47 protein-coding genes and 1 pseudogene (1 of these 48 running past the window's edge) are annotated in these 57,671 nt (G+C 44.1%); 24 read left to right on the plus strand and 24 right to left on the minus strand.

The genetic code is table 11. From position 1 onward, the window contains the following. Window positions 1–75 precede the first annotated feature (75 nt). From L2748_RS08330 to hldE, 4 genes are all read right to left on the minus strand, one after another. A complete protein-coding gene (locus L2748_RS08330) occupies window positions 76–657 on the minus strand; it encodes a hypothetical protein (RefSeq protein WP_220782575.1) in 582 nt (193 codons plus the stop codon). A 252-nt stretch (window positions 658–909) separates the two neighbouring features. Continuing rightward, the gene (locus L2748_RS08335; RefSeq protein WP_220782574.1) at window positions 910–1,386 is read right to left on the minus strand and encodes a TetR family transcriptional regulator; all 477 of its coding nucleotides are present in this window, start codon (window positions 1,384–1,386) and stop codon (window positions 910–912) included. A gap of 182 nt (window positions 1,387–1,568) precedes the next feature. Further along, window positions 1,569–2,471 (minus strand): hypothetical protein, encoded by a 903-nt coding sequence (locus tag L2748_RS08340; RefSeq protein ID WP_220782573.1) that lies wholly within the window; start codon window positions 2,469–2,471, stop codon window positions 1,569–1,571. Window positions 2,472–2,484: 13 nt separating this feature from the next. Next, window positions 2,485–3,915 (minus strand): bifunctional D-glycero-beta-D-manno-heptose-7-phosphate kinase/D-glycero-beta-D-manno-heptose 1-phosphate adenylyltransferase HldE, encoded by a 1,431-nt coding sequence (hldE, locus tag L2748_RS08345; protein ID WP_220782572.1) that lies wholly within the window; start codon window positions 3,913–3,915, stop codon window positions 2,485–2,487. A 99-nt stretch (window positions 3,916–4,014) separates the two neighbouring features. Here hldE and L2748_RS08350 point away from each other — a divergent pair, with 99 nt between their 5' ends. Then, the gene (locus L2748_RS08350) at window positions 4,015–4,941 is read left to right on the plus strand and encodes an LpxL/LpxP family Kdo(2)-lipid IV(A) lauroyl/palmitoleoyl acyltransferase (RefSeq protein WP_220782571.1); all 927 of its coding nucleotides are present in this window, start codon (window positions 4,015–4,017) and stop codon (window positions 4,939–4,941) included. Window positions 4,942–5,345: 404 nt separating this feature from the next. Here the strand turns inward: L2748_RS08350 and L2748_RS08355 are convergent, their stop codons facing one another. Then, a complete protein-coding gene (locus L2748_RS08355; RefSeq protein WP_220782570.1) occupies window positions 5,346–6,278 on the minus strand; it encodes a hypothetical protein in 933 nt (310 codons plus the stop codon). 552 nt (window positions 6,279–6,830) lie between these two features. Here L2748_RS08355 and L2748_RS08360 point away from each other — a divergent pair. From L2748_RS08360 to L2748_RS08380, 5 genes are all read left to right on the plus strand, one after another. Continuing rightward, a complete protein-coding gene (locus tag L2748_RS08360) occupies window positions 6,831–7,169 on the plus strand; it encodes a cytosolic protein (RefSeq protein WP_220782569.1) in 339 nt (112 codons plus the stop codon). Window positions 7,170–7,316: 147 nt separating this feature from the next. Then, window positions 7,317–8,804 (plus strand): M16 family metallopeptidase, encoded by a 1,488-nt coding sequence (locus L2748_RS08365; protein ID WP_220782568.1) that lies wholly within the window; start codon window positions 7,317–7,319, stop codon window positions 8,802–8,804. Beyond that, window positions 8,804–10,300, plus strand: coding sequence for an insulinase family protein (locus L2748_RS08370; RefSeq protein WP_220782567.1), 1,497 nt, complete (start codon window positions 8,804–8,806; stop codon window positions 10,298–10,300). The genes L2748_RS08365 and L2748_RS08370 overlap by 1 nt, the downstream gene beginning before the upstream one ends. A 147-nt stretch (window positions 10,301–10,447) precedes the next feature. Beyond that, window positions 10,448–11,464, plus strand: coding sequence for a plasmid segregation protein ParM domain-containing protein (parM, locus tag L2748_RS08375; protein ID WP_220782566.1), 1,017 nt, complete (start codon window positions 10,448–10,450; stop codon window positions 11,462–11,464). Window positions 11,465–11,473: 9 nt separating this feature from the next. Further along, on the plus strand, window positions 11,474–12,214 hold the full coding sequence (locus L2748_RS08380; protein WP_220782565.1) for a hypothetical protein: 741 nt from the start codon (window positions 11,474–11,476) through the stop codon (window positions 12,212–12,214). Between the two features lie 213 nt (window positions 12,215–12,427). Here L2748_RS08380 and L2748_RS08385 read toward each other — a convergent pair whose 3' ends face one another. Together L2748_RS08385 and dsdX are read right to left on the minus strand one after the other, a co-directional pair. Then, a complete protein-coding gene (locus L2748_RS08385; RefSeq protein ID WP_246616232.1) occupies window positions 12,428–13,753 on the minus strand; it encodes a D-serine ammonia-lyase in 1,326 nt (441 codons plus the stop codon). A gap of 19 nt (window positions 13,754–13,772) precedes the next feature. Beyond that, entirely contained in the window at window positions 13,773–15,110 is a 1,338-nt protein-coding gene (gene dsdX, locus L2748_RS08390; RefSeq protein WP_220782564.1) for a D-serine transporter DsdX, read from the minus strand. A gap of 209 nt (window positions 15,111–15,319) precedes the next feature. On the opposite strand from dsdX, the gene dsdC reads away from it, so the two are divergent. From dsdC to L2748_RS08405, 3 genes are all read left to right on the plus strand, one after another. Then, window positions 15,320–16,291, plus strand: a complete 972-nt coding sequence (dsdC, locus tag L2748_RS08395) for a DNA-binding transcriptional regulator DsdC (protein ID WP_246616231.1) — start codon at window positions 15,320–15,322, stop codon at window positions 16,289–16,291. Between the two features lie 110 nt (window positions 16,292–16,401). Further along, window positions 16,402–16,671 carry a hypothetical protein gene (locus L2748_RS08400; RefSeq protein ID WP_012156666.1) on the plus strand — a complete coding sequence of 90 codons (270 nt, stop codon included), beginning with the start codon at window positions 16,402–16,404 and terminating at the stop codon, window positions 16,669–16,671. A gap of 201 nt (window positions 16,672–16,872) precedes the next feature. Further along, on the plus strand, window positions 16,873–17,628 hold the full coding sequence (locus L2748_RS08405) for a leucine-rich repeat domain-containing protein (protein ID WP_246616230.1): 756 nt from the start codon (window positions 16,873–16,875) through the stop codon (window positions 17,626–17,628). 125 nt (window positions 17,629–17,753) lie between these two features. Here L2748_RS08405 and L2748_RS08410 read toward each other — a convergent pair whose 3' ends face one another. The 10 genes and pseudogenes from L2748_RS08410 to glnE all read right to left on the minus strand — a co-directional run bounded on the left by L2748_RS08410 (window position 17,754) and on the right by glnE (window position 28,855). Next, window positions 17,754–18,461, minus strand: a complete 708-nt coding sequence (locus L2748_RS08410) for a hypothetical protein (protein WP_220782562.1) — start codon at window positions 18,459–18,461, stop codon at window positions 17,754–17,756. A 290-nt stretch (window positions 18,462–18,751) separates the two neighbouring features. Next, window positions 18,752–19,264, minus strand: a complete 513-nt coding sequence (locus L2748_RS08415; protein WP_246616229.1) for a DUF3592 domain-containing protein — start codon at window positions 19,262–19,264, stop codon at window positions 18,752–18,754. Beyond that, the gene (locus L2748_RS08420; protein WP_220782561.1) at window positions 19,251–19,760 is read right to left on the minus strand and encodes a hypothetical protein; all 510 of its coding nucleotides are present in this window, start codon (window positions 19,758–19,760) and stop codon (window positions 19,251–19,253) included. The genes L2748_RS08415 and L2748_RS08420 overlap by 14 nt, the downstream gene beginning before the upstream one ends. A 449-nt stretch (window positions 19,761–20,209) precedes the next feature. Beyond that, on the minus strand, window positions 20,210–22,546 hold the full coding sequence (locus L2748_RS08425; protein ID WP_220782560.1) for a DUF262 domain-containing protein: 2,337 nt from the start codon (window positions 22,544–22,546) through the stop codon (window positions 20,210–20,212). An 11-nt stretch (window positions 22,547–22,557) separates the two neighbouring features. Continuing rightward, window positions 22,558–22,974 (minus strand): hypothetical protein, encoded by a 417-nt coding sequence (locus L2748_RS08430; RefSeq protein ID WP_248957682.1) that lies wholly within the window; start codon window positions 22,972–22,974, stop codon window positions 22,558–22,560. 30 nt (window positions 22,975–23,004) lie between these two features. After that, window positions 23,005–23,205: pseudogene (locus tag L2748_RS24625) on the minus strand (putative phage abortive infection protein); the annotation flags it as partial. A 30-nt stretch (window positions 23,206–23,235) separates the two neighbouring features. Continuing rightward, entirely contained in the window at window positions 23,236–23,799 is a 564-nt protein-coding gene (locus L2748_RS08435; RefSeq protein WP_220780007.1) for a hypothetical protein, read from the minus strand. A 591-nt stretch (window positions 23,800–24,390) separates the two neighbouring features. Continuing rightward, window positions 24,391–24,855: a hypothetical protein gene (locus L2748_RS08440; RefSeq protein ID WP_220780005.1), complete on the minus strand. Its 465-nt coding sequence runs from the start codon at window positions 24,853–24,855 to the stop codon at window positions 24,391–24,393. A 362-nt stretch (window positions 24,856–25,217) separates the two neighbouring features. Continuing rightward, a complete protein-coding gene (locus L2748_RS08445; protein ID WP_220780004.1) occupies window positions 25,218–25,673 on the minus strand; it encodes a DUF4347 domain-containing protein in 456 nt (151 codons plus the stop codon). Window positions 25,674–25,996: 323 nt separating this feature from the next. Next, window positions 25,997–28,855 (minus strand): bifunctional [glutamate--ammonia ligase]-adenylyl-L-tyrosine phosphorylase/[glutamate--ammonia-ligase] adenylyltransferase, encoded by a 2,859-nt coding sequence (gene glnE, locus L2748_RS08450; protein ID WP_220780003.1) that lies wholly within the window; start codon window positions 28,853–28,855, stop codon window positions 25,997–25,999. 330 nt (window positions 28,856–29,185) lie between these two features. On the opposite strand from glnE, the gene L2748_RS08455 reads away from it, so the two are divergent. The 8 genes from L2748_RS08455 (at window position 29,186) to L2748_RS08490 (ending at window position 36,117) form a co-directional block, all read left to right on the plus strand. Beyond that, window positions 29,186–30,145, plus strand: coding sequence for a hypothetical protein (locus L2748_RS08455; RefSeq protein ID WP_220780001.1), 960 nt, complete (start codon window positions 29,186–29,188; stop codon window positions 30,143–30,145). 13 nt (window positions 30,146–30,158) lie between these two features. Continuing rightward, complete coding sequence (locus L2748_RS08460; protein ID WP_220779999.1) at window positions 30,159–31,058, plus strand: DUF350 domain-containing protein; 900 nt, start codon at window positions 30,159–30,161, stop codon at window positions 31,056–31,058. Between the two features lie 85 nt (window positions 31,059–31,143). Continuing rightward, window positions 31,144–32,871: a polyamine aminopropyltransferase gene (locus tag L2748_RS08465; protein ID WP_220779997.1), complete on the plus strand. Its 1,728-nt coding sequence runs from the start codon at window positions 31,144–31,146 to the stop codon at window positions 32,869–32,871. 91 nt (window positions 32,872–32,962) lie between these two features. Further along, window positions 32,963–33,376: a YjfI family protein gene (locus L2748_RS08470; RefSeq protein ID WP_220779995.1), complete on the plus strand. Its 414-nt coding sequence runs from the start codon at window positions 32,963–32,965 to the stop codon at window positions 33,374–33,376. 12 nt (window positions 33,377–33,388) lie between these two features. Continuing rightward, window positions 33,389–34,078 carry a PspA/IM30 family protein gene (locus L2748_RS08475; RefSeq protein WP_220779993.1) on the plus strand — a complete coding sequence of 230 codons (690 nt, stop codon included), beginning with the start codon at window positions 33,389–33,391 and terminating at the stop codon, window positions 34,076–34,078. Between the two features lie 11 nt (window positions 34,079–34,089). Then, window positions 34,090–34,740 (plus strand): DUF4178 domain-containing protein, encoded by a 651-nt coding sequence (locus L2748_RS08480; RefSeq protein WP_220779991.1) that lies wholly within the window; start codon window positions 34,090–34,092, stop codon window positions 34,738–34,740. A 134-nt stretch (window positions 34,741–34,874) separates the two neighbouring features. After that, window positions 34,875–35,204, plus strand: coding sequence for a hypothetical protein (locus tag L2748_RS08485; RefSeq protein WP_220779990.1), 330 nt, complete (start codon window positions 34,875–34,877; stop codon window positions 35,202–35,204). A gap of 61 nt (window positions 35,205–35,265) precedes the next feature. Next, entirely contained in the window at window positions 35,266–36,117 is an 852-nt protein-coding gene (locus L2748_RS08490) for a potassium channel family protein (protein WP_220779988.1), read from the plus strand. 72 nt (window positions 36,118–36,189) lie between these two features. Here L2748_RS08490 and L2748_RS08495 read toward each other — a convergent pair whose 3' ends face one another. Continuing rightward, entirely contained in the window at window positions 36,190–37,677 is a 1,488-nt protein-coding gene (locus tag L2748_RS08495; protein ID WP_220779986.1) for a CYTH domain-containing protein, read from the minus strand. Between the two features lie 232 nt (window positions 37,678–37,909). On the opposite strand from L2748_RS08495, the gene L2748_RS08500 reads away from it, so the two are divergent. From L2748_RS08500 to L2748_RS08525, 6 genes are all read left to right on the plus strand, one after another. Next, on the plus strand, window positions 37,910–38,590 hold the full coding sequence (locus tag L2748_RS08500) for a TIGR00153 family protein (RefSeq protein WP_220779984.1): 681 nt from the start codon (window positions 37,910–37,912) through the stop codon (window positions 38,588–38,590). A 24-nt stretch (window positions 38,591–38,614) separates the two neighbouring features. Continuing rightward, window positions 38,615–39,883, plus strand: a complete 1,269-nt coding sequence (locus L2748_RS08505; RefSeq protein WP_220779982.1) for an inorganic phosphate transporter — start codon at window positions 38,615–38,617, stop codon at window positions 39,881–39,883. 162 nt (window positions 39,884–40,045) lie between these two features. After that, on the plus strand, window positions 40,046–40,621 hold the full coding sequence (locus tag L2748_RS08510) for a TIGR04211 family SH3 domain-containing protein (protein ID WP_246616094.1): 576 nt from the start codon (window positions 40,046–40,048) through the stop codon (window positions 40,619–40,621). A 434-nt stretch (window positions 40,622–41,055) separates the two neighbouring features. Beyond that, window positions 41,056–44,250 carry a bifunctional proline dehydrogenase/L-glutamate gamma-semialdehyde dehydrogenase PutA gene (putA, locus tag L2748_RS08515; protein WP_220779980.1) on the plus strand — a complete coding sequence of 1,065 codons (3,195 nt, stop codon included), beginning with the start codon at window positions 41,056–41,058 and terminating at the stop codon, window positions 44,248–44,250. A gap of 321 nt (window positions 44,251–44,571) precedes the next feature. Then, complete coding sequence (locus L2748_RS08520; protein WP_220779979.1) at window positions 44,572–46,452, plus strand: methyl-accepting chemotaxis protein; 1,881 nt, start codon at window positions 44,572–44,574, stop codon at window positions 46,450–46,452. A gap of 81 nt (window positions 46,453–46,533) precedes the next feature. Beyond that, window positions 46,534–48,414, plus strand: coding sequence for a methyl-accepting chemotaxis protein (locus L2748_RS08525; RefSeq protein WP_220779977.1), 1,881 nt, complete (start codon window positions 46,534–46,536; stop codon window positions 48,412–48,414). A gap of 135 nt (window positions 48,415–48,549) precedes the next feature. Here L2748_RS08525 and cydC read toward each other — a convergent pair whose 3' ends face one another. The 4 genes from cydC to L2748_RS08545 all read right to left on the minus strand — a co-directional run bounded on the left by cydC (window position 48,550) and on the right by L2748_RS08545 (window position 53,199). Beyond that, window positions 48,550–50,289, minus strand: coding sequence for a heme ABC transporter ATP-binding protein/permease CydC (gene cydC, locus L2748_RS08530; protein WP_220779975.1), 1,740 nt, complete (start codon window positions 50,287–50,289; stop codon window positions 48,550–48,552). Continuing rightward, window positions 50,289–52,097, minus strand: coding sequence for a heme ABC transporter permease/ATP-binding protein CydD (gene cydD / locus L2748_RS08535; RefSeq protein ID WP_220779973.1), 1,809 nt, complete (start codon window positions 52,095–52,097; stop codon window positions 50,289–50,291). The genes cydC and cydD overlap by 1 nt, the downstream gene beginning before the upstream one ends. A gap of 362 nt (window positions 52,098–52,459) precedes the next feature. Next, window positions 52,460–52,798, minus strand: coding sequence for a DUF3622 domain-containing protein (locus tag L2748_RS08540; protein WP_220779971.1), 339 nt, complete (start codon window positions 52,796–52,798; stop codon window positions 52,460–52,462). Between the two features lie 200 nt (window positions 52,799–52,998). Beyond that, window positions 52,999–53,199, minus strand: a complete 201-nt coding sequence (locus L2748_RS08545; RefSeq protein WP_220779969.1) for a DUF3565 domain-containing protein — start codon at window positions 53,197–53,199, stop codon at window positions 52,999–53,001. Between the two features lie 415 nt (window positions 53,200–53,614). On the opposite strand from L2748_RS08545, the gene L2748_RS08550 reads away from it, so the two are divergent. Next, window positions 53,615–55,192 carry a DEAD/DEAH box helicase gene (locus tag L2748_RS08550; RefSeq protein WP_220779967.1) on the plus strand — a complete coding sequence of 526 codons (1,578 nt, stop codon included), beginning with the start codon at window positions 53,615–53,617 and terminating at the stop codon, window positions 55,190–55,192. A gap of 391 nt (window positions 55,193–55,583) precedes the next feature. On the opposite strand, the gene dbpA is transcribed toward L2748_RS08550, so the two are convergent. Together dbpA and L2748_RS08560 are read right to left on the minus strand one after the other, a co-directional pair. Continuing rightward, the gene (gene dbpA, locus L2748_RS08555; RefSeq protein ID WP_220779959.1) at window positions 55,584–56,993 is read right to left on the minus strand and encodes an ATP-dependent RNA helicase DbpA; all 1,410 of its coding nucleotides are present in this window, start codon (window positions 56,991–56,993) and stop codon (window positions 55,584–55,586) included. A 369-nt stretch (window positions 56,994–57,362) separates the two neighbouring features. Next, window positions 57,363–57,671 carry the 3' portion of a DUF3313 domain-containing protein gene (locus L2748_RS08560; RefSeq protein WP_220779957.1) on the minus strand. It continues 402 nt past the right edge of the window, so the window shows 309 of its 711 coding nt (coding positions 403–711); its start codon lies beyond the right edge, outside the window; its stop codon occupies window positions 57,363–57,365.

Below are 57,671 nucleotides of genomic sequence, written 5' to 3' on the forward strand. Positions count from 1 at the left end.
ATAGTTATAATGGCGGCTTGACCCCAAATGAATCTGAACGAAGATTTTGGAATACGTACAAGTCCGTGTCCAGTTTTACTTGACCACTACAAGGTGCTTTTCCAAGGCTTCAAAATTTGCCCGCAATTTTGGTAATGTTGTTTCACTCACTTCCGCGGTTAACTCTGTTAGCTTTTTTGCACCAAACTTACGACCGTAAAACCTTGCCTCAAGTTTGGCAACAAGATCATCAGACAACATATAAAATCGACGGGTTTCAGTAAGAATTTCTGTCGGTGTTTCGAGGGTGTTTCTAGAATAACGCATGTTGTCCCAAACAAAGGTCGAGATCGTCGGGTGAACATTTTTCAAATCATAAGCACTTACCGTGCTGTTTGAAACCAGCTCAGCGTATGCATTTATCGTTTCAACGTTATCTTTTACTTCGTCATAAAGTGCATGGCGCAAGTAGTAGTTATTCTGCTTATTGTTCAGGTCATCAAACTTAATCGCCTGGCTCAAACCCTCTTGAGCAGCCAAGTAAACCCCGGCTACCGTAGCCACTATCATAAAGATCTGGCTGACCCAAAAACTGGTTTTAACTAACTCTTGATTATCTAACTTCGGAAAGCGTTTCACCGGCTCAGTTGTCGGTGGCGTCTTGGGGGTGACTTCCATATCTTGCTGTGCTCCTTGTCTGCTATACACCAGCAAACAGATAAACAAAGTACCTGAGTATCTTTGCTCCTATATCTGATCACTTATATCTGTATAGCGAATTAAAAAAGAGGCAGTTTACAGCGATGGGGAAAGAGTTTCCACAATGTTATAAAAGTTAAATAAATGAATTAGGCATCGTTATATCATCAATAACCAATGGTTTGTGACCAATGCGAATGTAATCATGGGACTAAATCATAGTGTCAGCGACTAAGTCATAGCGTCATCATGTTGGCCAAATAACACTATCGCGCTTTGTCCAACCAATGCATTAACCAGCAGACGCCCTTGTTCACCGAGTTCAGCTAATGCTTTCTCACCTGCTAAAGTAATCGCTCGATAACGACTGATGTTGACCTGTTTTGAGCCACAAATTGAAAAGTACAATTGAATGATGGCTCTGAAATAAGGCAAGTCTAACGAACTTTTCCAAGAGCGCTGCAAAGACTGGATACAGGAAAAATCTAAACGTTCGATAAACAGTTCAGCAATGCGGTTGTCTAGCTGTTTCAAAAAATCAACTTTACGAGGGAAGTGATGGCTTATGCCTGTGCGGCTGATACCAGTAGCGTCAGCTAAGGTCGAATAGGACATCGCATCATAGCCGATATCCAGGATCTGCTTCATCGCTTCATCAAGGATTTGCTGCACCGTCTTCTCGGTTTGAATTTTAGAACGTTTTGCCATAATACAATTTCACTGCAACCAACATAAAATGACTGTAGCAAAACTACTTTATCAATGCCTAAATCAATGCATTCTATTCAGCTTTCGTTCAGAAAATCTTCCACTATCCACTATCCACTATCCACTATCAAAGTAACTGTAACAGTCAAAGTCGTTACAAGTTAAATGGCATCACTATAGAGCTAATAATTTAACTGACTATCAGTAGCCATCTGCTGGCTTGTCAGCCAACGCTGCGCTTCAGCAGCGCCCATAATATGCTCCAGTGTCGGCTTTAAATATTGCCCCAACTTAGGTTTGCGCCAATACATATAGCCGGGCAGAGGCTGCACAGTTCCTGCACCAAAAGTGCGCTGCATTAAGCTAGAAAACTCATTTAAACTGTCGTTATCATGCAGCACTAGGGAGGCGGAAAAGTCCTGCCAAAAATCATTAAAACTACTAAATTGTTGTAGCTCAGCTGCCGTATAGCGTTCTAGCATTTGTGCCAATACAGGCACCGACCAATGCGACATAAATTCGCTGTCAGCCATCACCGCTAAGTTACGTCTATGGTATTGCTGCCAGGCCAAGGCTAGGCTATTGGTTTCATGAGCAATGCGCCAAACCAAATACACATCTGCCATCCATTCATGTTGGTACGGGCTAGTCAGCCGTTTATTTTGTTTAGCCAACGCCTCTACTGCAAACAAGTGCCCAAGCTCATGCCAATAAGTCACTTGCGCTTGCTGATTGAGGATTAAAGAGAAATGACCCACGCCCCAGTTAATGGTTTGTCGCGCTGGCAGATTAACAAAGTCAGTGATCACTAACCCTGCAATATTGACATCTTTGAGTGGCAGCACCATAGCGCCACGTTGACCTAATAAAGACTTAAAGCGATGGGGGGAACGAGGTAGCTGTGCACGCGCAAGACTTGGAAGCTGAATAAGACAAGCGTCAAGCTCGCTAAGCTCACAGACAAGCGCCTTTTTAGGACCGATATCGGCCCAGAAAAAACCCGTTGCTGTAGCTACAGCAGCGCTGCTAATCGCCACAATATTGGCAATAGCTGAAACCGCAGTAACAGCAAACGAGTTTATCACTGATGACTAATCGCTATTGGTTAGCCATGATGTTTTGAATAATCGCCGTGGTTGAAATGCCATCTTCAAAGCACAAGACTTTAACCTGACCACCCGCTGCAATCACCTCTTCACCGCCGGCAATATCTTCCACTTTGTAATCGCCGCCTTTTACCAATAAGTCTGGTAACAAGCGCCCGATAATACGCTGTGGTGTATCTTCGCTAAATGGTACCACCCAATCCACAGAAGCAAGTGCTGCCAGTACCGTCATACGACGATCTTCAGAGTTGACTGGGCGACCTTCGCCTTTTAGGCGTTTTACCGAGGCATCTGTATTTACCGCTACTATTAAGCGATCACCCAAGGCGCGCGCTTGCTGTAAATAACTCACATGCCCTGCATGCAAGATATCAAAACAGCCGTTAGTCATCACCACACGTTCGCCGCGCAGTTTGGCTTGTTCTAGTGCATAAGCAAGTTGATCTTCAGTAACTGCGCCAAAACCTGACTCACCATGGTTAAGCGATAACGCTTCAATCAATTCAAGACGCGTAACTGTTGAAGTACCAAGTTTGCCCACCACAATACCCGCAGCCGTATTAGCAATCGCACAAGCTTGCGCTAAATCGCTACCTGCCGCGATGGCGGTTGCTAACGCTGAAATCACCGTATCACCGGCACCAGTGACGTCATACACTTCACGGGCTACGGTTGGAATATGTAACTCTGGTTGGTCACGGGTAATTAAGGTCATGCCTTTTTCTGAGCGCGTCACCAACATAGCTTTGAAATCATAGGCTTCAAGCAGACCTTGGGCTTTAGCCACTAAGTCGGCTTCCGATTCAACCTTACCGACAACCACTTCAAATTCGCTCATATTTGGCGTTAATAAGTATGCGCCGCGGTATTTTGAAAAGTCGCTGCCTTTAGGATCGACCAGCACCTTCACGCCTTTAGCGTTAGCAGCTTCAATAAAGCCTTGCGGTGAGATAAGCGCGCCTTTGGCGTAATCAGACAATACTGCCACATCGACATTATCCAACTCAGGCAATGTCTTAACTAGCAGCTCATCACTTTCTGCTTGGCTGTAGCTTTCTTCAAAATCCAGTCTCAGTAACTGCTGATTGCGCGACATCACTCTAAGCTTAGTGATGGTTGGTTTACCTGCCACTTTATGCCAGTTAGGCTCAACCCCAAGGGTTTGCACTCCTAACGTTAACGCGTCAGCGGTTTCGTCTGTGCCCACAATGCCAGCAAGACTCGCCGCACCACCCAAGGTCGCAATATTAATTGCCACGTTGGCAGCGCCACCGGGTCTATCTTCCAATTGCTCAACTTTAACAACTGGAACAGGCGCTTCAGGAGAGATCCGCGCAGTAGGACCCGCCCAGTAGCGATCTAACATCACGTCACCTACAACGAGAACCTTGGCTTTTTCAAATGCTGGCAGAGAAATCTTCATAACGTCTTATCTTTCACAAAATTTAATAGTGATTGTACCTAATTTTAATCGAATTTGAGTTAGAATAATGAGTAATTTTTCAATGGATTCGAGAATTACGTGGTAGAAAAAGCTCAATTTTCATCTCACCTATATCACCCCAAGTACTGGCTCCTCTGGTTAGGTGTCGGCTTTATGCGGCTCACTCAGCTCCTGCCGCTGCGCGTGCAAATGAAAATGGGCACTGCTCTCGGGCGCTTGGGAATGAAGTTAATAGGCAGTCGAGCCAAAACCGCTAGACGTAATTTAGAGCTGTGTTTCCCCGATATGCCCAACAGCGAAGTGGAGCAGCTACTTAAACGAAACTTTGAAGAAACCGGTAAAGCCATCTTCGATACCGCCAACGCCTGGTGGTGGTCAGATGAAAAAATCCAGCAGCACATGACCATTAAAGGTCAAGAGCATGTTCAGCAAACGTTAGACGATGGCCAAGGTGTGATTCTGTTTGCGGTACATTGCCTGCCCCTTGAGATGGGCGCGCGCATTTTTGGTCAGTTTCAACCCGGAGTCGGTGTTTACCGCCCCCACAACAACCCCTTAATGGAATACCTACAGGTTAAAGGACGCCTACGTTCAAACAAGGCCTTAGTCCCCAAACGCGACCTACGCCAAATGGTTCGCAGCCTGCGTGCCCCCAATGTTATCTGGTACACCGCGGACCAAGATTTTGGTCGCTCAAGCGCGATTTTCATTCCGTTCTTTAATGTCCCCGATGCCGCCACTATTACCGGTGCAACGACTCTTGCCAAACTAGGCAAAGCCAAAGTGTTACCTTTCTTTGTTGAGCGTAATAGTGATGACACCGGCTACAATATTGAAATTCAACCAGCGCTAGATAACTTCCCCGGTGAAAACGAGGTTGAAGATGCTAAGCGCGGTAATAAGATCATCGAAGAGATTATTAGCCGCAATAAGTCACAGTATATGTGGTTGCACAGGCGCTTTAAAACCCGCCCTAATAAAAGCGATGTTTCGTTGTATAAGTAGGTTTAGGTTAATCCATGCTGCTTGGCTTTAGAAAAGAAAAGAAGCCCCTCACTTACTTTTGAACAGAAATTCATTGGCGGAAAGGGGCTAGAAAAAGGGAACTAGAGTGATGAGTATGTTCAGATGTCACTGCTTCAGTGGGACGCTATAAAGCCGTCCTTGGCCGCTCTGCGGTTTCATCCCTGAAACCGAAGCCCACAGCCGCAGCGACATCTGATTATTCAGCTCATGAGTTAATTAGCTAAACAACAAACTTATTTTTCGACAGAAACACGTTCGAGTATCAGGTCTATCGCGAGTGACTTAGATAAGACAAAGTATCTCAATTTATCTAATTCGCTCCGCCCCCTTTATCCGACCCTTTATCTCGCGGCCTATCGGCCTATCAATATTTGTTATGTGAATTATTTCTCCGTAATTTCCTTTAATTTATCTCGTTGTTCGTCGGTTAATCGCTCGTTTATTGATGGCTGGTTCATATCAACATACCAATTTAATACTGGCTCAGGATCTCTCAAGACAGGAGCTGTCATAGCGCCTTTTAGCCAAGGCCACATCGAATTAGCTTTAGCTAACTCAGGGCTATTAACAGTGTTAGCATCATGAAAATAACAAACTATCGTCTCAGCCACTCTCAATACTTTGAATATACTGGGTTTGAAATATTCATAATAAAAGCTAGTGCTTTCTATAGATTTTTGATGGATTATTTTATTTCTGAAGTCTTCCAATAATAAAAAGTGTCCCCAAAAGTCTTGCTTGCTCGCCTTATCACTGTTGTATATTTGTGGCAACACTAGATCAAGCTTATCTTTTAAACTAAGCCAACGCTCTAAGGCTTCCCTATCAAATTGTTCTTTAATACCTTTGTTATTTTTTTCAGTAGCATAGATATAGCCATCGGGAACACTAATATTTGCAAACGCTTCTAATGCTGTATAAGCGAAAACAATTGATGTCTGAATTTTTTCAATATAGTTAGACACCAAAAAGCAGTTATTCCAAAGTTCAGTTAGCTTAAATTTACCTTCCGAGCCATCTTGTTTAAGTAAAGTTTGATGATAGAGCTTCTCTGCGTCTTCAAGTGCACTACGACTAGTTGATAACAACAAAGCAATGTTATTCGGAACGAAATAACTCAAGCTTTTATTTTTAGTAAGCTTTACGCTATCAGCGTGCTGAAAGGCATAATTCATTTGATGCTCAGGATGATCTTCACTATTAAGCAATACAGGCTTCATCGCTCGATTATCTTTATAATCGTAATCATCAGCACTCCCTACTACGACCATAGTTTTATGAGACTTTTGGCTCTGCTTTGTTTTCCGTTTTGTCATGATATGCCTCATATTCTATAAATTCACAGAGTGCCGCATTAAGTGGATTAAAACTGTGGGTTGCAATGCGTAGCAAATCAAATTGTAACCCATAAAGGGGGCGGAGCGAATTAGCGACAGATACGGATAGTGAACTAGCCTTATAGCCATTACTCCGAATCATCAGGGTTATGTTTAGCTAACCTAGTGCAGATACGGCTGAAGCCGTCGAAAACAAGGTGAGAGATAACGAAGTTATCAAGCTATCGAACGAGAGGCATGGATGCCGAACTGGCGTTTAAATAGGGATGTTGTTTGTTTTCGTTGAGCCTACACGGATGTACTAGCGGCGAGCTTCAGCAGTGTCTGCACATACGCCCGCTGCAGGCGATTGATAGCCATGAAGCTACAAGTTAATACACTCTACTTGGTAACACCAATCACAAAAAATGTAATAAGCCTTCATTCCAAGGCTAGTTCCTCCCCCGCTGCAGGCGATTGATAGCAACGAAACTACTAGGCTCAGCTCGTGTTAGTGATACAATCTTCGCATTAAAATTATCGAGAAACGCTATGCATATCCATCATGTTAACGGCATCGACTGGCTGGTGATTACAGCTTTTGAAGAATTGAAAACGATGTTTATCGAGGATGCAGGTGCGATCCCCTCCTGCTTCTCTAGCACTAGTGAATTGAGCCTGATTGCTCAAGCCAAACGTACTTATGGATATTTGCCTGCACTCGACGGCGTCATCACAGATACTGGCGTTTATCAAAGTCAGAATAACGAAGAAGACTTGTACCCACAGCTTGCCTGTGTAGTTGAAGGGCGTGGTCGGGTATTTATCTATCACGGCGGCTTTGTAGCGTTTGTGGATGACGAGCAAACCTTTATTACCCAAATGGGCTGAAAATTATTACAACCTGAATAATAAAACTTAGTCTAACGCGACACAGCCTGGTGCCATTTAGAATGGAATACGCTAACTTTACCTGATATAAATTAAGCTATTGCTGAAGAGATTAATCGGCTGTTTAAACAGGGTTAAAAGGAATTAATGCGTTCAATAGTTAGCAAGATTACCACCTTTCCTCTTAATATCGGCACTGCGGTATGTAAAGTGCTGGCAATATTTAGCACTTTGTCTGCGCTCACTTTTCCAGTCAGCGCCCAAGACAGACTAGCCCCGCAAAGCTGCGACCTCGACGCCCTTGCCCAGCCGCTCTATGATGCGGAGCAGCAAATTCAATATCGTCAACTCGATAACGGCCTGCAAGTACGCACTTTAGCGCTTGAAAACACCCAAGCGGTATCTATCGCGAGTCAGTTTGATGTGGGCTCTCGCAATGAAATAAAGGGCCAAACCGGTTACGCGCACCTGTTCGAGCACATGCTGTTTAAAGGCAGTAAACATGCACCGGGCGACAGTTACACCCAAACCATGAGCGCTTTTAGCGGCCAGTTTAATGCCAGCACCTTTTTTGATTTCACTAACTATTATTTGACCATCCCCTCACAAGCACTCGAACTGAGCCTGTGGCTTGAAGCCGATCGCTTTCGTTACCCAATGCTTAACCAAACCACGGTGGCTAACCAACAAGGTGCGGTGCTCGAAGAGATGGCCACCAGCATAGATAACCAACCTTATGTGCGTAAAGCGATGGCGTTTTTATTAGCTCAGGTTGAGGGTACGCCCTATGGTCATGCGGTAATTGGTAGCGTTGCAGATGTCAAAGCCGCCACGCCTGAGAGTTTAACCGCCTTTCATCAACGCTATTATCGGCCCGATGCTATGCAGTTAAGTTTAGTTGGCGACATTCCACAGCAAACCCATACCTGGATTGATAAGCAGTTTGGCGACTGGCAAGTACCAGAATTTGAGCAGCCTAAGCTGAGCGATCTCGTTGTTGAGGCAAAACCGGTACACGGTGAAATTGTTGATGAACGCGGCCCCTGGCCTGCGGTATTGCTCGCTTGGCACACGGCTGGCACAGGTTCTGCCGATGCCGCAGCCCTAACCTTGCTCGAAGCTTATCTATTTCAAAATAAAAGCAGCTTACTCAAGGCAACCAGCCTTAACGATCCTGATCAACTGCTCAGTTACTCCATTCCACTGACGATGACTCACCATGGCGTCACCAATTTACTGCTCGTGCCTCGGGCGCGTACGTCACTTGATACCCTAACTAAAAACGCCGAGTCCTTAGTGGCTCAAGTCGGTAATAATCAAATCACCGAGCAGCAGCTTTGCCAACTTAAACAAATATGGCTAAACCAAGCCTTAGCACGATTAGACTCGCCCTCTTTGCTATCGAGATACCTGTCTGCCGGCCAGCCCCGCGATAAGATGCAGCCATTGACAGGCCCTTGGCAGCGGATTAATGCGGTAACAGCTGCTGATTTACAGCGAATAAGCCAACAATATTTTGTTGGTAAAACCGTGCGCCTCGATCTACTGCCACCTTGGTATATTCGCGCCACTAAATCAATTTTAGAAGTCTTGCCTAAGGGCATAACCGATAGCCTTGAAGAGAGCGTAATGTAATGCCTCAATTGAATAAATCATTGATAAAACCACTTATCAAACTGAGCTTTAACATCGCAATCGCGAGCCTATTATTGAGCGCTATTGGCTGTCAGCAAACTCATATCGAATTTACTGACTTAACAGAACCTAGCCTGCCGGCCTTCGATCAACTACAAGGTGCACCGACGCTAGCGCCTTTAGTCATAACCCCTACTAATGCGCTGCTCAGCAAAAGCTTAAACTCGGAGCTAACCCTTTATCAACTGCACAATACCCTGTCCGGTCTTAACCATCTTTCGTTAGTCGCCTACAGCACTGCACCAATGACTAATCTAGATGTCATAGTGCAAGCGTTTACCGAAAAAAAGCATTGGCTAGCCCAGCAGTCATCTCTTGCCTGCACAGAGAGTCTGCGCATTCGAGCCAGCATGCACAGCCTTACCATTAGCATAGATTGCCCTAGCTCCGCAGCGCAGGCCAGTGAACTGCTGATGCAATTTTGGCAAGCAGATAGCTTTGATCAAATCGATATAGCCAATGTGCGCCGCCAACTCAAGCTCGCTAAACATATCAACACTTACAGCGGCGCTGAAATTGATCATGTGTGGGCAGAAAAAATCTTAGGTGAACAGCATATTTATAATCAAGCGCTGAATAATAGCGAGCTTGCCGATGAATTAAATTTGTCCAAACTTAATCAGATTAGAGATCGTATTTTTGCCCAGTCAAAATGGGCAATATTAACTAATGCTCAACTCGGTCAAGACCCACAATTTATCGCTACCGTGACACAGCAATTTGAATCATTAGCTTTTAACTCACAGACCACAACATTGCGTCTTGATAGCAAGCCTGCAAAAACCCAAACCACGCCCCTCAGCAATAGTAATAAAACCCTGTTTATCATCGATGCCCCCGGCAGCGTAAAAACTCAAGTACGTATAGGTTATCCGTTAGATTCAGCAGACCAAGATGGCAACAGCATTCAAAATTGTCAGTTGTTAGCCAGCTGGCTGGGACGCAGTTTTTCTGGACGCTTATATTATGACTTACGCGAAGTACGCGGCTTAACCTATGGTATTTACGGTCGCTGTTTTGATAACCCTTTATCTCGCACACTTAAATTTTATGGCAGCACTAAACTGGAACATACAGGCGCATTTATTCATGGTGTTCTCGACCATTTAACCTTAGCCACAGAGTCACAAGCATCACTAAACGAGATCAATGCGCTGCAAACCTATCTCACTAGCCAAGAAATGCTACGCCAAGCAAATTATCGCGCCATTGAAGCCGACACCATTAAGCAGTTAGTCCGCGGTATACCACTGGCGCAAAAGCAGGCAGAACATATACGCCTAAACCAGTTAACAGCGTCACAATTACAGCAAATAGCCCACTCTGTATTTAGCAAGACGCCTTATATCGTTATCCGTGGCGATAGAGACAAAATCGAAGCCGATCTAAGGCAGAAACTGCCTGATTGGGAGCTTATCGAGGCGCAAGCCAATTAATCAGGTTATTGGTGTTATTTTGCACAAATAAACGCGTTTTTTGTTAGCAAGCACTCACCCTAAAAAATAAATTCAAAAAAGATTTCAGTTTCTGCACGCTAAGGTCGCTCTAGCTTGCAAAATTGGGTTTATTTTAAAGGAACGGTAATGCATTCTAGCATGACGAAATTCGCCATTGATGATGGCTCGACCAACGTAAAAATCAGCTGGATTGAAAACGGCTTAGTGCGCAGTGTCACTTCACCCAACTCTTTCCGTAAAGACTGGAAAAGCGCCGCTTTATTAAATGACCGCAAAGTATTTAACTACCAAATTGCATCGACTAAATACACTTACGATGCCACCTCAGATAAAGCACTTTCGACCACCCATGTTGCTTTCCAGTATGACGATCTGAACCTACTTTCAGTGCACCACGCGCTGCTGCAAACTGGTGTACAACCAGGCCCGGTAAGTATTTTGGTTACACTGCCAATTACTGAATACTACCGAGCTGACGACTGCCAGAAAAACGAAGAAAACATCGCTCGTAAAAAAGCCAACTTAATGCGTGAAATCAGCCTTAATAAAGGTGAGCTATTTACTATCGTTGATGTAGAAGTGCTACCAGAAAGCCTTCCAGCAGTGCTGACCACCTTGATGGATTCAGGCGTTAACGAATTCACTAAGTCTCTAGTTATCGACTGCGGTGGTACCACCCTAGATATGGGCGTGATTGTTGGTGAGTTTGACGATGTATCGGCCGTTTATGGCAACGCTGAGATTGGCGTCTCTATGGTGACGAATGCTGCAAGAAAGGCATTATCTGCAGCAGACAGCGACGCTAGCTATTTAGTGGCTAACGAGCTGATTAAACGCCGCAATAACCGCGAGTTCGTTGAGGAAGTGATTAACGATATTAGCAAGGTCGATTGGGTGCTTGAGCGCATTGAAAACAAGATCACAGAACTTGGCGCGGCCGTCGCATACGAAGCAAAAACCTTTATGCGCAACCCAAACCGTATCTATTTAGTCGGTGGTGGTGCCATGCTGATTGAAAGTGCAATTCGCGATGCTTACCCATCATTAGGCGACAAAATCGTCATGATTAAAGAGCCTCAAGAAGCCCTATCGCGTGAGATTTGTTGCTACCACGCTGCCGATACACAAGCCGAAGCGGTTTAAAGGACAATTATGCGCATTCGATTCAATGTGGGCTTAGAGCCTGAGTTCTATGACTCCCACAGCTACGCCATTAAGTGCCTCAGACTTTGGCAGCAAGAGGAAAAAGCGCGCAATGATGAGTCTGAAGTTGTGCTGCAGCGCCGCATTCAGTTTCATAGAGACTTATACTTGTCTGGATTGTTTCTGCATGAGTTAGCCCCTCAGCTGCCCGCTATGCTTACGCAAACCTTGCTGCAAGATAGGGTTAATTGCCAAACATTGGCAAGCCAACTTAGTTCAGCTGGCTTGTCTTTACAGCCAGCTAGCGAAAACGGCCTATCAGATAACCAATGGCAAAAGCTAACCGCTATGCTTGAAGATGCAAGCTTGCCGGCTAAGCAAACAACGGCGGTTGATTTAACCGAGGTTGAGCAGCAAATTACGCAGTTACAACAGCGAATGCTTGAGGGGCAAGAGCAACTAAGCAGCGCGCTCGCTAATGCTACTGAAAATCTTGCTACACAAGCTCAAGCAGCAAGCGCTACGCCAGTCCAAGCAAGTCAGCAAGCAGACTTTAGCGCCCAACTTGAGCAATTAAAGCAGGGCCAAGATAAGCTTATGGCACAGATGAAAAGCTTATCTAGCCAGCTAGCTCAAGTCTCTATTAGCGCTACAGCGAATAACTCTACCAATGACGCTAGCGCTGATACACCTAGTTTAGAAACGCAACTTGAACGTGCCAGACGGGTGAAGTCTAAAGGACTGTGGTAGCCATTTATTGGCTGACTTTTGCTAAGTGAATAAAGCGTTAGCAATAAAAAATCCACCGCATTAGGGTGGATTTTTTGTTTACGCACTGCGCTTGAGCAAACTGTAAAGCTAGTAAAAACAACGCAATTAAAACACTGCAATTACAAAGAGCTGGGACCGAAACTGTATCGGCCTAGCAAGCTCTGCTGTTGTGTCTTGAACGAGTGAGCCCAATTAGCTCGCCGATTGCGCTAAGTATTTAGCCATCTCTGTAGCTGGCACCATGCCGCCACCGGTCGCCCACACCACGTGTGTTGCATTGCTCATCATCTCAGGTGTTAGCCCCATACGTGACTGATATTGTAGATCTGCGCTGACGCGAAGTGCGCCCGGCATACCCGCTAGTGCTGATGGCTCAAGCTCGATGGCTTCACTCTTAGCTAATAAACCAAGTAAGTCATACATATGCTGATCGCTTAGCGTGTAGTAACCATCAAGCATGCGTTCCATGGCGCGGCCGACAAAACCTGAAGCGCGGCCTACCGCTAAACCATCAGCAGCAGTGATGTTATCAATGCCTAAGTCTTGTACCGCAATTTCGTCATGCAGACCTGTGTGCACGCCCAGTAACATACAAGGAGAATGCGTTGGCTCAGCAAAGAAGCAATGCACGTTATCACCAAAAGCGAGTTTTAGACCGAACGCCACACCACCTGGGCCACCGCCCACACCACAAGGTAGATACACAAACAGCGGATGCTCGTTATCGACCTTAATCTCTGCCGCGTCAAACTGCGCTTTTAAGCGCTCGCCTGCCACCGAGTAACCTAAAAATAGCGTGTGCGAGTTTTCATCATCAATAAAGAAACAGTTAGCATCAGATTCTGCCGCCTTACGGCCTTGCTCAACCGCGACACCATAATCTTGCTCATATTCATGTACCGACACGCCATGGCTACGCAGCTTATCTTTCTTCCACTGACGCGCATCAGCCGACATATGCACACTCACTTTAAAGCCAAGTTTAGCGCTCATAATACCGATAGACATGCCTAAGTTACCGGTTGAACCTACCGCGATACTGTAACCACTAAAGAAGTTACGCATCTCATCGGTAAACAGCATTTGATAGTCGTCAGACTCTTTCAATTTACCCGCAGCAATCGCCAGCTTCTCAGCATGAGTAAGTACTTCATAAATACCACCGCGCGCCTTGATAGAACCTGAGATTGGTAGATGGCTGTCTTTTTTCAGCATCAACTTACCAGCAATCGCTTGGCCGTACTTGGCTTCTAGCGCTTGCTGCATTTGCGGAATGGCAACCACTTCAGACTCGATAATGCCGTTAAAGGCTGCAGTCTCAGGGAAGGCTAGTGCCAAATAAGGTGCAAAACGCTGCAAGCGTGCGCTGGCATCGGCCACATCTGTGCTATCTAAACCCACATAAGGTAATGCTTCGGCTAAGTGAGTCGCCTTGGTTTCAAACCAGCTCACTTCTTCAAGCTTGATAAGCTGAGCCAGTAAAGGGAAGTCGTTTAGCAGTTGTTCAGTGTTCATCATTTCAGTTCCCCTTTTAGGATTAAATAACATATGAAAGGGCGAAAGTCGCCGCCAGAGCCACCAGCGAGGCAATAAAGGTTGCTGTGGTGTAATACATAAATGTTTGTTTCATGGTGGCGCCGGTGTATTGCTTAACCAGCCAGAACAAGGAGTCGGTTACGATAGTGCAGCCGATAGCGCCAGAGCCGATTGCCAAAGTCACGATCACTGGATTCAAGTCTGGATACAGTACCAACAGCGGCGACACAATTGCAGTTGCGCCCATCATAGCCACCGTTGCCGAGCCCACTGCGGCGTGCAGGATAATCGCTACTAACCATGCCAGCAGCACTGGGTGCATATCAAGATTTGCCAAAATTTGCGCTAGGCTGTCGCCCATGCCGCTGCCACTTAATACACCGTTAAACGCGCCGCCAGCACCAATAATCAGCAAGATATTGGCGATAGAGGCAAAACAGTCTTCGGTTTTAGTCAGCAAGGTACCCATGGTCATCTTATTGCGCAAACCTAGCAGGTAGTACGCCACAAAGGCTGCGATAAACATCGCGGTGATTGGGTTACCAATAAATTCAAGGGTGGTGTAAAGCGCACCGCCCGGCTCCATGTACAGTTCCGCCACGGTTTTCACCAACATCAAAATGATTGGCAAAAGAATGGTAAACAAGGTGGTGGCAAGTGATGGTAGTTCGCTCTCTTGGCGAGTCGACACTTCGCTAAATTCAGCAGGTACGCTTAAATGTGGCAGCTTGTCGCCAAACAGCTTAAGGAACAGCGGACCACCAATGAGTGAGGCCACTAGACCGATGAGCAGACCCCAAATAATTACCGAGCCAACATCAGCGCCTAGCGCGTTAGTCACAAACAATGCAGCAGGGTGCGGCGGCACGATACAGTGCACGGCCATCAATGCGGTACATAACGGAATGGCAAGTTTTAGCAAGGATGTATTGGTTTTACGGGCAATCGAAAAGGCCAGTGGAATAAGCAGTACCACGCCCACTTCCACAAACAAGGTGATACCGCAAATAAGGCCGACTAACACCATGATGACGTCAGGGCTTAAATAGCGCGATTTGAGCAAGGTGATACCAATGCGCTCAGCTGCGCCTGAGATCTCCATCATCTTTCCTAAGATGGTGCCTAAACCAATAACAATCGCCAAGAAGCCTAGCGTACCGCCAATGCCCGACTCCATCGCCTTAATCATTTCAAGTGGCGCCATGCCCATCATGCCGCCCACAAAGAAGCTGGCTAACAACAGGGCAAGGAAAGGATGCAACTTGAACTTAACGATGCTGATAACGATCAACAAGATACTGCTAAGCAGTGTACCGATAATCCACAGTTGTGATTCCATTGTATTTCTCTATTAGTTGAAAAATTGAAACAAGTCGAAAAGTGGCGCTATTAAAACCAAAGGGAGAAACGCTGACAAAAGATATAAATTGCTGTTCGCTTGAGCCAGATTGTGGCAACTCAGGTTCAAGCGTCACAAAAGCAGGCTTTACATGACCTAAGCTTCAACTGCGTTGATGTAATCGGCACTCAACAGCACCTTGAGGTAAAATGCTCGCATCAAAATTTGAGAAGTTAGTCATGTACTCCCAACAAGATGTGTTCAGCAGAAACCGTTTACTCAGTAGTTATCAGCTAGCAAAACTGCATACTTTTGAAGTGGTGGCTCGCCATCAATCCTTCTCACTCGCCGCCGAAGAACTATGTGTTAGCCCCTCGGCCGTGAGCCATAGAATTACCGCGCTAGAAAATGAGTTAGGCTTTAAGCTGTTTGCTCGTTTTCATCGCAGAATTGAGCTAACAGAAGACGGCAGGCGTCTATTTGCAAAATTGCAAGACAGCTTAAAAAGCTTGAATCAGGAAGTGCTTGAGATAAAAAACCAAGAGGTATCGGGTAAGCTGACTGTCTACTCTCGCCCCTCTATCGCCCAGTGCTGGCTGGTGCCTAAAATTGCCGATTTCAGCCGCCAGTATCCGGCGATTTCAATCAATATTTTAACCGGTAATGAAAACGTTAACTTCAACAGCTTTCATATCGACTTAGCGATTTACTACGACAATCATCCGCGCAGCAAACTGTTTTGCCAGCACTTAATGGATGAAACCATCATGCCGGTATGCAGCCCTGAGTATGCCGCCGAGCACGATCTTATCGGCAAGCCTGAGCACCTGAGTCACTGCACCTTGTTGCACGACAATCAAGCTTGGGAATACGATTCAGACTGTGATGAATGGAAGTATTGGGCCGATAAGCACAACCTCAGTATTGATGACTGTCGCTCTATTGGTTTTGACCGTTCAGACTTAGCTGTTATCGCCGCCATGAACCATGCCGGCATCGCCATGGGACGAGGCCAACTGGTTAGTAAACGCATCAAGCGTGGTGAACTGATTGCGCCTTTTGCCGGTCAGCAGGTTGCCTGTGAGCAAACCTATTACGTGGCTTCACACGATAAAGAGCTCAACCCTAAAGCTAAGCTGTTTGTTGATTGGTTAAAGCACCAAGCAAAAACAGCAAAGTGATAAACAATTTTGAGTTTTAAGCCCTGAAGCGTGATTAATTCAACAACAAATCTATTGCTTGCAATAAGCATGCGGCATAATAGCGGCAATTACATTACAGAGTCGTAAAAATGGATAACCAGCAAGACAGCTACATGACTGAAGAAACCCTGATTGAAACAGTCGAAAACCAAATCGCCGATGGTGAGCCGAAAAAAGTCAAAGAAACCTTAATGCGCCTAGTGATGACAGGTACACCGCGCGAAGAAGCGATTCAATGGATGGCGTGTGCCTTAGCTATTGAAGTCAGCGATGTAATGCTCAATGGCGCGTCATTTAACGAAAAACGCTACAACCAGCATTTAGATGCCATGCCAAATCTAGATTGGATGGAAGACTAATATAAGCTGCTTAATATCAGCATTATTAATCGCTTTAGCACCAACTTATCTCGCATGTTAACTGGTGCTATCCTTGCCACGCTGTTTGGGCTTGCTATAACAGAAAGCTCAGCGCATCAAGCCGAGTTCCTCCCAAGCCTTGCACTTAAAGCTGCAACTAATGCAACAGCTAATACAACGACAACAAAAAGAGAATTAGCCATGAGCCAGCCACATACCCTGACATTAGATGACGTCTCATTTGATAAAAAACAAGGCAGGATTGATGTTTACAAGGGCAAGTATAAACATATCATCATCCCTGATAATTTTGACGGCGTAGCTGTCACCAAGATCTGGGATTATGCGTTTTCAGAGGTTGAGGATTTAAGCGAAGAATTCGAAGAGGTTCCACAGGCCCCAATCGCCAGCGTGGTTATCCCTAATACAGTCACCGACATTGGCGATAGTGCATTTCAGCGTAACGCCCTTACCGAGGTAGTAATTCCCAGATCTGTGACTCGTATTGGTTACAAAGCCTTTGCTGAAAACGCACTTACCAGCGTTGATATCCCTGATTCAGTGACTGAAATTGCAGAAAGAGCATTTGCCAACAATGCATTAACTCACCTGTTCCTGCCAAACTCATTGACTAAAATTAATGAGCGAGTGTTTCAATTTAATGCGTTAACCAGCATCACTATTGCTGATTCCGTGACTGAAATCGGTTTAGGCGCATTTAGGGGAAATAAACTTCAAAGCATCACCATTCCTGACTCTGTAACTGACATAGGTTCAGAAGCGTTTGCAGATAATGCCATAACCAATGTATTCATTCCGACTTCGGTCACTTACATGGGTAATGACGCTTTTACTGGTAACCCATTAAGGGGCAGGATTATCAAAGGCTTTGGCAACAAAAAGTCGCCCAGAGAACTCTCTGACGAAGAGTGGCTCGAAGCCTATGGTGACTTATAAGCTAAAGCATTGCTGCGCGCACATCTAACATCTGATAGCGCGTAACCTTGTGAGCTTACTGCTCACAAGGTTTACAGCAGAGAAGTAACTGCACTCCCCTTTTATATAGCCTAAATAGCCTCGAGTTAATCGTACTCAGCAACTAGCATGACTTTCTTTAATTCTGGCTGGTAAAACACCATAAACTTACCGGCAAAACCCAAGTATTCACTATCTCTAACCAAGTAAGCTTCATCTTTAAAGCTGCCTATGAAGGTATATTCTTTATTGTCTTCATCCACATAAACGATATCGCGGCTACTCATATGTTCAAATTCAGGATGATTAAGGCTGCAGGTCACTTCATAGTAATGGTCCAGCTCTGGGTTCTTTGCCAGTTCATTATATAAACATGAAGCCCAGTTCTGGCCAAATCTAGGTTGGCCGCCCAAAGTGATTAATGGCAACTTTTTGCCACGACGCATCAAACACTGATTGGCAGAAAATTCGTCCTGCGCTTGCTGATAGTTGTCTAAGTATTCGTCTTGCTCTTCAAGCGTATCATCATTGGCGTACTCGTCATCTAAGCACCAGCCTTGTTGCTCATCAATATACGAATAGGTGATTGGGCCATAATCGCCATCGGGAATGCCTTGCAGATTAGGGAGTGCGATGAGTACTTTATCGTCAATGCTTGCATCAAACATATTGAATGATAGCAGTCCGATAGGGATTAATTTTTCACGGTCAAAAGTCACAGACTCAGCCGTTGGAAATGCACGATAACCAGCTTCATCATGGAAAATATCGATTTCAGCTACATTCAATTTGGTATTTTTAATTACAAACGCCATATTTAACAACGTATTCCTTTATTATTAATAGGTTAATCTGCTAATTCGCTAGCATTATCCACAAGCGAACCATAGATTATTGATGCCAGTATACGCTCTTGTTAGCGTAAATTGGTGTATTCAAATGCGCCGAAAATCACGCTTTGAGAAATCAAATTTACTCAGATGAGGGTTAAGCAAAGCTCCCTTACATTTGACACATATAAATACACGAAAGAGAGCACAGTTTTCTATAGGCGACCTCATCATCCATACCACCCCCATCAGCGTGACAGTTCTAATAAAATCAGCTACACATTGCGAACAATAAAGCTGTCACGGCTTGAGGTCATCTGCAGATACATCAGATAAAGGACAGGGATTAATATCAAAGAGAACACCACCAAAGCCACAATCAAAAACAGGTGCATTGTTGGCTTGATAACAGCAGTGTTGGGATTACTAGGTTTATAGTGCACTAAGATCTTTTTATCACGAGGAAACTCAGCCACCAAGGCTTCGGCCTCCTCCCAAGAATAACCCGGAATAGCACCTGTAATATCGGTCTTATTGCTCTTGTGGTAAATTTTACCGTCAACAGCATAAAAGTACTCAATAGCCACTTCGTAATGCGATTCAGCGCTGCTTCTTTCATGGTAGCGCTCAATGAGCCAGCAATTCACCACCATCCCTTTAGCTGTAGGCCAATTAAAAGCAGCATGAGACTGATGCACAGCATAAGTTGCCACTCCAACAGCAGTGGAGAACATGATAAACATAAACCACATTAATATTGAAATCTGCGACAGCTTAAACCGCTTCACTACTGTTATCCTCAACACCCGCACTACTTTTTGCACAGCTATCAACGCTGCCGTCCTCAGTGCAATCCTTATAGCTATTCATCAAGGTTTGATAGCCTTTCACAAGCTTTATCAATGGCCATATCATGGCTGTAATCAATAGTGCGATTGCAAGAAAACCCAAGATAAGCAGATTGATAAAATCATCACCTCCACCTCCGGAAAACAGCCCACCGCGATTAAATATGCTGGCTCCCCAAGCCGAGGCAACAGCCGCCAAATTCAGCGCTAGATGTAAGCCTAACGATTGCAAGAGAACCCAATACCCTTGCTTTAAAAGCGGCGATTGGATGCGGTACCAGTTAACCCCAACCCAACCAAGCCAGCCTATCCATAGCGTCGCCGCAGGCAACCAAAGCACGCCAAGAATATAAATCACCGGCACAGCAAAGTAGCTGTAGCGCAGCTGCGTGAGTTGGGAGAGCTGTGTGAGTTGAGAGTGTCTTGATAAGTCCATTTTAAATCCTTCTTAACAGCGACTTTAGATAACACGGTATTAAACTAAAGCGACTCTAGACCGCTGTGCTGTAATACATCTTGGTTTTAGTGCTAACCTTGCCATCCAAGGTATCCCTATGGCAACCCAATCAAGCTTTGCTTGATAAAGGTCGTGGCTTTGCCACATATCAGGCTACGCCTGACTAAGGTCGTGAGCTTCCAGCTCACACACGGGCAAAAGGGGACATCCATGTCCCGCTGAGCCTGAGCCATCATCCATGATGGTTCCACGCCATTTTCATCTTCGTATTTCGGCAACTCCGATGGGGAACAGGTGTTTTCTGTCTGCTAATTGTCATCAATTAGCCATTGATTAATGGTTCAAGATAGATGGGGTCAGAATAATTTATTCTGACCCCACATTTCTATTTATGTCGTATAAAAAAGTTACATTTAATCTTGCTACATTTAAAACTGACAGTATCTTGACTTTATCTCGTCACGTGTTGATAAAAACATATTCATATAGTCTTCATTGATCTCATTATTATCAACATTCTTCATTATTCCTATAAGTGTAGTTAAGTCGTTAATGATGTCACCAGCATTATTGTTTATAGTAGAAAAACTAATATCATGAACAATCATCCATAGTAAATACATATCTTGTAGTGAGCGCTTGAATGTTTCTATACCTCTAACATTGAAGAATGAATTAAAGTCTTCAGCTGATGTTGCACTATCTTTAAAGCTGAAGAGCACTTCGACTTTGGATATAAAATCTTTCACTCCTGAAATAGACTTTATATATTGCTCTTTTTTATTATAATCAGATTCTAAACTATTTAAAAATGCTGTCACAGCAGCTTTATTTGCGAACCTGCAGTTAAGCCTATCCTTTTTAAGGTAGAATTCCACGCCCTTTGACTTCAGTTCTTCACCATAAATCTGTTGGAATTGAAGATAGGCTAAAATTGCTATCATCTCTTCATTTTCCATCCTGTCGTTTTTTCTATCCTTTCTTACGACCCTAAGGTAAAACCAATCTATATATTCTTTTGCTATTTCTTTTATATATTTTATTACAGAATTATTCACACTCGAATTCCACATTTCAAATGAGTTTTCTTTAATAGGATAAGGCTTGTTATTCAATCTAATAAATAAGTCTACAGGGTTAAATCCTTCATTCATTTTTGCATCAATTTCGATTATACTTAAATCAAAATCGTACAACTTTTCAACAAGCTGTTCAGGCAGGTTACTAAATTTAGAACCATTAAGGTCTTTTAGTATACGAAGCCCTTTTAGCGAAAAGTTGTTGTTTTTAGAATAATTTTCAACACCTTTTTCATCTAAGTATCGCTTACCCATAAAACCTAGTACAGAAAGTATTCGTTGTTGACCATCTATAACTTCTTTTACACCTAGTTTATTTTTGTAAATAAAAATAGGCGGTAGATAAACACCCAGCAGAATACTCTCGATTATTGATGATGCTTTAGGTATGCTAATTTTTTCTTGTCTTTGATATGATGGTCTTAGCATGTATTTTTTTGATTTAAGATCACAAACTATTTCTTCAATTGGTTCAGATATAGGTTCAGGTTTTAACAACCTTAACTTATCCAAAGCATTCATTTTTAGAACGCCATCTTCTTCTGTTTGTCGCAGCTGCTTAACTCTATAGGAAAAGTTCTCATCCCTTAAATAGGTTGTGAAGTCGACGCTATAAATCTCACCTAAGAATTTAGCTGTATCCTCGAATCTTTCGAAAATACTTTTATAATAGTGGTAGTCCTCTAGAGGGTACTTTTCTATACTATCTGTGTAGTGGGCTCTAACCTTACTAATTAAGTTTTCATCTACAAATAGTTCTTTTTCTTCGCTATTTAAAATAGTTACACCCCATAATAAACATTCGAATATAAGTTTATTATTTGCTATTGCCTTATCTGCCACAAGCCTATGTATTTCAATAACTTTATTTACTATCAATATAAAGTCTTCTATAAAAGTATCATAATCTTCAATGTCGCTTTTTATAAAGTCATATAATAATTCACGAGTATCAGTACGGCTACCGCTGCCAGCATAAGAACTAATAGGAAATTTTGTCAGGGTTATATAGCGTCTGAAAAAATCAGTTATTAATGCTTGTGTTATACCATTCTTATTACTTTTATTGCTAAAAAAACAATTTTTAATGTTTTTTATCAACACTGGGTTGTGTTCAAACTTTAAGCGTATTACATCGGTAAGAGGATCATCATCATATTTTGCGTTATCAAGTTCACTACTCGTAATTGGTGTAATTCCAGTGTTATAGCGCCTAAATATTTCTTTCTTTATTTTGTCTTCTAATTCGTCTGATAATTTAGGCTCATTTACCACTTCGAATTCAAAAAGTCTAACCTTTGTATCCAAAAAAGCATCTACGACTTCTACATTCAACTCATTGAAGTTCTTCCCGTTTAGAACTTTTAACTCAAATAATCCTTTTGAAGTTAGTTTAAATGAGTTTTCTTTAAATCTTTTTAATGTTTCAAATCGTTGTCTCCCATCTATAACTTCAATTTTGTTGCCTGACTTAAAGAGAACAAGAGGAGGAATATCAGTTCCTAATAATATACTCTCAATAAAAAACGTTGCTTTAGTCGCATCCCAAACATAGTTTCTTTGGTAATATGGCTTATAATTTATTCTCTTTAAGTTTCTTTCACCAAGGAGTGTTTTAACGGAAATTGACCGCATGTTAATTTTTAGGTTGTTTTTGAAAACTCTTGTAAATTCGTTATCTAACATGAAGCCTCCTACTAGAAAGTGTCTTTAACTATATTTGAGATATGTTCGGATGGTAACTCAATTACTATGATTTGATCATTTCTGCTTACTTTCACTATATCTTTACTGGGAACTCTTTTAAACATACTGTTGAAGAATCGATCATAAATGTAATGTTGAAAAAAAGACTCTGCCTGACCACTGGTATCTAATAAAACTTCAACTTTAGGGGTGATGTAAATATTAAAAATAATATTCCCCTCTTCATCTTCAAGTATTTCAGTGACTATTTTTTCGCCTACTATTTCTGTATAATCTGAAAATCTTGTTTCTTCACTCTCAATATCCAACATTAGAGTTACATGTTTTGAAATGAATTTGTCTAGCCAGTTAAATAGAGATACCCTGTTACTATTAACTTCTGGATTTGTACTTTTTAAAAAAGTCATTTCAACTTTTGACGTTAAGTTCAAATGCTTTAATATATTGTACTTTAAAATTAAAGGTCTAAAGTTCTCACCATAACTAGAGTGAGAGTTATAGTATATAAGGTAAAGCTCTTTCTCTGAGAATTGCGATCTTACTATTTTAGAATAAAAGAACTTTTCTTTTTCAGAATTAAATCCATGTTCATCGATTACTTTATATATCCTATATATTGTCTTAAGGTAGTGGGATATGGAATCTTTATTCTTATAGTAAACCTTTAGCTATTCAATTGTGATATTAGTCATTTTTTCGCTAGCACTCGACTCACTTAGATCACATTGTAATAATTCATTATTGATATCATTTATGAAATCATGCTTTTCCTTTATTAACTCTGACTTTATCCCAATATATATATTTAGAAGGGAGTAAAAGTTTGATTCAAACTGTTGTATTCTCGACGTTTTAGATTGCTCTTTTAAAGTGTCGCTCTGCTGTTCAAAAACTCGCCTTGCCATTGCATACTCCTCCCGTTGCAACGCCATTTCTTCTTTTTGATAGTTGAGAGCCTTAATTTGTTCTTTTAATGCGTCTCTATTGGTCTGTATATCGTGTCGCTGCTCTTTCAGTCCTGAATAGAATAAAATTACGCCTGCAAGCGCCCACAATGATCCAACGACCCCGCCAACTATATCTCCAAACTGACCGAATACGTCAGTCTTAATGCTGACGTTAAAGTCAAAAAGAATTGCTTTATAGGTGAATGAAATGATGAATAGAAATAGGAGGGAGACGCCAATAAATATTAATACTCTTGAGAATTTTTCAGATATAAAAAAACCCATGCAAATTACCATTCCCTACAGTTATTTAGTTTTAGTTTTTAAGGTCTACTTTTATGTTCCGCTATAAAAGTAGAGTTCTAATCTACAATTCTATTAAATAGCTACAATTATTCAGTATATGCTTTTAAGATGTTGAAATAAATAGACAATGCTCTATTTTATAATTTTATGTGAATTAACCGCTAAGCTTACAGAATACACCAATCCCCATCGAAGTTGCCGAAGTCATTGAAGACAAATAGCGTGAGCGAGTCATGGATGACGAGATAGCCTTAGGTGAGCCAGGGATGGCGAATATGAGGCGATAGCGATTTTCGAAAATGAGTGAGGATTAACAACTTCGTCTGGGGCGCAGAGGGTTTGTTAAGGGGGACAAGCGCTTTCCCCCTTGGCTCGGGTGTGGGCGAAGCGCCACGACGTTAATTGTTAGACGAAGTCTAACTGCAAGCTCTTTGTGAGCAGGAAGCTCACGACTTTGGTCTGGCGCAGCCTGATAGAAGTATCAAACGAAGTTTGATTAGTAGAAATCGTTAGACGCAGTCTAACTTAAAGCTGAAGCGCAGCTTGGTAAAACCAGTTTTTAGACAGAGTCTAAATAAACATCGCAATCATGCCACCAACCGTGGCAGCCGCCTTGACATATTGGCCTGCCGAATACGATGGGTCACCGTTCTCATCAATCTCTTCTGGATGATCTAGCCCTAGCGCACCAAATACAAACGACTCTAGATCGCCGCTTTCTTCTTCAGATTCTGGGTTAGTGGATTCGACCTTAGCAGGCTCAGTCTTAACATGCTCAGTCTTAGCTGATTCGACCGCAGCAGGTTTAGCCCCAGCTTGCTCGGCTGTAAGCTTATCTTGGGCGGCGCTTGATAGGCTAACAGTGGTGCTATCACCAGTATTAGGCAGTGGCTTACTGCCAGCATCAGCGGCAACTGTTAAAGTTGAGCTGGTGCTAGTGGCACTTTGCTGCGCCGCTAAATCTGTGGTTTTTGGAGCGATATTTGCCCCGGCACTCATATTAGTACTATTGGCTGCACTGCTAATAGACGTCATCGAACAATCCCCTAATGGATCCCATTACAACATTGGGACATACTGCACTGATATTAAGCAGTTTTTGAATTTCTACAAAGCAGTATCTACTGAAAATATGATACAAAACGTATCTTTAACGCTGCTTTATTAGCCACGGGTTAAAAGCTAAATTGGCTTCGCTGTACCCACAAAGGCTCATATTGCTGAGCTTGTATATAAATGACTTCAACATGCATCTGGATCAGCTCTGCCAATACCCCGATAAATCGACCGCCTTCATGGCTGGTTGTTAAGTTGGTAGTGTACAAAGAAAGCTGGCTATTACGTGCAAACTGCTGGGCAAACGTTGCCAGGCTATGTTGATGCTCAAGCAGGTAATCTTAATCAATCCAGCGTCCGCCTATATAGATAGCTGAGCTCGATGCCTTGGCCACGATGGTGACACTCGAATACAGCGGCTCACCAGCTAGCACTTGGTTTATTTGCTCAAAAGGCTCTTGGTCATCTTCTAAAATAAGTAAGTGTAACTCGCCGCTAAAATCTGCCAACAGGGTGTCAGCATATTCAACGGAGCGATCGACTATCACTAATTCGGGCGTTGATTCAGTTGTTAATACACGACTGGTAAACTTAGTGAGTTGAGCCTCGGCTGGCGTTGGAAACAAGCAATTGATAAACAGCAATAACCCTAGAAGTGCGATCCAATACCAAGGGAGCTCATGACTTTGACCCAGTTTATTGTGTTTGCCGTTAACGCGCCTACCACGAACCTGCATAAGGCAGGATAGCAAGCCTTTAAAAGATCTATCACGATAATTTGCCAGTTTAAAGTTCATAACAACACCCTCACAACGCTGAACTTAATGCCGCACTTAATGTGAACAGTGCATATAACGAACCATATTAGGCTATTGATATAAATTCATAGGCTTACAAAATAGATAAATCAGCAGCTATTGTGTTATCGCTATTGCCTCTAGATCTGCAATGCATTTTGCATCACTCAAGGCTGACAGCATCTGCCGCGATCAATACGACTAAAATCGCACAGCCAATAAAAAGGCCTCTTTATCTTGCTGATAAAGAGGCCTTGAAGCTAATCGCTGTTCTAGCTAGAGCGACAAGATAGTTAATGTCACTTTAACTGAGATTAATCACATCATACTTCTAGTAAGATCTGCTGATAGATAGCTTCAACTTGCTCGATATGCGACTTAACTGCTTCAATTGGCACAACTGACTTTTTCTGCTGCAGGGTTAATCGATGACTTTCGTCTCGCAGGTGACAATATGCTTGGGTCAGTGCCTGCGCACTCGCTAGCGGTAGTAACTCTAGTTCTGCGAGATCGGCAAAGATCCGCACATTATCCGACCAAAACGATAGGCGTTTATGCTCATGGCTATTCGCCAGCACTAGGTATTGCGCGATAAATTCAATGTCGGCAATACCGCCACTGCTTTGCTTAAGATCGAACATTCCTTGATCGACTTTTAACAGGTGATCGCGCATCTTAATTCGCATTTCACGTACATCTTTAGCCAGCGACACTTTATCACGTGGGCTTTGTAAGACTTCGGTTCTTAGCTCATTAAAGCGCATAGACAATGCTGTATCACCAAACATAAAGCGCGCCCGCACTAATGCTTGATGCTCCCAAGTCCACGCCTCATCACGCTGGTACTCACCAAAGTTTTCTATCTCGCTTACCAGTAAACCCGATGCGCCCGACGGTCTTAAGCGCATATCCACTTCATACAGCTCACCTGAGTTGGTACGGGTTGAGAAAAAGTGCAGCACACGCTGGGCAAGCTTTAAATAAAAGTGACCAATATCGATGGGTCTGTCGCCATTGGTTTGCCCAGCTTTGCTGCCATTATGCAAAAAAACTAGGTCGAGATCAGAGCCATAACCTAGCTCTATGCCACCCGCTTTACCGTAACCAACAACGGCAAAACCCATCTCATTGTCATTTAAGTTATCCGGCACGCCGTGACGGGCAGTGACTTGCGCCCAAGCCTGATGCACGACCTGCTCGATAATCGCTTCAGCCAAGAAGGTTAAGTGATCGCTCACCTCCATTACCGGCAGCACGCCTGTTACATCTGCAGCGGCGATCTTTAGCTGCTGCGATAGTTTAAATTGGCGCAGTGCTTCCATCTGCTGTTCAAGATCATCTTCTGGCACCCGCAGCAAATATTGGCGTAGCTCGCTGCCATAATCGTCTAACGATGTAGTGTCGTATAACTGCGCCGGATCAATCAATTCATCAAGCAGCATTGGGAACTTTGCTAATTGCTGACCTATCCATGGGCTGGCAAGACACAAGCTCACTAGCTGTTGTCTCGCGCCAGGGTTTTCACACAACAGCTCTAGGTAAGTTGTACGCGTTAAAATCTGATCTAATACCTTTGATACTGGCTCAAATGCTTTAGAGGGATGAGCAATATTGGTAAATTCACACAACAGCTTAGGCATTAACTTGTCTAAGGTTTCCCGTCCCCGCGGACCAATGGTGCGGCGAACAACCGTGCTATGCCAGCTATTTAGCATCGGCCATAGCTTTTCATCATCTATGCCCTGCTCTTCTAGTATCGACTGTGCATGGTCATCTTCGTAAGCGTTCCAGATCTGCTGGGTCCAAGTCTCATTTTGATCTTCAACATGATTGCCGCCAACGGTTTCCTGAAAGTGACCATGAATATTGCGCATAGCAAGCTCGATTTGCTCACGCAGATCCATTTCAGTATCGGCGTTAAACACATAACATAAGCGTTGCCAGTCAAGGGCTTCAGTCGGTAATGTCTGAGTTTGTTCATCGTTAATCGCTTGCAGCAAGTTTTCAACCCGGCGCAGTAAAATGTAGCTCTTTTTAAGCTCATCGACGGCTAAATATTCCAGCTGCCCTAGCTCGTATAAGGTTTCGATTGCCGCAAACAAACTTTGCTGGCGCAGCGCTGGCTCTCGCCCACCACGAATAAGCTGAAAGCTCTGCACAATAAACTCAACTTCACGTATGCCACCTGCGCCAAGTTTAATATTGTCGGTAAGCTTTCTCCGGCGCACTTCCTGAGTAATTAAGCCTTTCATTTTACGCAGTGAATCAATGGCCGAAAAATCTAAATAGCGGCGATAAACAAAAGGTCTTAATAGTGCGTGTAGTTCGTCTGACTCTGCGGTCCAAGGTCCTAGCGCACGGGCTTTGACCATGGCATAGCGCTCCCAGTCACGCCCCTGCTCTTGGTAATAATCTTCAAGACCACTAAAGCTCACCACTAGCGGCCCACTTTCGCCATAAGGACGCAGGCGCATATCAACCCGATACACAAAGCCGTCAACGGTGACTTGATGCAATAAGTTAACGAGACGCTGTCCCATGCGGATAAAGAATTGTTGGTTTTCTAATGAGCGTCTGCCGCCAAGGGTTTCACCGTGTTCGGCAAAGGTAAAAATAAGGTCGATATCCGATGAAAAGTTGAGTTCGCGGCCACCTAGCTTACCCATACCTAATATCAATAGTTGTTGTGGCTTACCTTGGCTACAGCTTGGGGTACCTAATGAGGCGCACATTTCTCGGTATAACCAGTCTCGCCCAGCAATAATCAGTGCTTCTGCGAGTGCAGATAGATCTAACAGCGACTCTTGTAATTCGCTGTAATCCATAAAGTCTCGCCAAGCGATGCAGACCATTTGCCTATTGCGGTACTGGCGCAAAATGCGCTTAGCCTGTTCTTCATCTGTTATTGGCTCAAGTAATTTAGCAAGCTGATGATCGAAAGACTTTCGCTCTATATTATGCAGTTCGCTAGCAAATAACTCTGGGATCCAATGGCTATGACGGCATAGTTGAGTCGCAATAAAATCACTTAAGCCAAAAATCCGTTGCAACTCTTGTTGCTGGTCATCAGTCAATAACGCTACAACGTCAGCCGCGTTTTCTGTCAGTCTTTGCCAATACATTTCAGCTGTCGCTGCCATTTGCGTGCTGACAAACTTATTATCCTGTGTCGCCGTGCGCATAATAATCCCTAACAATTTTGTACATCGACATATTATGTCGTTAATGATATAGATAGAGCGTGATCAAATGTGAGCATTTTTTAAGACATGTGTTGATCATTTAGATAAATTGACCAAATCAAGGCCTTATAAACAGGATCCTTGCTTTTTTTATGCTCTAATAGGCAATACTATACTAATTACAGTCAAGCCAAATAATTTCTCTTGCGAATTCAATGTTTCAGCAAGTAATTGAACTGTATTAATGTATTAGCAAGCATAATGACTATCTTGGCTTGAATCATTTGACTGTGAGCCACTAAAAGTAACATAACCGAATTTGGAGAAAATATGGCAGGAATGCTAACCCGCGTTCTCACCATCCTAATGGTCTTCGCCTTGGCAGGTTGCGGCGATGATAGACCTGAGCAGATTGCCAAGTATCAGCAGCTAACGCAGCAGCGGCTCGATACTCTTAGCACTATGCTTAGTGATGGTCAGGTACGTAATGCAAATTTGCTCAAACAATACGTACAAGTATTGGAAAAGCAAAAGCCCGAGCTTAGCCCTTTGTTAAATGAGCTAGCCACCGATGCCACCAATCGCGGTCCAATGTTTACCTCTTTGACGCGGCGCTTAACCGATACCCAAAATGCGGCTAACTATGTCGATCTCGATCAACAGCTTGCTGAAGTTGAAAACCTTTATCAAGCGGCCGACCCAAGTTTATACAACGACATGCTATCTGACCCACTGAACGTGGTTGCCGATATGTCAGATGGTGCACTTGCAAGGGTCAACTCTATTAGCCGCGAGGCCGCAGCCCTTGCCAATGGATCTGAAGACTTTGGTGCGGGCAGCCAGTTAGTCGGCAATCCGTCTTATGGTAGCTGGCAAACAGGCTCTAACGGTATGTCTTTTTGGGCTTGGTACGGCATGTACTCTATGTTCTCTAACCTGACGCGTGGACCAATTGGCTATGACAGGTGGTCGAGCCGTCGTAACTATAGTTATTACAACGATGTAGGCCGCTACCGCTACACGTCACCAAAGCAAGCTCGCGCGCAGACTCAAACCTATGAGCGCACTAAAAAGCAATTTAACTCCCAAGGTAAAAAGTTTGATAGTCCGTATGCTAAATCGCGTACCGGCTCAACCAGTCTTTCAAGACAAAGTAGTAGTACCCCAAAAGCCAGCTCAACAGGACGCACTGCAAGCAGTAAGAGCAAGTTCCGCTCTAACTACTCTAAGGACAGCAGCTTCCGTAATTCCAGCAGTCGTACCACTCGCGGTGTTCGCCGAGGCAAATAATTAAGGAACTTTTATGACATTTTTAGAAAACTACGGCCTCACCAAAGAGCTGATGATCATTCTCTTTATCGATATTACTATCGCGGTGCTGCTACTAACACTCATGCGCTACTTGCAAGGCTGGACAGTAAAAGTAAACAGCCGTCATGAACTGGCAGAAAACGATAACTTCGCTTTTGGTATTAGTACCGCGGGTGCTGTTATGGCACTGGGTATTGTGCTCACCGGCGCAATTACCGGAGAAGCCGCAGAGTCTTACTTAGTTGAAGCCATTGGCATGAGTGCTTACGGCCTATTTGGCTTAGTACTGATTAAACTTGGGCGCTTTTTACATGACAAAATCGCGCTTAATAACATAGATAAGAACGCGTTAATTATTAAAGGTAATGTGTCGGTTGCTATCGTTGATGCCGCTGCAGTCATTGCCACTGCAATTATTATTCGTTCTGTGTTGCTATGGGCTGAAGACCTAACGGTTTATACCTTTATTGCCATCTTTAGTGCCTTTATTATTTCACAGCTCATGTTAGTACTACTGACCCGTGGCCGTGAAAACCGTTACGCTAAACGCAACCAAGGCGCGTCAATGCAAGATGCATTAGCCCAAGGCCATACCGCGCTGGCGATTCGCCACAGCGGTTATATGCTAGCGATGGCATTTAGCTTTAATGCTGCCAGCCACTTCATCATCTTCAACCCAGAAACTTACATCGCCAACCTAATTGGCTGGTTAGTGTTCTCTGTAGTGATGCTGCTGTCGCTATCACTGCTAATCACTTTGATTAAAAAGCTAGTGCTTGCCAACATCAACCTATGTGAAGAAGTTGAGCAGCAACACAATATCGGCCTAGCGGCTGTTGAAATGGCAATTAGCGTCTCCATTGCCATTATTCTGGCCGCCTTAATGGCTTAGCACAACATCAAGGGAGCGCCACTTCGCTCCCTTTTTATTGGCTTTTTCACTCTTTATCTGACTCAACCTAACCAACAGACACTCAATGCAAACCGACTCAAACAGCGCGACAACCACAGCGCAAAACCAAACCATAGAATCAGGCAAACTCGGCTGGTTCGATGATGTGTTACTGCTCGGTATTATGGCAGTACTTGCAGGCTGCGGCCTGATCTATGAATACTTATTATCGCATTATGCTGGCCGTATTCTTGGGGCACTAGAAGCCGCGATTTACACCATGATTGGCCTAATGATTGTCTCTATGGGACTAGGGGCTTTTGCTGCACGTAAAATTCGCTGCGCCTTTACTGGCTTTGCGGTATTAGAACTGTGCGTTGCCTTATGTGGTTCGCTAGCGATTTTAATTACCGCTGCGGTGATTGGTTTTGGTCAACAGTTACCACTGATTATTGCCAACACCTTAGGTTTGCCAGCAGATCAGCTTCCCGATGGTGGCTTTATCGGCACACTGCAAAAACTCAGCGAATACTTGCCTTATGTGTGGGGCATATTGCTGGGCTTAATGATTGGTATGGAAATTCCACTTATCGCCCGTGTGCGCCAAGCGATGTCTGAAGCGCATCTTATGCATAATGCTGGCACCATCTATGGCGCTGATTATATTGGCGCAGGTATTGGTGCCGCGATTTGGGTTTTCTTTATGTTGGCGATTGATATTCAGCTCGCCGCGGCGTTAACCGCCAGCTTTAACCTGTTAGCGGGCTTTATCTTTATCTGGCGCTTCTGGCATCAAATTCGTCACGTAAAATTGCTTTTGGTAGGTCACTTTATTGCGACCGGCATTTTAGTGTTATTAGCCTTGCACGGTCCTCAATGGGAGCAAAACTTTAATAACCTGTTGTATAAAGACAAAGTGGTTTACGCCAAGGCGACCCGTTTTCAGCAACTCACCTTTACTGAGCGATTACGCGGAAATGGCCTAGCGCCAGTGCACTCGTTGTACATTAATGGTCGCTTACAGTTTTCCAGCAGCGATGAGCATATCTATCACTCATTTTTAGTGCACCCGACTATGGCGGCCAGTGCACGCCACGATAAGGTATTAATCATTGGCGGCGGTGACGGTTTAGGTCTGACTCAGGTATTGCAATGGCAACCTAAACAAGTGACTTTAATGGATCTTGATGAAGAACTGGTTGCGCTATTTAAGCAGCCCTCTAGCGATATGCCAGAAGATCTTAGCCGCGCATTACTGCAACTCAATCAAAACTCACTCAATGATCAACGAGTGAATATTATGTATGACGATGCCTTTAATGGTGTGGATAAATTGCTGGCAAAAGAACAAAAATTCGACACCATTATTGTCGATTTACCGGATCCGAGCCATCCCGACCTTAACAAGCTCTATTCCGATGCTTTCTATTTAAAATTGAAGGAACTAATGAGCAATGATGCTGCCTTAACCATACAGTCAACATCGCCGTACCATGCTCCTAATGCCTTTATTTCAGTGGCTAATACGCTAGAGCTCGCGGGCTTTGATGTCGACCAATATCATCACAATGTTCCTAGCTTTGGTGAATGGGGCTGGAGCATAGCCACCTTGAGTGGTAAAAGTGGTAGAAGTCGCTTAGAAAGTATGCAGCAACTGCCTGTGGACGATCCTTGGTTAACCCCAGGGCTTATTCATGCGGCCTTTGAATTCCCGGGAAATTTCTACCAGAATAAGTCCCAAATAAAGCCCAATGTTTTAGGTTCAAGCCAGCTGTACCAATACCATCAGCAGGCTTGGTTAGAAAATCAGTAGAGTTTATTTTTGAATCGTAAAGATAGCCCTTGACATATTATGTCTCGGTGTTATCTTTAATCACAGACATAATATGTCAATAAGGACAAATATGAATATCCACACAATTGCCAACCACCTAAATGAGCTTGGCGACAACAGCCAAACTGGCTTTCAATTTGATTGTTATCCAATTGCTGGTGACGTGGAAGTCTTACAAGTTAACGTAGTTGGCCGAGAAGAAATTCCGGTATTTGTATCGGTAACGGACAACCAAGTGCTTTGCATCAGTTATTTATGGGGCGAAGACGAAGTGAATCAAGAACGTCGCGCTGAAATGTTTGAGACCATGTTAGAGCTCAACATTCCAATGCCACTGTCATCGTTTGCAAAGATCGACGATAAATATGTGGTTTACGGCGCGCTGTCAGTGCAATCAAGCATGCAAGAGATTGAGCAGGAACTGTCTGTTCTATCTGATAACTGTCTCGAAGTGATCGACGAACTCGTCGATTACCTTAAATAAAGGAGCCACATTATGGGCATTCTAAACAAAATTCTTACGGCCTTCCGTGGCGGCGCTACTGAAGTTGGCCAAGGCATCGTAGATGCAAACTCAACACGTATCTTTGAACAAGAGATCCGTGATGCTGAAAAACACCTCACTAAAGCTAAGCGTGACCTAACTGAAGTCATGGCAAAAGAGATGCAAGCAAGCCGTGAAGTGGACCGCCTAAAGCGCTCTGTTGCCGAGCATGAAGGTTACGTGACTCAAGCACTTGAAAAAGGCAACGAGCCACTAGCACTTGAAGTGGCTGAAAAAATTGCTGAACTTGACCAAGAGCTTAACGATCAACAAGCGGCAAACGAAAGCTTCAGTGCCCATGCGACTCGCCTAAAAGAGCTAGTCCGTAAAACTGAGCGTCAAGTTGCTGATTACCAACGCCAGCTAACTATGGTGAAAACCACTGAAAGCGTGCAAAAAGCCACAGCGACGATCACTGACTCGTTTGCCGGTAGCAACTCTAAGCTGCTTAACGCTAAAGACTCACTAGAGCGAATCAAAGCGCGCCAGCAGTCATTTGATGACCGCCTAAAAGCGTCTGAAACGCTAGCTGAAGAGAACAGCGACAAAGCACTGCACGACAAACTTGCAGAAGCGGGTATTGGCGAGCAAAAGTCTAATGCCAATGCTGTACTTGACCGCATTAAAGCACGTAAAGGTTAAAGGAGACTGACGTGGGATTTCTAAGCAGCCTATTTGGCAAAAAAGAGGAACCTAAACGTCAACTCGATCACCCATCAAAACTCAATAAGGGAGACATGATCTCCCTTGATGACAGTTTTGCTTTGCCACCACAACTGCGTGGTCAGCAATTGCGAGTTGAAGCGGTTAATACTTACGAGTATGAGCGCAAACAACAAACTGAATGGGTGTTAAAAGGTCACGGTAGCGACACCATCTTTCTCAGCCTTGATGAAGATGATGAAACTTACCTTGGCCTCTCGATTAAAGTTAATCGAGGCCTAGTTGAAGCGCTGTTCGATTTAGATCAATTTAGTGAGATCTTCGAAGAGCCAGGTAAAGCAGAACTGACGACCAATACCTTATCTGCCGATTTGCAAGAGTATGAGCAGTGGTTGTCGGCACATTATCATCAAGATAGCGCAGGTAATTTTGGCTATTTCCACCGCCAAGATTATCGAGGTCAAAAACCACCTCAAGATGCAAACGGTGCAACCGGTGAGGCATTTGAGTCTTACCAGCTGCTGGATGACGATGAAGATAAGGCTATCGATGTCGAAGTGTATGAGGGTGGCGAAACCGATGTGATGTTAACCATCTATCGTCCACTTTCAGACATCAGAGACTACTGGCCTGGTGCATAATTAAATGGTTCTAAAACATTCTGTTTTAGAACCATTTTTGTTTCAGCTCCGATGAGTGGTAGCATTATACTAATTGGGATTAAGCATATTCCGCACGATCTCTTACGGATGAGTACATTTTAGGTAGCGCACGCATGACCAAACAAAAAAATCCCTTACCCGCTCAATGGCAACAAAACCAAAAGGCAGCCAAAGCAACCCAAATTGCCTTTGATATGGATGAAAAGTTCCAGTATGCCATTCGTAAAGCGGCGCTCGATGCGGGTGTTAGCCCGTCTGATCAGATCAGAGAGATCCTTGGTCTAAGTGTCACTAAAAGACCCAAGCGCCCGCGCCTAACAGTGTCGTTAAGTGCAACTGACTATGAACTATTGGCAGAAAAATATCGGTTGTCACCAGAGCAGCAACTTGAAATTAAAAAACATGTATTAGATGATTTAATTCAATTTAGCGCTGAGAGTTAGTGCCAAACCAGGTGCTGAGTGGCCTAGGCCATTGCACCTAATAGATAGATGGACCTAAGCCATGGCAGATAACAAACGTTGGCTACTACAGCCAGAAACACCTCCCACGCCACTGCAGCTTGCGATGATGCTACTGTCATTACTGTCGGTTATTTTGGTGCTAGTGCTCACTTTTGGGCGAGTCGATGGCGAAACAAGACGACTACTGTTTTTCATTGATACCTGTATCTGTCTTATCTTCATGTCGAACTTCTTTTTCGAGCTGTTTAAAGCCAATAATAAAGTCGAGTACTTAAAAAATCATTGGATAGACTTTGTTGCCAGCATTCCTGCCATTGAAGCATTACGAATGGCACGTTTGTTTCAAATATTGCGGGTAGTTAGGCTTATTCGCACCACTCGCTCGTTAATTGTGCCCATGCTCAAACAGCGCCGCCAAGCCACTATTGCCAGCTTACTCGTCGCGCTTATTACCATTTTAACCTTCTCGTCAGTGTTAGTATTAATTGTTGAAAGTGGTGTTGAGGGTGCCAATATCGACACTGCTGAAAGTGCCATTTGGTGGGCGCTAGTCACCATTTCTACTGTCGGTTATGGCGATTATTACCCCGTCACCACCGCTGGTCACATTATTGGTGGCGTGGTCATCGTCTGTGGTGTGAGCTTCTTTGGTGTGATATCCGGTTATATGGCGTCAGTGTTTGTCTCGCCCGATGAATCAGAAAAACTCGATAGTCATGCCGAGGAGATCCGCTGTGAGCTAAATAATAGTCTACAACGAATGGAAGCCAATCAGAAAAAACTACTGGCCGAAATCGATGAGCTAAAGCAGTCTATTGAAGATAAGATAGAAGACAAAATAGACGATAAGCTTGAACAGAAGTTAGAAAGCAAACGCCAGGGCGAGAGTTAATCTCTCTTTTGCAAGCTAGCAACAAAACAAAAAAGCCCACTTGATGTGGGCTTTCCTATATTGAGTTCTTTATTAACGCCAGTAAGGCTCACTTTGCATTGCACTGCGACGAGAGAACTCCATCGCTTGCACTAAGCTTTGCTCTTTATTTTCCAACCAGGCACTAATATCTAAATAGGCTATTTCGCTGATTTGCTTTAACTGACGATAAGCCGCAAGTGTACGGATCCCCAAAGCTAAATCCTGCCAAGGTGCTCTAAACTGATCGCGTGACTTCTCAGGGTAAAGGCCACCATAGGCAACCCCAACAAAAATACTGTCGTCCAGTGCTTTGGCGACAGAGAGATAATCTGAACTGCTAAGCTCATTCTCTAGCGGCATGATATCTAAAATTCGCTGCCAAGAGTTTTCTTGCATTTTATTGGCAAAATGTCTGAGGTCTATGTCTTTATTAATACTGACCTGACCATCTGCAATTTGAGTCAGCAGATCGACTAAATGTACCTGTAAGCGGCCATAGCAAATATCATTGAGTAACTGTTCCACCTGCCCGACCACATCTAAATGCTGCAGTTGCGCTGTCGCGACATCGACCAAGGCTTGATGTTGCGGCAGTTTAGCCACTAGCGCCGCATTAGCATCAATAATGCCGTATAGACTCAATGCTTGTTCAATAAAGTTTAAGCGCTGCTCGATAGAGTCAAAATCAGCCTCAAACGCGTCTTCTATCAACTCAAATTGTTTTAAGGTGCTTCTTAATAAGCGAATACAGGCACGCAGACGATAACTCAGCATAGGCAGTGCCAGCGCACTTTGCTCAGGATCAAGTAACATAGCTTCAATTGTCTGCCAGCGATCTAAACCTAACGTGAGTAGATTGATTGCGACTTGCTTAAGGCTTTGATTTGGCTCAATCTCGATAAATGTTAGCGCATCTATCACTTCCGGCTTGTATTGCCCAGCAAGACGATAACCGCGCTGCGCTTTACTTGCTTTACCTAAACGCACTGGGATTTCTCGACTGACAATACCTGCTAATGTAAGTAATGCACAGGTATCACCGGCGAGTAACTCAAATTCTAATTCGCAAATAGGGTCGACAGCTTCATCAACACGGATCTCACCAATGTCTAATGCCACCTCAACTAAGCTGTCATCGACAAAAATATGCCAACGCTGGCGAGCAAAATCAGTATTAAATAAGCAGTACAAATTTGACTGTACGGAGGCGATATCGGTAGCTTGCGGCCAAATTTTATCCGGAAATAAATTTAATTGAGGAAACTTTTGATCTATATCAACATTGTATTCGGGACGAGAGTGGATGCCACCAACAACCTGCCCTTTTGTCTTAATTGTTTGCTCTAAGTGTTGATTAATACCTCGAATACGCAGGCCCATGTCCCAATTTCTTAAGGTTAAATCGGGGGTGTCAAAGTAACCGTTTGTTAGCTGCTCTACACCTTTAGCATCGCAATTGGGTAAGCTATCCAATAGTTTTATAAGGCTTTTCTTGTAAATTTCATTAAAGAAAAGTTTAAGTTCGATCTCAGCTTCCATCGATGTTCCATTCACCTTGTCATCAAAAATTAATCAATCTGTCATTAAGGTTACACACTGTAATATTTCTGCAATAATATCACCGTAGGATGCGCTTTGCAGTTAGGATATAACTAGCTAGAATAAAAAACTGTCTATTTAAATCGTAAAACACAGTTTTCTTACGCGGCCGCTTGAGTTAACATGCGCCCGCTTTTTCCAATAGTGGAATAACCAAAATAGGTACACGGCAATGCCAGTAAACTCTATTTTAGGCGTGTTTGCAAAATCGCCAATTAAGCCTCTTCAAGAGCATATCGACAAAGTATACGACTGTGCGTCATTACTTGTCCCATTTTTTGAATCAACTGTCGCAGGTGACTGGGACAAAGCTGTTCAATTGCGTAAGCAAATCAGCCATACAGAGCAAGAAGCTGACTCACTAAAGCGTGAGATCCGTTTAACTCTACCTGGCGGCTTGTTTATGCCTGTTGAGCGCACTGACTTACTGGAGCTATTAACCCAGCAAGATAAGATTGCTAACAAAGCAAAAGACATTTCAGGCCGCGTCATTGGCCGACAATTAGAGCTACCTCAAGTAATTCAAGAACCTTTCATGGCTTATTTACAGCGCTGTATTGATGCAGTGTCTCTGTCTAAAGAAGCAATTAACGAACTTGACGATCTGTTAGAAACAGGTTTTAGAGGTCGTGAAGTGGATCTTGTTGCTAAAATGATTGGTGAACTCGATTCTATCGAAGAAGATACTGATGATTTACAAATTAAGATCCGTAGACAGCTTTATGCTATCGAGTCGGAACTTAATCCTGTAGATGTAATGTTCCTCTACAAGATTATTGAGTGGGTTGGTGACTTGGCAGATCTTGCTGAACGAGTCGGTTCTCGCTTAGAGCTAATGTTAGCTCGCGTCTAATCAAAAGATTATCAAGGTAACAACATGGTTGATGTATTAGTCACCAACGGCCCATGGCTTATTGGCATTGCGGCTCTATTTGGTTTTTTAATGGCATGGGGTATTGGCGCGAACGACGTAGCTAATGCGATGGGAACCTCAGTAGGTTCGAATGCTATTACAATTAAACAAGCGATTATTATCGCTATGATTTTTGAGTTTGCAGGTGCGTATCTAGCGGGTGGTGAAGTCACCAGCACGATCCGTAAAGGCATTATTGACTCTGCTTACTTTATTGATTCTCCAGAATTACTGGTTTACGGCATGATTTCTGCGTTACTTGCTGCTGGTATCTGGTTAATTGCTGCGTCAGCACTAGGCTGGCCTGTATCTACAACTCACTCTATTGTTGGTGCCATCGTAGGTTTCGCGGCTGTAGGTGTAGGTAGTGATGCGGTTGCATGGGGTAAAGTTGGCGGTATCGTAGGCTCTTGGGTTGTGACTCCTGCTATCTCTGGTTTTATCGCCTTTATGATATTCCAAAGTGTGCAAAAGCTGATTTTCAACACAGATAACCCATTAGAAAACGCTAAACGTTACGTGCCTTTCTACATGGCGCTTGCGGGCTTTATGATGTCACTAGTGACAATCACTAAAGGTCTTAAGCATGTTGGTTTACACTTCAGCACCGCTGAGGCGTATGGCCTAGCATCATTGATTGCTATTACAGTTGGTTTCGGCGGTATGCTTGCGATTAAGCGTCTTAAAATGGACACTAGCGCTGACCGTCAAACACAGTTCGGTAACGTTGAGAAAGTATTTGCTATCTTAATGGTTGTGACTGCATGTTGTATGGCATTTGCTCACGGTTCTAACGACGTAGCTAACGCGATTGGCCCATTAGCAGCTGTTGTTTCAGTTGTTGAAAGCGGTGGTCAAATCAATAGCACTGCGCCACTTGTTTGGTGGATCCTTCCACTAGGTGCTGTCGGTATTGTTATGGGGCTAGCAATCTTTGGTCAACGCGTAATGCAGACTATTGGTAAGAACATTACCCACCTAACACCAAGCCGTGGTTTTGCTGCAGAGCTTGCAGCAGCATCGACTGTTGTTATTGCGTCAGGTACAGGTCTACCTATCTCAACAACACAAACACTTGTTGGTGCAGTACTAGGTGTGGGTATGGCTCGTGGTATTGCAGCTATTAACATTGGTGTGGTTCGTAACATCGTTGTTTCTTGGGTTGTGACCCTTCCGGCTGGTGCTGGTCTTTCAATCATGTTCTTCTTCATGATTAAAGGGATTTTTAACTAAATCTGAGCACAACAAGTACCACTGGTACGACGTAATGATGAGGGAAGTTTGATAATTTTTGTATCAAACTTCCCTTTTGCGTTTTATCGCTCTTTTGCTACTTGCATTAACCCCTTTAAATCCCTAGCATGTGGGCTAAATTTCGAAGATGAGAATAGATTAGTGTTAAGAATTCTAATTATTGCGGGGATGATGTTACTTTCCCCTTCTTTACTGGCCGCAAACCAAACGCGCTACATCTCAGATGATGTTTATATCTACCTTCACGGTGGACCTGGAACTCAGTTCCGAATTTTAGGTAGCATTGAAGCGGGCCAACCGGTCACTTATCTTGATGAAGCTCAAGGCGACTACAGCAAAATCATTGACCATAAAGGTCGTGAAGGCTGGATTCAAACTAAGATGCTGAGCAAATCAACTGGCTTGCGTGTACAACTACCCGCTATCCAAGCTGAACTTGAGCAAACCAAGGCACAGTTAGAAGCTGCACTAAACAGCAGTGATAACAACGCCGCTGAGTTAAGCCAAGTTAAAGCGCAACTGTCTGCTGCTAAAAAAGCACTAGAAAGCGCCAGCTCAGAGCGCGACAACGCTAAAGCAACATTGGCTAACATTCAAAAGAATGAACGCTTTGAAATGTGGAAGCAAGGTGGCTTTATCGCCGCAGGTGGTTTGCTACTAGGGATGATTCTAGTTTATCTGCCAAAACCACAGCGTAAGCCTAAAAACCGCTGGTAAAATCGCGCGAGAATTACAGCTAGTGTAATAGCTGAAGAATTAAAGCCTGTGTTTTTAAACACGGGCTTTTTTATTACCTAGGTATAACCCTGCAGTTCAACATCCGCTTATTCTGCTTACGGAACAAAACACGCCCGTTATCGGCACAGCAGAAAGTCTCACTCCAGCCATACAGCAACCAAAAACACCTCAAACTTTAACAAAAATTCAAACAAATGACTTTTAAACACTTTTCTACATCCCTTTATAGACAAGGGCTAGCGCACTTTTAACCCACTAAAAATCAAACACTAATCACATCGGATCTCACAAAGGTGTCCTCCGTCACACTTTGTATGTATAATCGCCGCGAGAACGCCTTAGATTGTATACAAAAGAAAAACAGTCAAGGTCTATCGACACAATTATTCAAGCAATTTGCCCATATGGCCTAGATGGAAGTGATTAATATGTTCAAAGCGAGTGAAGTACTTACTGGGCGTTATGACTCAGCCGATCTCAACGAACTGTTCCAAGCGATCAGCGATAACTATATTGTCGATGAAGAGCAATATTTATCAGACTTGATCAAGTTGGTTCCTTCAAGTAATGAAGAGCTCAACCGTGTGACTAACCGTGCACACGAGCTAGTGAATAAAGTCCGTCAATACGATAAAAAAGGCCTAATGGTCGGTGTTGACGCTTTCCTGCAGCAATATAGTTTAGAAACCAACGAAGGCATTATTTTAATGTGCCTTGCAGAGGCTTTATTACGTATTCCCGACTCAGATACTGCCGATGCGCTAATTGAAGATAAGCTGTCGGGCGCTAAGTGGGATGAACATATCAAAAAGAGTAACTCTCTTTTAGTGAATGCATCGACTTGGGGGCTCATGCTAACCGGTAAAGTGGTTAAGCTTGATCATGATATTGATGGCAAGCCAAGTAGTTTGCTTAACCGCTTGGTCAACAAGGTCGGTGAGCCAGTAGTAAGAAAGTCGATGTTGGCTGCCATGAAGATCATGGGGAAGCAGTTTGTACTTGGCCGCACCGTTAAAGAAGCGCTTAAAAACAGTGTCGATAAACGCAAAATGGGCTACACCCACAGTTACGACATGCTGGGTGAAGCTGCGCTAACTAAAAAAGATGCGCAGAAATACTTTGAAGATTACTCAAATGCTATCGCTTCTTTAGGTGCCCAAGATTACGACACCAGCAATGCGCCGCGCCCAACTATCTCTATCAAGCTATCAGCCCTGCACCCTCGCTATGAAGTAGCCAATGAAGATAGAACCTTAACTGAACTTTACGACACACTTATCTTACTTATTAAGCAAGCCCGTAGCCTAAATGTCGGTGTATCCATTGACGCTGAAGAGATGGATCGCCTTGAGCTGTCATTAAAGTTATTCCAAAAGCTATACAACTCAGATGCCGCCAAGGGTTGGGGTCTGTTAGGTATTGTGGTTCAGGCCTACTCTAAGCGCGCACTGCCGGTACTATGTTGGTTGACTCGCCTATCAAAAGATCAAGGTGATGAAATTCCACTGCGCTTAGTTAAAGGCGCGTACTGGGATAGCGAGTTAAAGTGGTCACAAGAAAATGGTGAAGCGGGTTATCCACTTTATACTCGCAAAGCGGGTACTGACGTGTCTTATCTTGCCTGTGCTCGATACTTACTCTCTGACGCTACAAAAGGTGCTATCTACCCGCAGTTTGCCAGCCACAATGCACAAACCATTGCCAGCATCACTGACATTGCAGGCGATCGAGATTATGAGTTCCAGCGCCTGCACGGCATGGGTGAAGAGCTCTATGACACACTACTCGCTGAAAGCGGCGTTAAAAAAGTCCGTATCTATGCCCCAGTTGGTGCTCATAAAGACTTACTGCCTTACTTGGTTAGACGTTTGCTTGAAAACGGTGCTAACACCTCATTTGTCCACAAGTTAGTCGATCTTAATACTCCAATTGAATCGTTAGTGGTTCACCCTTTAAGAACACTGAAAGATTACAAAACCTTAGCGAACACTAAAATCGTGTTACCAGAGGATATATTTGGTCCAGAGCGTAAAAACTCTAAAGGGATCAATATGAATATCCTTTCTGAATCGACACCATTTTTTGCCAAGCTAGACAAGTATAAAGATGTCACTTGGAATGCGGGTCCTTTGGTTAACGGTGTAACACTTAGCGGTGACACCAAGGAAGTTGTTAGCCCATTTGATACCCAACGCTTTGTTGGCAATATCACTTTTGCTGATGAACAAGCTGTTGAGTTGGCGTTTGCTAGCGCCGAAGCCGCTTTTCCGGCTTGGTGCAATACCCCGGTAGAAGTACGTGCTAATGCACTATTTAAACTGGCAGATTTGCTTGAAGAACACCGCGAAGAGCTGATTGCACTTTGTACCCGCGAAGCAGGTAAAAGTATTCAAGACGGCATAGATGAAGTTCGTGAGGCTGTCGATTTCTGTCGCTACTATGCGGTCAATGCCAAGAAGATGATGGAAAAGCCAACACTGCTACCTGGACCAACGGGAGAGCGTAATCAGCTATTCCTTGAAGGCCGTGGTATCTTTATTTGCATTAGCCCATGGAACTTCCCTCTAGCTATCTTCTTAGGTCAAGTGACTGCCGCGTTAGCAGTAGGTAACACTGTTATCGCTAAACCTGCAGAGCAAACATCAATCGTTGGTTACCGCGCTACACAGCTTGCCCATGAAGCAGGGATCCCGAAAGAAGCATTACAGTTCCTACCGGGCACTGGTGCTACAGTTGGCGCAGCAATTACCTCAGATGAACGTATTGCAGGCGTATGCTTTACCGGCTCTACCGCCACAGCAAAACAGATTAACCGCACACTTGCTATGCGTGAAGGGCCAATCATTCCGATTATCGCAGAAACCGGTGGTCAGAATGCAATGGTGGTGGACTCTACTTCACAACCAGAGCAAGTGGTGAATGATGTCGTGTCATCCTCATTTACCAGTGCAGGCCAGCGTTGTTCGGCGCTGCGAGTATTATTCTTACAAGAAGATATTGCCGATCGCGTACTTGATTTGATGAAAGGTGCTATGGATGAGCTAACCATTGGCGACCCGCACTTTGTCAAAACCGATGTTGGTCCAGTGATTGACGCTGCAGCCGCTGCAAACTTAAATGCCCATATTGAGCATATTAAGCAAGTGGGCAGCTTGATCAAGCAAGTCGAATTGCCTGCAGGTACTGAAAATGGCCATTATGTTGCGCCAACAGCAGTGGAAATTGACTCAATCAGAGTGTTAGAAAAAGAACATTTCGGGCCAATTCTGCACGTGATCCGTTATAAGTCTTCAGAGTTAGCCAGAGTGATTGAAGAGATCAACTCGACCAACTTTGGCTTAACCTTAGGTATTCACAGCCGCAACGAAGCTTACGCCTTAAAGCTAGCTGCGAAGATCCGTGCTGGTAACGTTTATATCAACCGTAACCAAATTGGTGCTGTGGTTGGTGTTCAGCCTTTTGGTGGCCAAGGTCTATCAGGTACAGGTCCTAAAGCCGGTGGTCCACACTATCTCACACGCTTTATTACTGAGAAGACCCACACCAATAACATTACCGCTATTGGTGGTAACGCGACCTTGTTATCTCTAGGTGATAGTGACGAATAGTCACTCGGCACTCACTTAGAGTTGACGCTGTAATAATAGAGCCGATAGCCCCGCTACCGGCTCTATTTTTTAAGCCACTTAAACCTGGCATCAACGACTTTCTAAATGAAAAAACAGTAGATTACACAGGTGTATTTATATTATATTTTTCTAATTTGTATATTATTTGAGACAACTCTCCCAATTAATATAATTTTAAGGTACTAAGTAAAAAACTTGCTCTATAATGCAGCGGTTTTTATACGCTCTATTAGCTTAACTGCCTTTTATTTACTGGCTTCGCAGGCTAGTAAGTCCTAATTTTTATCAGTGAAAAATAAAATGAACCTTACGATAAAGAATAAAATTCAACTTGCCGTTTTGATCATTATCCTTGTGATCAGCACTACATTAGCCAGTATCTCGACTCGTCAGCTAACACAAGACACTGAGGTAGCAATTGCCGAGCGTTTTCATTTACATGCTGAAGCGGTAAGCAAAAATATCTTTAGCTGGCTTGAAGATAAACGTCGCATCATTATGGCTAATGAAACTCGTATTAAACGCGGCTTAGATAGCGACAGAGAATTATTACTGACGCTAAATGGTGGCGGTTTTATTGATGTTTACGCCGGCTTTGATACTGGTGATATTATCTCTGGTGATAAAACTCAGCCGTGGCCGGAAGATTACGATCCACGCACTCGCCCTTGGTATAAGTTGGCGTATAACAGCAGTGAAATGATCGCCACACCGCCTTACATTGATATTACTGGTGCAGCGGTAGTAACCTTAGCCCAACGCTTTAATGGTGTAATGAATGGCGTGCTAGCAGCCGACCTTAGTATTAATTACATTACTGAACAGATTAAAAACCTAGAAATCGACAATCAAGGTTTTGCTTTTTTATTAGATGAAAACAATAAAATTCTAGCGTTTCGCGATAGCGATTACGCCCAAAAAGATGCTACTCGTTTAGCCAAAGCGCTAACTCCAGCTTATATCGACTCTTTGTTGACTAAAGGCAAGATAGCAACAATTGAATGGCAAGACGGTAAAGAAAAGCTATTAAGACTAACCAACTTACAAGGAACTAAGTGGACCTTAGGGGTTGTTGAGGATAAAACGCTTGCCTATGAAGCGATTGAAGAGCAAGTATTACAACTGCTTGCTGCCGTCGTTGTTTTAGCCCTGGTTATTTTGATTTTAGGCTCTTTCGTTGTTAGCCATATGTTTAAGCCTTTACAGCAGTTAACCGATGCGATTGAAACGCTGTCAAAAGGTGACGGCGACTTAACTCAGCGCTTTGCCGCTAAGAAACAAGATGAAATTGGCTTATTAGAAACCCATATGAATCGGTTTATTGAAAGCTTACAGTTAATGGTTAAAGCCATCTCTGCAGATACCGAGCAACTGATCAAGCAAATTAATGAGTCATCAGATATTGCAGCTAAAGCCAGTGAAGGCGTCAACGGGCAACACCAAGATGTCGACCAGATTGCCACTGCGATTCATGAAATGTCTGCAACCGCTAGCGAAGTGGCTAACCATGCAGAAATGACCGCATCAGCAGCGCAGGTATCTACTCAAGCCTGTATTGAAGGTAATGATGTTATCGTCAAAAGCAGTGACTCAATAGAGCTGTTATCTGTACAACTTGGCGACGCATCCTCAGTGGTTTCTGCGCTTGAACAAAATGCGACTGATATCAATCAGATCTTATCGACCATTCAGGCCATTGCCGAGCAGACTAACCTACTTGCACTAAACGCTGCCATTGAAGCCGCTAGAGCTGGCGAACAGGGCCGCGGGTTTGCCGTAGTTGCCGATGAAGTTCGTGTGTTAAGTCACCGCACTCAGGACTCTACTGAAGAGATCCGCTCGATGATCGCAGCCTTACAGCAAAACAGTCAGCAAGCCGTAGCGTCTATGGCATCGAGCACAGACATTGCCCATTCAAGTGTAGAGTTTGCTAACCAAGCTAAACTCAGCTTAGAACGCATCACTCATTCGATCACTGAAATCAGTGATATGGCAACCCAAATCGCCAGTGCAGCAGAAGAGCAGCGCGCGGTATCAGAAGATATTAGCCGTAATACTCAGGCTATTAATGATACCTCCAACGAACTATCTTGCCAGACCCAAGAAGTTAGCGATAACGCACAAATGATGCTTCGTACCTCAGGAGAGCTGAGCGATCGCGTCTCTCGCTTTAAAATTTAATCCACACAGCTAAAAGCCCCCTTTAGCTATTGGGGCTTTTAGTCGCTATGACTAGTTAATTCTTTTAATAAAAAGTACACAATGAACCTTACCATCAAGCAAAAAATCCAAATTGCCGTTTTACTTATTATATTAACCATAACCGCAACCCTCGCTTTTATCTCAACAACTCAACTGCAAAGCAACACTGACCAAGCCATTTCCGATCGTTTTAATCTACAAGCAGAATCTGTCAGTAATAATATTTTTAGTTGGCTAGAGAGTAAGAAAAATATCATCAATGCCAGTGAGGCTCGCATAAGCCAAGGTATTAGCGATGCCCTACAGTTAGAGCTTGGTATTCAGTCAGGCGGTTTTATTAACTTGTACATGGGCTTAGATACAGGCTTAGTCATTTCTGGTGATAAATCGGTTAACATTCCAGCCGACTTTGATGGTCGTACTCGCCCTTGGTATCAAGACGCCTTTAATAGCCATCAAATTATCACTACTTTGCCTTACGTGGATCTTTCAGGTGATGTGGTTGTTACCTTAGCGAAGCGCTTTAACAGCGACCCAAGTGGTGTACTAGCAGCCGACTTGAGCATTGCCTATATCACTAAACAGATCAGTGAACTTAATATTGATAATTCTGGATTTGCCTTCTTACTTGATGAAAATAATAAGATTCTCGCATTTCGTGATGATAACTACGCTCAGCAACATGCTAATCGCTTAGCCAAAGAGCTCACGCCTTCTAATATCTTATCTCTGCGCGATAGCGGTAAATTGACGACCTTAGAGTGGCAAGATGGTAACGACAAACTCGTACGCTTAACGCCCCTAAAAGGCACAAGCTGGACGCTCGGTTTAGTTGAAGACAAAACCTTAGCTTACCAAGCTATTCAGCAACAAGTAGTACAATCATTAATTGCGGTAGCCTTGCTTGCGTTCGTGATATTAATTATCGCGACTTTGATAGTAAATCATATGTTTAAACCTCTGCAGCAGCTAACCAATGCTATTGAGGCGTTATCTAATGGCAATGGTGATTTAACGCAGCGATTCCCGGCTAATAGAGCCGATGAAATCGGTCAGCTTGAACGCCATATGAACCAGTTTATTGCCAGTCTGCAGCAGATGATCAAAGCGATTTCTAATGACACTGAACAACTGATAAAACAGATCCATGATTCTGCGGATATTGCCGCTCAAGCCAGCAACGGAGTTAATGCTCAACACCAAGATGTCGATCAAATTGCCACCGCAATTCATGAAATGTCGGCGACAGCCAGTGAAGTGGCTAATCATGCTGAAATGACAGCGAATGCGGCTCAAGTGTCGGCGCAAGCTTGTATTGATGGTAATGAAGTGATCGGTAAAAATAGCCAATCTATTGGGCAGTTATCAGAGCAATTGGGTGATGCTTCACAAGTCGTGTCGGCCCTTGAAGCTAACGTTACTGAGATCAATAAAATCCTTTCAACTATTCAAGCCATTGCAGAGCAAACCAACTTGCTAGCTCTAAACGCTGCTATTGAGGCTGCTCGAGCAGGTGAGCAAGGCCGTGGCTTTGCCGTAGTTGCTGACGAAGTTCGAGTGTTGAGCCACCGTACTCAAGACTCTACTGAACAGATCAGAACCATGATCGCTACCTTGCAGCAAAATAGCCAACATGCAGTGACATCAATGGCATCAAGCACTGATATAGCATTAAACAGTGTTGAATTTGCCAACCAAGCGCAACAAAGTTTATTACGCATAACTGACTCTATTACTGAGATCACCGATATGGCGACACAGATTGCCAGTGCAGCAGAAGAGCAACGTGCAGTGTCTGATGACATTAGCCGCAATACTCAAGGCATTAGTGAGTCGTCACACTTGCTATCATCTCAGACCCAAGAGGTCAGCGATAACGCGGTAACTATGTTAAGCACCTCGAATGATCTAAACCAACGAGTGTCTCGCTTTACCATTTAGTGCTCACTAAGCTTAAGTTAGCAAAAAGCCCAGTTTGACTGGGCTTTTTGCTATTCAGTACTGACTAATCGAGGCTAATTTGATTAAGTATTACTCGCCATATCACTTAACCAAGAGCCCTTAGCCAACAGCGCGTTAGCTTAAACGCTTAAACAGGCTGGCATAGTAAGCATCACTCTCAAGTAACTCGGTATGAGTCCCGCTCGCGCGGATCGCACCTTGATCCATTAAGTGAATGCTGTCCATTTGATTCATTGCGGTAAGGCGGTGGCTGATCATCAACATGGTTTTGTCAGCTGCAAATTCAAATAATAAACGCAAGATGTCACGCTCTGTGCGCTTATCTAAGCCTTCTGTTGGCTCATCTAATAACAAGATAGGTGCATCGCGCAGTAAGGCTCTGGCAACACCTATACGGCGCTGCTCACCACCCGAAAGTTGACGCCCCCCCTCGCCTAACCAAGCATCGAGCGGCTTGTCGCCTTGCAACAAACTCTCCAGGCCAACTTTGTGTAGTACAGCAATCAACTTATCATCATCTTTACGGGTCGCGCCGTTAATCGCTAAGGCGAGGTTCTCGCGCAGTGTGCCGCTAAACAGGTAAATACGTTGACTCACAACCGACATCGACTGGCGTAGCTGTAACTCTGAGTATTGGCTAGCATCACAACCATCAATGCTGACTTGTCCCTTATTAGGTAACCACTCCCGGGTAAGTAACGACAACAAGCTCGACTTACCGCAACCAGTTTGCCCCAGTAACGCCACTTTTTGACCAGCTTTAACCTCAAGGTTTAGCCCTTTCAGCACGGTTTGCTGCTCATTGTAACCAAACTCGATATCAGTAAAACGGATAGCACCTTGGCTAACATCTGCACATTGCGCCGCAGCAAAAGTCACGCTCGGCGTTTGTTCGACTACCTCATTGAGTCTTGTAGCCGCAGAACTACATGCCGATAAATGCTGGAACGCCCCCGCTAACGGCATCATCATCTCAATTGTTGCCATGGTTAAAAATACTACCATGGCGAGTCTTGGGCCCGGCGGCACTGCAGTGCCAACGCCTGATGCCGCTAAATACAACATCATTAGCACAGCAAAAGCGTGGCACAAGATTAAACAGGCTTGGCTTAACGCTGTGACACGGTTCATCGCATTTTGGCTATTCAGCATCTGAAGCTGCGCTTGCTCTAAACGCGAACGGTAAGCTTGTTGTGCACCAAACAAAGTCAGCTCAGCTTGCCCTTGAATATATTCAAGTAACTGCACCCGCAATACGCGTTTAGTCTCAAGTTGTGCAATACCTGGCTTGCGCCCTAAAAAGTAAAACGTCGTTGGCAGTAATAACCACACCGCCAGTAATACACTGCACAATGTACGCGCAAGCTCAGGGTCAAAGTGACCAACAAAGAAGTACAGCGCTAACATCATCAATAGAGATGCCGCTAACGGGGTGATTAAGCGCAAATAAAGATGATCTAACGTATCAATATCAGCAACCAAACGGTTGAGTAGATCACCTTGACGCACGCCTTGCAGATTCTTAGCACTTAATGGCAGTAACTTGTTCCACACCCAGCAGCGCAGATCGGTTAACAAACTGAAAGTCGCTTCATGGGTCGCTAGACGTTCACCATAGCGACTTGCGGTGCGCACTATTGATAAAAAGCGCACCCCACCAGCGGGCGTAAAATAATTGAACATTTGCGCCGACAGCACAGTTAAACCCGCCACTGCTGTTGCCGATAGAAACCAACCCGATAGCGACAGCAAACCGATACCGGCCATCAAGGTGGTTACACTTAAAAACAAACCGATAAACATCATAAAAGCTTGGCTTTTAAAGCGCTTTATATAGGGAAATAGTGCTCGCATTACTTGTCTCCCTCTGGCTGGTTATTTGCTTGCTCTACAGGCTCTAGGTCAAACTCACTAACGCTACTGGCTTCATCAAGCATCTGCTTAAATGTGCCCTCTTGTGCGATGAGTTGCTGATAGCAACCTTGTTGCACTAACGCGCCTTTATCTATCACTAAAATGTTATCCATGGCGCTTAAATTTTCGAGTCTATGGGTCACCATAATGCAGCTATGCCCTTGCATAGCGGCGGTTAATGTTGCTTGTACCGCTTGCTCGCTTAAGCTGTCTAAACTGGCGGTCGGTTCATCGAGAATAAATAACGAAGCTTGCTGCGCAAGTGCTCTTGCCAATGCAATTCGCTGCGCTTGTCCTACCGACAAGCCCGCTGTTTGCTCTTGGATGGCGTGGGATAGCCCTAAGGGTTGCTGCTCAACAAAATCTAAAATCTGCGCTTTTTCAAGCAAAGACAAAATCTCGTTATCCGACAAGTTGCGCCCCATGGCAATATTGTCACGTAAAGTGCCATGAAACAGCTGCGGCTCTTGGCCTAACCAAGCCAGTTGTTTACGCCAATCGGCTAGCGACAGCTCTTTAAGCTCGGTACCGGCAATGCTTAACTCACCTTTGTAAGGTAAAAATCCCAATAAAGCATTTAACAAACTGGTTTTGCCTGCACCGCTTGGGCCAACTATCGCCACATGCTCATTGGCGCTAATTTTAAAGCTCACCGGTCCAAGCAATAAGCTGCCATCTAAGCTATAAACCGATAAATCTTTCGCGGTAATATCGATGTCGCCAGTCAATTTTTTATCACCACCAAACTGTTCTGTCGGGTGGTCAAGCAATGCCATTAGCTCCTCTGCCGCACCAATCGCTTGTGCTTTAGCATGATAGTGGGTGCCCATATCGCGCAGTGGCTGATAAAACTCTGGCGCTAAGATCAACACAAACAAACCGGTAAACAGGCTGATTGGCGTGCCGTAATGGCCAAAGTCGAGGTGATGTAAATAACTAAAGCCGAAGTAAACCGCCATCACCGCAATCGATACCGCAGCAAAGAACTCCAGCACGGCTGAGCTTAAAAATGCCATGCGCAGGACAGCCATGGTGCGCTCACGAAACTCTTCTGATGCTTTGCGGATAACCTTGGCTTCTTTCTCGCCTTGGTTAAACAGCTTTAGCGTCGATAAGCCTTTCAACCTATCCATAAAGTGGCCACTTAAACGGGCTAACGCACTAAAGTTTTTACGGTTAGCATCAGCAGCGCCCATGCCCACCAGAATCATAAACATCGGGATAAGCGGTGCGGTAGCGAATAAAATTAGACCTGCGGCCCAGTTAATCGGAAAAACAGCAACTAAGATAATCAGTGGAATAAAACCGGCTAACACAACTTGTGGTAAGTAACGTGCGTAGAAATCTTGTAGATCTTCAACTTGCTCAAGCACAATACTGGCCCAGCTCCCAGCGGGTTTACCTTTAATAAACGCAGGTCCAAGTAGCGCGAGCTTATCGAGTACTGCGGCGCGCATCTCAACCCTGAGTTTTGCTCCAGCATGAAAACTAGCGCGTTCTCGGGCAAACGCGAGTATGCCGCGGACCACAGTTAATCCAAGTAGCGCCCAAAAGTGATCGATAAAATCACTCTTAGGTAGCTCATCGATAATAATGCCTTGCAGTACAGTGGCGATAAGCCATGCCTGACACATCAGACTTAGCCCGGTTAATACACCGAAAAAAACCGACAGATTTAAATAAAAGCCACAGGCTTTCTTTTGCAGCTTTAGCCATTTAGTAAGTTTTTTTTCTACTGTTTTATCCATGTTATTCCAGACTAACGACAACAAGAGGGGAGTTGGATGCAGCGCATCTAACTTAGGCAAAAAACATATTTTAAAGACTTTATCGACTGACGTAAGTTCAATCTCTTTAGCTTACGTAAGGCGAATAAAACGCGAATACAAATCAATATTACCTCAGTATCGCAGGCATTAATCGCAGAATAAAACATCAATGCTGTAAATGTTATCGGACTCACAAAAATTGAGCTAGATCAATAAATCACAGCCTACTAAACAAACAGCATAGTAAATCGTAGATATAAAAAAACCGCAATAAGCTAGGCTTACTGCGGTTTATCAATTTATTTAGCTATCGCTTAAACAAATTTGCTTGCTAAGCAAGATTAACCTTCTGAGTCTGACTCATAATCTAGGTTATCTTCATCATAATCTGATTTGCTTGGACGTGCATTACGCCACGCATCAGCAGCAAGTTCTTTAGCGTCAGCCGCTTCGTTACGCTCTTCACGTGCCTTAGCTTTGCGCTCGTTACGCTTGATTAAGTTTTCTAAGAATGATTTAAGCTCAGTCTCGCCCCAAGCTTGTGCTTCTGCTTCAGTCGCAAAACCTTTCTTAGATTTAGAAACAACAATCTTTCTTGCTGTTTGACGACGAGTGATTTGGCCAGTCCAAGTTGCGCCATCGGCAACTACGCGAAAATCATACTTCTTAGTTTGTGTCATGTTACTTTTTATCCTAACAATAATGCTAATACTTGAACCAAACAGCCAGCCTGTTTACAGCGCCTATATAATAGTAAAGGCATCTACCAACAATTTGGTGGTTCAATCAATACGCAAGACCAACACCCTAAGCATCACTCTCACGTTCATAATTCTGTTTCTAAATTGCCCTGTAATGATTAGCTAAATCACTACGCAATTTATTCCACTGCCGATCCAGCTCCACACAGCTTACAATTGAGATAATAACCAAGCATGGCATCTCTACCTTGCTGGCTGGTCACCCAATCTCGCCGCTCCCATGGAGGGCGATGACGAACATGTTGCGTATGACCGCAAGACAAATTGGCAACCCAATGATCTTCATCATCCTGATGATAACTAATGATAGGTCGCTGCATGACAAGTCGCCGAAATAGGTATCGTAAATACCTAAGTTTTGCTGGTGAAAATCGGTAGATGAACTTTCAGGGGCGCGAGATTAACACATGCAGCGCCGATACAACATCTTTTAATCGACTAAAAATCACACAATCGATAATTTTTTACCAAATTAGTCAATTTATCTCGGTAACGATTATCAATTCAATGTGGATTCAGGAGCGAAAACCTATCTCCCCCCCAATTAACTGCCATACTCAATAGAAAGCCGATAATAGCGCCGCACAAACCGATTATTTAGCAACTGATTGTTTAATAATTAGCGCTTTTTAAGCAGATCCTGTAAGCTGCACGACCGCCAGCATCTGCAGGCCCCCTAAAACCGCTGCCAGTCGCACTTTTACGCCTATTTCGCAGCCGAAATGAGACCTATCTATGAGTTTTGCCTCACTGGGCTTATCTGCCCAAATTTTGAAAGCCGTTGCCAACAAAGGTTATGACACTCCTTCACCTATTCAGGCACAAGCAATTCCAGCCGTGTTGGAAGGTAAAGATGTAATGGCGGCAGCGCAAACGGGCACAGGTAAAACAGCGGGTTTTACACTGCCCTTGCTAGAGCTACTTTCAAAAGGCAATAAGGCGCAAGCAAAACAAGTACGCGCATTAGTATTAACCCCAACCCGTGAACTTGCGGCGCAGGTAGGCGAAAGCGTTGAAACTTACGGTAAGAACTTACCGCTAAAATCAGCAGTGGTATTTGGTGGTGTGGGTATTGGGCCACAAATCACTAAACTTAATCGTGGTGTTGATATCTTAGTGGCGACACCAGGTCGTCTATTGGATTTATACAATCAACGTGCTTTAAGCTTTAGTCAGCTTGAAGTATTGGTGCTTGATGAAGCTGACCGCATGTTAGACATGGGCTTTATTCACGACATCAAAAAGGTTTTGGCCGTATTGCCAGCCAAGCGTCAGAACCTAATGTTCTCAGCCACTTTCTCTGACGAGATCCGTCAGTTAGCAAAAGGCCTAGTGAACAACCCAGTTGAAATTTCAGTCACGCCGCGTAATGCGACAGCAAATACTGTACAACAGTGGATCTGCCCTGTTGATAAAGGCCAAAAAGCCGCAGTGTTAGTCAAACTGATTAAACAAAATAACTGGCAACAGGTATTGGTATTTAGCCGCACTAAGCACGGTGCTAACCGTCTGGCTAAAAGCCTAGAAGCGAAAGATATTACCGCTGCAGCTATTCACGGTAACAAGAGCCAAGGCGCAAGAACTAAAGCGTTGGCAGACTTTAAGAGCGGTGCTATTCGTGTACTTGTAGCCACTGATATTGCCGCACGCGGCCTTGATATTGACCAGCTGCCACAGGTGGTTAACTTTGACTTACCAAACGTGCCGGAAGATTACGTACATCGTATTGGCCGAACAGGTCGCGCAGGTGCATCGGGTCATGCGGTATCACTTGTTGGTGACGAAGAGATCAAATTGCTACGTGATATCGAGCTATTGATTAAACAAAACTTAGAGCGTCGCGTAATCGAAGGTTTTGAGCCAACTTATCACCTGCCAGAAACAGACTTAACCGGTAAGTCTCACGGCCAAAATAGAGGCCCACGTAACGGTGGTAATCAAGGTCGTGGTAATGGCCGTTCACGCAGCCCTAACAAAGGTGCCAACTCAGGCGGTGCGAGTAATAAGTCAGCTAACCCTCGTCGCCAAGGTGATAACCAAGGCAACAGCCAAAATGGTGCTGCAAAAACTGAGCATAGAGATGGTCAACGCAGCGGTAAAATGGCTCGCGGCCACCAGCCAAGTGCCGATGCACAACCAAGCAAGCCTAGACGTCAACGCAGACCAAATGCGGCGAATAATGCAGCTGGTAACAATGCTTCTGGTAACAATTCGCAAGCGCACAAAGCTAAGCCTGCCGGTCAGCGCCGCCCTAACCCAAATAGAGCGAGCAATGGCAACCGAGCTGCCAACAAGCCAAGTAATAATAGCTAAACTTTGAGTATTATTTAGATATCAAGGTCGCAAAAGACCTTGATATCTGTATTCGTAGCTTAAGAGCCTTGGCATAAGTGTTCCAGACACAACTACCAAGACTAACCATTCATGACTCTTGATATAAGAGCCTTGGCATAAATGCTCCAGACACAACTACCAAGACTAACCATTCATGACTCTTGATATAAGAGCCTTGGCATAAATGCTCCAGACACAAATACCAAGACTAACCATCCATAACTCTTGATATAAGAGCCTTGGCATAAATGCTCCGGGCACAAATACCAAGGCTAACCATCCATGGGCCTTGGCATAAGTGTTCCAGACACAAAAAAGCAGCGCTTTGGCGCTGCTTTTTTTATGGGGGATGTGTCAACCTAATAAGGGCTTAACGCAATTCCCAGGCGCGGTATGAACGGCCTTTTAGTTTGCCGTTAACTATCTTATGCAAAGCTTTCTTAGCAACTTTACGGTTAACCGCCACATAAGCACGCATATCAGTAATTTTAATCTTACCGACTTCGCTGCCTTGAATGCCATCTTCACCAGTCAGTGCACCTAAGATATCACCAGGACGTAACTTCTGCTTTTTACCACCATCAATTTGCAAAGTGGTCATGACTGGCTGTACTGGGAACGTATCTAATAAATGCTCAGATGGCAGCGCTTCATTGACGATGTCACGCTCTAGGTAATCTTCAAGCAATGCAATCTTGTAGCCATCTTCGTCATTATAGAAGGTATGCGCCGAACCTTTACTGCCCGCGCGGCCTGTACGACCGATACGGTGGATATGCACTTCAGTGTCGTAAGCCACATGATAGTTAATCACAGCATCAAGTGCATCGATATCAAGACCACGAGCAGCAACGTCAGTCGCTACCATGATAGACACACTCTTGTTAGCAAACTGCAGTAGGGTTTGATCACGATCGCGCTGCTCAAGATCACCATGCAGTGCAACCACACTAAAACCATCGTTCTTAAGCTGCGCAGCCACATCTTTGGTTTCGCGCTTGGTATTACAGAACACTACCGCACTTTCTGGGCGGTATTGCAGTAATAATAGTTTTAGCGCACGCATACGATCGTTGTTGTTACCCACTTCATAGAAGTGCTGGTCAATCGTGCTCGTTGCATGTGTAGACGCGACTTTCACCATTACAGGTTTAAACATGATCTTGTCGGCAATAGACTGGATCTGCTCAGGGAAAGTAGCACTAAATAGCAGTGTTTGACGCTCGATTGGCATACGCTCCATGATGCCTTCAAGTTCAACCTGAAAGCCCATTTCTAACATGCGGTCAGCTTCATCAAGCACTAAGGTATGTACGTTTTCTAGATCTAAACGGCCGCGATCTAAGTGATCGATAATACGACCCGGTGTACCAACAATAATATGTGCGCCGTGTTCTAATGAACCAATTTGTGGTCCCATTGGCACACCACCACAAAGTGTTAGTACTTTAATATTGTGAATACCGCGCGCTAGAGTACGGATCTCTTTAGCCACTTGGTCCGCAAGTTCGCGTGTTGGACACAGTACTAAAGATTGAATACGGAAACGCTTTACGTCTAATTTGTGCAATAAGCCTAAACCAAACGCAGCTGTCTTACCTGACCCTGTCTTACCTTGACCAATAACGTCTTCGCCGTTAAGGATCGCTGGCAAGCTTTGCGCTTGAATAGGTGTCATCGAGTCATAACCCATCGTCTTTAGGTTATCTAGCAGCTCAGGCTTCAAGTTAAGGCTTGAGAACGGCGCTTGGTCATCGGTATTTGGGACTGTTTGAGTCAAAGTATCTTTCCTAAGTATGCACTGCTGGTTAGGGCGGTTTTCCCCTGGAGGACTCGATACCTTAATCAAGGCGCTCAAATCATGCTTTGCAGTGATCAAATCATGGTGACAAGGCTCCAAATCAGCTGGAGCAAAAGTTGTCGTTTTCTATCGGTATAAATTATAGCGCTATTGTAGCAGTAATTCTTTTAGTTGCAGCATGCTCAATAAAGGATAACGAAGAAATATCATCTATCATTGTCTTTAAAGGTCTATCTATGCACATCACCAACAAAAAAGCTGGCGTTATATGCCAGCTTAATATTAGTCGTATTGGTAATCGCTGCACTATAAAATCGAATTGATATGCGAGCGATAAAATTACTGAGCTTAAATATTCTCACCACGCAATGTGGCGCCTAAGCGCTCGACCCACCAATCGACGGCATCTTTAGCGTCATCAGTTGAATCAATCATAGTGCTGAAATCTTTGCTACCAGCCTTTCTATCTATGACCGCCACAATCGGCTTTCCGGTTTGTGCATCACTTAACATCAATTCAATCGTGGCACTGCCGACATTGGTATGCTCGCCTGTGACCACTTTTGAAATACTAGAGATGCCAAGCCCAAAGGGTAAAATACTGCTGGTGACCGCTAAAATCGGGTTGGGGGTTTCGATATTGGTTAAGGCAACACT

Source organism: Shewanella sairae (assembly GCF_023283535.1).
In the GTDB taxonomy this organism is placed as follows: Bacteria; Pseudomonadota; Gammaproteobacteria; order Enterobacterales; family Shewanellaceae; genus Shewanella; species Shewanella sairae.

Coding starts and splice junctions, on each gene's coding strand:
- L2748_RS08430 (WP_248957682.1), bottom strand. CDS start 22,974: ATGACTTTTTTAAAAAGTACAAATCCAGAAGTTAATAGTAACAGGGTA.
- L2748_RS08360 (WP_220782569.1), top strand. CDS start 6,831: ATGCATATCCATCATGTTAACGGCATCGACTGGCTGGTGATTACAGCT.
- L2748_RS08500 (WP_220779984.1), top strand. CDS start 37,910: ATGCCAGTAAACTCTATTTTAGGCGTGTTTGCAAAATCGCCAATTAAG.
- L2748_RS08545 (WP_220779969.1), bottom strand. CDS start 53,199: ATGCAGCGACCTATCATTAGTTATCATCAGGATGATGAAGATCATTGG.
- L2748_RS08455 (WP_220780001.1), top strand. CDS start 29,186: ATGGCAGGAATGCTAACCCGCGTTCTCACCATCCTAATGGTCTTCGCC.
- cydD (WP_220779973.1), bottom strand. CDS start 52,097: ATGGATAAAACAGTAGAAAAAAAACTTACTAAATGGCTAAAGCTGCAA.
- L2748_RS08505 (WP_220779982.1), top strand. CDS start 38,615: ATGGTTGATGTATTAGTCACCAACGGCCCATGGCTTATTGGCATTGCG.
- L2748_RS08335 (WP_220782574.1), bottom strand. CDS start 1,386: ATGGCAAAACGTTCTAAAATTCAAACCGAGAAGACGGTGCAGCAAATC.
- L2748_RS08410 (WP_220782562.1), bottom strand. CDS start 18,461: ATGGCGTTTGTAATTAAAAATACCAAATTGAATGTAGCTGAAATCGAT.
- L2748_RS08435 (WP_220780007.1), bottom strand. CDS start 23,799: ATGGGTTTTTTTATATCTGAAAAATTCTCAAGAGTATTAATATTTATT.
- putA (WP_220779980.1), top strand. CDS start 41,056: ATGGAAGTGATTAATATGTTCAAAGCGAGTGAAGTACTTACTGGGCGT.
- L2748_RS08330 (WP_220782575.1), bottom strand. CDS start 657: ATGGAAGTCACCCCCAAGACGCCACCGACAACTGAGCCGGTGAAACGC.
- L2748_RS08365 (WP_220782568.1), top strand. CDS start 7,317: ATGCGTTCAATAGTTAGCAAGATTACCACCTTTCCTCTTAATATCGGC.
- L2748_RS08440 (WP_220780005.1), bottom strand. CDS start 24,855: ATGACGTCTATTAGCAGTGCAGCCAATAGTACTAATATGAGTGCCGGG.
- L2748_RS08550 (WP_220779967.1), top strand. CDS start 53,615: ATGAGTTTTGCCTCACTGGGCTTATCTGCCCAAATTTTGAAAGCCGTT.
- L2748_RS08495 (WP_220779986.1), bottom strand. CDS start 37,677: ATGGAAGCTGAGATCGAACTTAAACTTTTCTTTAATGAAATTTACAAG.
- dsdX (WP_220782564.1), bottom strand. CDS start 15,110: ATGGAATCACAACTGTGGATTATCGGTACACTGCTTAGCAGTATCTTG.
- L2748_RS08525 (WP_220779977.1), top strand. CDS start 46,534: ATGAACCTTACCATCAAGCAAAAAATCCAAATTGCCGTTTTACTTATT.
- L2748_RS08470 (WP_220779995.1), top strand. CDS start 32,963: ATGAATATCCACACAATTGCCAACCACCTAAATGAGCTTGGCGACAAC.
- dsdC (WP_246616231.1), top strand. CDS start 15,320: ATGCTCGCATCAAAATTTGAGAAGTTAGTCATGTACTCCCAACAAGAT.
- L2748_RS08540 (WP_220779971.1), bottom strand. CDS start 52,798: ATGACACAAACTAAGAAGTATGATTTTCGCGTAGTTGCCGATGGCGCA.
- L2748_RS08475 (WP_220779993.1), top strand. CDS start 33,389: ATGGGCATTCTAAACAAAATTCTTACGGCCTTCCGTGGCGGCGCTACT.
- L2748_RS08465 (WP_220779997.1), top strand. CDS start 31,144: ATGCAAACCGACTCAAACAGCGCGACAACCACAGCGCAAAACCAAACC.
- L2748_RS08370 (WP_220782567.1), top strand. CDS start 8,804: ATGCCTCAATTGAATAAATCATTGATAAAACCACTTATCAAACTGAGC.
- L2748_RS08425 (WP_220782560.1), bottom strand. CDS start 22,546: ATGTTAGATAACGAATTTACAAGAGTTTTCAAAAACAACCTAAAAATT.
- L2748_RS08460 (WP_220779999.1), top strand. CDS start 30,159: ATGACATTTTTAGAAAACTACGGCCTCACCAAAGAGCTGATGATCATT.
- L2748_RS08520 (WP_220779979.1), top strand. CDS start 44,572: ATGAACCTTACGATAAAGAATAAAATTCAACTTGCCGTTTTGATCATT.
- glnE (WP_220780003.1), bottom strand. CDS start 28,855: ATGCGCACGGCGACACAGGATAATAAGTTTGTCAGCACGCAAATGGCA.
- cydC (WP_220779975.1), bottom strand. CDS start 50,289: ATGCGAGCACTATTTCCCTATATAAAGCGCTTTAAAAGCCAAGCTTTT.
- parM (WP_220782566.1), top strand. CDS start 10,448: ATGCATTCTAGCATGACGAAATTCGCCATTGATGATGGCTCGACCAAC.
- L2748_RS08405 (WP_246616230.1), top strand. CDS start 16,873: ATGAGCCAGCCACATACCCTGACATTAGATGACGTCTCATTTGATAAA.
- L2748_RS08355 (WP_220782570.1), bottom strand. CDS start 6,278: ATGACAAAACGGAAAACAAAGCAGAGCCAAAAGTCTCATAAAACTATG.
- L2748_RS08420 (WP_220782561.1), bottom strand. CDS start 19,760: ATGGACTTATCAAGACACTCTCAACTCACACAGCTCTCCCAACTCACG.
- hldE (WP_220782572.1), bottom strand. CDS start 3,915: ATGAAGATTTCTCTGCCAGCATTTGAAAAAGCCAAGGTTCTCGTTGTA.
- L2748_RS08400 (WP_012156666.1), top strand. CDS start 16,402: ATGGATAACCAGCAAGACAGCTACATGACTGAAGAAACCCTGATTGAA.
- L2748_RS08485 (WP_220779990.1), top strand. CDS start 34,875: ATGACCAAACAAAAAAATCCCTTACCCGCTCAATGGCAACAAAACCAA.
- L2748_RS08445 (WP_220780004.1), bottom strand. CDS start 25,673: ATGAACTTTAAACTGGCAAATTATCGTGATAGATCTTTTAAAGGCTTG.
- L2748_RS08380 (WP_220782565.1), top strand. CDS start 11,474: ATGCGCATTCGATTCAATGTGGGCTTAGAGCCTGAGTTCTATGACTCC.
- L2748_RS08490 (WP_220779988.1), top strand. CDS start 35,266: ATGGCAGATAACAAACGTTGGCTACTACAGCCAGAAACACCTCCCACG.
- L2748_RS08385 (WP_246616232.1), bottom strand. CDS start 13,753: ATGATGAACACTGAACAACTGCTAAACGACTTCCCTTTACTGGCTCAG.